Below are 50,283 nucleotides of genomic sequence, written 5' to 3'. Positions count from 1 at the left end.
TACGACTGTGTTCGTATCGAAGCGGTCGGCCCGGACTGGATCGTTGCCCGGGACGCTACCGAAGACCACCGCGGCCCGTCCTTCGCTTCAGGGAGGCAGGCGCTGGAGCTGTGCCAGCAGGCTCGCGACGAAGGCCACCGCACCCCATACGGCGAACCCCCGCAGCCCTGCCCGCTCGAAGCGGCCGGGCAGCCGCTCACGACCTTCCGAGGGAAGTCGTGAGCCGGCCCGCGCCGAAGATGCGGCTGGCGAACATCTCGCGCGGCCCGCGGGTGCCGGTGACAGTGGCGGAGTGGGATGCGACGCCCGGCCTGCACAAGTGGATCGAAGGGGAGATCCGGCGGCGAGAGGAGGTGGCACGGTCGCATGGCGAGGCCCCGCTGTGGGAGTACGACCCCGCATTCAGCATGGTCCGGGATGCCAAGGCAGGCAGCACGGTCGCTCGGGTCTTCCTCGACGGCACGGGCGATCACATCATGCTCAACGATCCCGACGCGGTGCTGCGCCGGTGTGCTGCTGACCGGAAGATCCTCGCCGCGCACCCGTACATCGACGCGCCCAGATCATCACGCAAGGGTCCGCCGTTCGCCTGTGAGACCTGCCATGTCGATGACGGCTACGTGTCCGGCGGCGGGAACTGCGACACGGTCCTCGCCCTCGCCGAAGCCTACGGACTCGAACCCGCAGACGAAACCGACGTGGAAGTGGTGAAGGCTCCGTGAGTGGCGGCTCGTACAACTACCTGTGCTACGCGCTCGACCTGGACGATCTGATCAGCAAGCGCGGCGATCTCCGCGAGATGGCCGACCGACTCGCCGGGCTCGGCTACGCGGAAGACGCAGCGAAGGAGACCGAGGAGCTCCTCGTCTTCCTGAATCAGTGGAGTGTGCGCGCGGAGGTCCGCATGAAGCGGCTGTCCGACGTGTGGAAGGCCGTCGAGTGGTGGGACTCCTGCGACTACGGCGAGGATGACGTGCACGAGGCGCTCGCCAAATATCGGGGCGAGTCCGGCCAGCCAGAGACCGACCCGGCCCCGAGGGCAAGCTCGTGATCGGGCTCTGGATCGTCCTCGCCCACCTCGTCGGGGACTACGTCTTGCAGTCGGACTGGATGGCGAACGAGAAGACGAAGCGCTGGTGGCCAGCCATCGCGCACGCTGTCACCTACGGCCTGCCGTTCCTCCTCGTCACCCAGTCCCCGGCCGCGCTGGCGGTCATCGTCGGCACGCACGCGGTCATCGACCACTACCGGCTTGCCCGGCACGTCGTGTGGGCGAAGAACCTCCTCGCCCCGAAGGTGTACCGGCACCCGTGGTCGGAGTGCTCCGGTACTGGCTACCACCAGGACCGGCCCGCGTGGATGACCGTCTGGCTGATGATCATCGCTGACAACACGATCCACCTGGCGATCAACGCCGCAGCCGTCACCTGGCTTTGAGGAGTGCCCGTGAGCCGCGACAGCCTGCGGATCGCCTACCTGTTCGGCAAGGCGTACTGGTGGGACCGGGAGCCTGACGGGCGTCTGACGCTGCAACCCGCCGTGTGGATCAACGCTCCCGCCCGACCTGCACACCGAGCTGCTGCCCGTAGGTCGCCCGGTATTGGTCCGGTGTCCACGCCCTGCCCGCCGCGAGGAACACCGGCTCCACCCGGGCACCACCCGCCGCGCCCGGGTCGGTGACCAGCACCCAGCCGACGACCACTCCCCCAGCCGGCGCTCCGGACGTGTCCGTCCCGGCCGGGGCCGTCACCTGCACCCGCAGCCCGTCCTGTGCGGGCAGCACCCCCACGATGCTGCCCCCTCCCGCCACCGCCCCCTCCAGCATGATCGGCACTCAGAACCTCCGAATGACGCGCAGGCTGGTCGCATACGTGCCGCCGCCGTCCAGCCGCGAAGCACCACCGAGATCGGCGAACGTCGGCCCCTGCGGAGTCTTCCTCGAGTTGACGAACCTCGGCTGCCCCAGCGAATCGACACCGAGGTAGATCCCGTTGTGATCAAGCTGCCCGGCCACGGGGTCGCCCGTGTCCGCATCGAAGTGCGGCACATCCCCAACCTGCATGTTCGTCAGCGGGGGTGCGGTGTCGGCCGCCTGGGCGACGATCACGCCCGGACCTGATGGCCCGATGTCCTTCGTCATGCGAGGCAGGTTGTTCCCGTCGATGTTCAGCGTGCGCACCATCGGGATGCCCATGTGGAAGCCGTAGACCATGCGGACGAAGCCGGAGCAGTCCATGCAGCCAACCTCGCCCGCACCCGCAGCCCTGGTCTCACCGTTCGGGAACGTCCAGTCGCGGCCCATGTAGTCATGGAAGTCGGAGCCCTCGATCGGCACTCCGGCCGCGTCGAGCGGCCCGTACCGGGACTGCCCGGCAACCTGCGCCCCGCCGAGCGCGGAACTGGTCACGGCCGGGGCGCCGGTCACGTACATCATCGCGTAGGCCAGCACGTCCGGACTGGTGTCGAGCGCCCAGGCCCGGATCCGTGCGGCCAGCGCCGGCGCCCATGTGCCGTTGAACGGTTCGGGCAGGACGCGCACCCATGTGTTGTGGGTGATGGTCGGCGGGTCGGGCCAGGTGCCGGAGATCAGCTCGATGTCGTGGACGCGGAAGTTGAACGGCACCGCCGTCGACCCGGATGAGGCGAGGCCGCGGACACCGATCCGGCCGGCGCCAAGAGTGGCGTCCGCGACCTCGTGCACCCACGTTCCCGGCTCCGCCGCGCCGTCCTTCCAAGCCCGGCAGCGGAGCGTCGTCCCCTGCCGCTGGACTCGGATGTGCCACACGTCGCCGACGACGTACCCGGTGCCGACGGTGGTCAGTGCGCCGATCGCCGTCGTGGAGCCGCCCGACTCCCGCTCCAAGATCAGCTGCACCGTGCCCGAGGTGAGCACGGACAGGCGCGCCCGGTACTGGTTGTTGACGCTCGTGTACGCGAAGCTCAGAGCGAGGCTGCTGGCGTTTCCGGCGGGCATCTTGTCCAGCGACCACGACAGGCGGGCGTCCAGGTCGGTGATGTTGTCGATCACCGAGGTGTGTCGGGAGGAGTTCGCGGCGGTCATGTTGATGATGCCGGTGCCGCCCGCGACGCTGTAGTCGGCGTCGGTGCCGTTGGCGTTCGACCAGTTTCCGCCGCCGCCCGAGCTACCCCAGCCGTTCGTAGTGGTCCGGTCGAAGTCGTCGAGGAACGGCCGCTTGTCCTCGGTGAATGTGCGGGTCGGCCCGCGCAGGGCGACGGTGCGCGCGCCGACGGTGAGCGTCGCCAGGACGCCCTCACTGTCGGAGACGCGCAGCAGTTGGGGCGGGCCCGGCACGCTGGCCGTTGTGAGCGCACCGGGCGGCTGCTGATACGGCAGCCGGTCGTCGAGGACCGTCAGTACAGCCATGTCACACCCCCTGCACGTCGACCTGGATGGTCACCGCGGTCGGCGCCCCGGTCACGGAGCGGACGGCGACAGCGAGCGTGTCCCCGGCCGCCAGTGCCGCGTTCTGCACACCGGGTCCGGACATCCACGTGCTCGCGGTGGACAGCGACAGGTCGACGGCGAGCAGGTCCGCTCCGTTCTTTGTCGCGTTGATGGTGGCGCCCGTGCCGCCGGCCCGATAGCCGCGCACCGCGGTCACGGTGCAGGCCTTCGGCGCCCGCCAGATCACGTAGGAGGCGGCGCCTGCCGGGGCGGTGACGACCAGGCCCTTGGTGGCGGTCGCGGCCGGTGCCGTGCGGACCGGGGCGTTGGTCGGGCCGACGGCCTGGATGACGTTCGCGCCGACGAGGAGCGTGCCGCTGCTGGTGGAGTGCAGGCCCTGTGTGGCGGCGTGGAGGTAGGCGTCGTCGACCTGCACGAGCGTGGCCGCGCCGGTGACGGACATGCCGTAGTCGGGGCTGCTGGTGCTGGCGCCTCCGTCGTCCACACCCGGGTAGCAGGTCAGGCCGGTGACGAGGACCGGAACGGTCGCCGCTGCGACGGCGAGTCCGGCGAATCCTCCGCCGCCGGTGCCGCCGTTGCGGCCGTCGCGGCGGGTGGTGAGGTTGCTGATGCTGATCGGGGTGTTGCCGGTCGCGTCGATGAGGATGCCGTGTTGGCCGTTGCGGTCGGTGGTGCAGTCACCGACGAGCATGCCTCCGGAGCCCTGCCAGTCGCCCCACGCGCCGGTGATGCGAATGCCGTGGGAGCCGTTCCATTCGGCGCGGCAGCCGATCACCTGCCCGTTGCTGCAGTTGGTGAGGACGATGCCCTGCCCCCAGCAGCCGATGACCTGGACGTCGTCCAGGGTGAGGTCGGTGTTGCCGTTGAAGAGGATGCCGTTGGCGTGACAGTTGTCGATCATGACGTGTCGGAGGCGCCATGAGTAGGGGAAGACCCCTGCGACGTCGCCCGTAACCATGCCGTTGTTCGGCATCTGCCGGATGCACACGTTTTCCATGACGACGTTCTGCACGTTGCCCTTGGCGAACAGGCCGTCGATCGAGTTGCCGGTGAGCTGGGAGCCGTCGAGCATCAGGTTCACCATGCGCTGCTCGCCACTGATGGCGGGGTGTTCGCCGTCGTCCTCGCCGATGATCTGGATGACGCTGCCGCCGGTGAACGGGGCGCTGGGCTGGATGTAGCAGGGGTAGTCGGCGTCCGTCATGCCCGGCCCGACCATCATGTTGGCGTGGGAGCCCATGAGGGTGACGCCGTTCTTCCAGTCCAGCGTGGCGGTTGTCCGGTACACGCCGCGCGGGAAGTAGACGATCCCGCCGACAGGGCAGGCGTTGATCGCATTCTGGATGGCGATCGTGTCGTCGGTGGTGCCGTCGCCCTTCGCACCGTAGGTGCGAACAACAATCCAGTCGAGCTGCGCGGGGATCTGCGTGGAGTCGATGTGTCCGGTCTCGTCGAGCTGCGCCCACCCCCCGGGCGCGCCGCCCTGGGCGATGAAGTCGGAGAGGACACCCCCCAGGTCGACTGCGGTCAATGCGAACCGCCGCGTGTACCCGAAGTCGACGTACAGGTGCGTGACATCGTCGGGCCCCATGAACGTGACGGCGCCGTCGGCGTCGGCGGTCACCTCCGTGATCGGGTTGCCGGTCAGGTCGGTGAGGTCGGTGTACTGGGTGCCGCCGGTCAGGGAGTCCCAGACCGTGCCGACGGCTGCCGGGCGGACGAGAAGCTGGTTGCCGACGCGCTCCATGGCGTAGTCGGCCGGGCTGCCGCCGAAGAGGCTACGAGGCATGGGGTCCTCTTTCCGGTCAGTCGGTCCAGTAGGAGCCGTCGATGGTCAGGATGTCGCCGTTGCGGATGTTGAACGGCGCGTTCGTGAACACAGAGAAACTGTTCGGGGTGCTGCTGCTGGTGGTGCCGTTGGTCATCGAGTAGCGCAGGCGGGCGATCCGGCCCCGCGACTCGGTCGGGAAGACCATGCCGACACCCACCGCGGATCCTTCGCCGTTCACGGAGGAGAAGTTCCACGTGAACAGGGAGCGGTGCCCGCTCGCTGCGGGCAGGCCGGGAGGCAGGGACACCTCGAGGGGGTCGGGGTAGGCGGGCGGGTTGCCGGACGGCTCCAGCTGGATCGTCACGTCGACGCGCTTACCGAAAGCCTGGTAGCGGCCCAGGTTGCGGCTGGCGGAGCCCCAGTTGACGGTGGCCGTGCCTGCCGTCCACACGGGCGTGTAGGTGGAGTCGTCGATGCCCTGGGTGGCGATCCACCGCCATCCGGCCCCGTCGCCCAGGTAGAGCTTGCCGTCCTCGACCAGCACGCCGTTCTTCACCGCCGGCGGCCGGGCTCCCGCGATGGAGGGCAAGACACCGCGGTCGGTCAGGTATCGGCGGTCGACGACGTTGGCGGCTGTGACGACGCTCGCCCCTGCCGCCACGGTGCACTGGGCGAGGGGGATCTCCCACACGCCGGCCTCTTCCTGGGTGAGGGCGGGCGCGCTGGTTCCGCCTGTCTTGTACTCGGAGGTGACGGTCTTTGCGGCTTGGTCGGCGCGCAGGACCACGTAGTCGATGCGGGCGGCGCCGCCCGCGTTGACGGGGACGTTCAGGTTCTTGTTGGCGTCGCTGTGGTAGTAGAAGCCGCCGACGAAGGCCATGCCGGGGGCGACGGTGACGGTGGTGGTGCCGGAGCCGGTGACCTTGAGGGCGGTGCTGGTGGCGTCGACGGCGTGGACGCCGTCCAGGCCCCACCGGCGGGCCATGCGGGACCACTGGAGCTGGGTGCTGATCGGGGAGCCGTCGAACGGCCCGGAGAACTCAGCCATTGCTAGGCCGCCTTCCTGCTCTTGAGGCGCCCGATGTCCTTTTTCAGGCGGGCGATGTACTGGTAGATGCGGGCCACCGTGCCGTCGCCGCTGTCGCCGCCGACGGTGGCTTTCACCGAGGAGCCGCTGGTGGAACTCGTGAGGGTGACCTCTCGCACGACGTCCGTGTACCAGGCGCCGCCGCGGAGCTGCGCCGAGACGGTGTCGCCGACGTTGTAGTCGCGGCCGTAGCGCAGCATCGGCAGGTCGATCGGGGAGATCGACAGGGAGCCCTGTCCTGCCCCGTTGGCGAGGGCTTCTTCGGCCGCCTGGTCCATCTGTGCGTTGAGGTCGACGCTGGCGGTGTCGACGCTGGTCTGGTCGACGAACTGTTCGAGGATCAGGCCGGGCCATAGCGGGTCGGGGCGGTCGTACACCTTGCACACGCGGGGGCTGGTGCCGCCGCCGGCGACGACCACAGCCCGGGTGCAGGTGGGGGGCGCGGTCGAGTAGGAGGCGTCGGTGAGGTTGCCGAGGCCGAAGGAGAAGCGGGCGGTGCCGGACAGGTCGGCGGGCTGGAACACCTGGAACTGCAGCGCACCACCGGCCTGGATGACGCGAAAGCCCAACCCTGCTGCCGCGGCGATGTCCTGGAGGACGGTCAGGAGGTTGTCGAACTGGTTGACCTCGCGCACCAGTGGCCCGCCGTGGAAGCCGTTGGCGGCGAGGGTGAGGAGCGGGTTGCGGCGGGAGGCGAGCGCGCCGGGTCCGGCGTTGAGGTTGACGAGGGTGCGCATGCCTGTCTCAGCCGCCGCCGTATCGATCTTGTAGACGGGGGCGGTTTGCGCTCCGATCGCCGCGGTCGGGTCGGGCCAGCAGGTGTAGCGGGCGAGGATCTCATCGTCGGAGACGGCGCCCACGGTGAGCTTGCCGCCCCCGGAGTCCGACTCGGAGCGGGACCAGTCGGGGGTTCGGATCGGCCCCGACAGGACGGTGTGGCCGTCCGGGGTTTGCACGATGAGCCCGTTGCCCTCGACCAGCATGGGCGCGGACGGCGAGTCGGCGGAGATGTCCATCGTCATGGTGCCGATCGCGTTGTGGCGGGGCACGACGGTGAGCTGAATGAAGTCGGCGACCTGCCCGATCCGCTGCAGGTTGGCGTCGCGGACGTACACGCGCAGGGCTGTCGTTTCCATGGCCGGCCCCTTACGACGCCAGGTAGCGGGGCTGATAGGTCATGGACACGCTCGTCGCTCCGGTGGAGCCGTCGACGACGAGGTTGAGGTGGTTGTCGCCTTCCTCGAGGGGCCACATGACGGAGTCGTCTGACAGGTCCGGCCACAGGTTCGTTACGCCGTTGAGAAGGGCGGTCTGGCGGCGTTCCCGGGTGTCGATGACGATTGTGTCGGTGCCGCTGATGGTGCGGTTGACGGCAAGTTCGTCGATGATCTGCTGGCCCGTGGCCGGGTCAGTGCGGGTGTTCGTGAGGGTGACCGCGGTCGCAGGACCCTTGATCGTCCACACCGGGTAGGCGACGTCGTCGCCCGGGTTGGTGACGACGACCTCACCGAGCACCTGCGAGTCCCCCACCACCAGAGGCAGGACGGGGAAGAACTCTGCGCTCGAGCCGGCCTTCCATGAGTGACTGACCTCGCCGCCGATCCAGTACGGGGAGGGCACGCCGAAGGTGATCGCGTTGATGCACCAGCGTTCCCCCGCCGCGTCGAGGGATTCGTCTCCTTCGAGGCCGCCGGTGTAGTAGGCGCCGATGGTGCGGGTCGCCCCGTCGGGTTCGGTGAGGGTGAGGGTGCCGACGCCGCGTTTCGGGTTCAGGCTGTTGATCAGCTTGCGGCGGCGTTCCCTGTACGCGGCGCGGGAGTCCTCGGCCCAGAACGCGATCGGGAGGATGATCTCCTTGCCTTGGGCGCGGACGTCCCGTAGTTCGTAGCCGTCGATGCCGGGGCTCTCGTCGGTGGCGAACGTGTACTGCGGCATGTCGAGGCCCTTGGCGCCAGGCTGGAGCAGCCATCCGTTCTCCCAGTCGGAGAACACGGTGGTGACGCCGCGGGGGTCGGTGAAGGCGACCTGCGGCATCTGGTTGATGAGCGTGGGCCACGGGACCCCAGGCCGCTCCACAGGCGGCACGTAGACGCTGGGGACCAGGATGGGCATGTCAGATCACCACCGTCCGGTTGAGCATGTCTTCCATGGCGAGCGCGTCGAGGACCGACTGGCGGGAGGCGACCTCGCGGGTCGTCGCCTGGTAGTGGAGGTGCCGGTCGCCGCCCTGGCGGATGGTCTGCTGGTTCTGGACGCGCGCAGCCGTCGCCGCAGCCGTGGCGCGCACAGCGGACGCCATGCGAAGCGCGGACCGTTCCACCTGCGGCACCATGTCGTCGACACCCTGCGCATAGCCCTGCCCGGTGTTGCGGCCCAGGCCGCGGAGGATCTGCGACGGGGACTTGATCTTCAGTTCGACGCGGATGGTCTTCTGCACCGCCTTGGCGAGCTTGGCCATCTGCGCCTCGATCGCCTTCTGCGTCGAGGCGAGACCCGTCAGGTAGCCCTTGCCGGACTGGGCGCCCGCGTCGTACATGGCGTCCGCGGCGTCCTTACCGAACTCCTTCGAGGCGCGGGTGATGTTCACCTGGGCGGCGTTGATCGCCTTCAGTTCGGTGGGGGTGGCGTCGACGAGGGCCTGCGCGTAGGCGGCGCCCTGCTCCGGGCCCGCCGCGATGATCTGCTGCAGCAGCTCCTTGTTCAAGCCCCGCTTGTTGAGGATCTGCAGGTTGGCGCCGAACTTGCGCAGCTGGCCGAGGCGGACGTTCAGCCCGGACAGGATCCCGCCCGCCCCGAACACGTTCCCGCCGCTGGGCAGGCCGGTCATGCTGGTGAAGCTGACCGCCTGCTCGGTCGCACTGCCTGCCAGTTCGTTCGCCGCGGTGATGCTCGTGGCGATGCCGTCGCGCTGCTTGGCGAGGGCCTGCAGCTGCTTGTTCGAGTTGCTGATCTGCTTCAGCAGCTTGTCGTCCAGGGACGTCTTGACGCCCTTGAAGGCGTTCTTCACCGCCGTCGCGACCTTCGTCATGGCGGTGTTGATGGCGGTGGCGGTGCCGGCCAGGCTCTTGAGGAAGTCGCCGCCGACGGCGGCGGCGAGCGGGCCGGTGTTGATGCGCTTGCCGCCGACACGGATGATGCCGCCGGAGGCGTAGCCGGAGGCGTAGCCGGAGGGCAGGCCGCGCCGCACGCCGACGACGCCGCCGCGGGCGTACCCGCCGGGCCGGTTGTATGCCTTCGGCAGGGAGCCGTAGCGGGCGAGCGCGTACCGCATGGAGGCGAAGATGTTCGCCATCGGGTCGACGCTGACGCCGTACATGAACGGGCCGGTCTTGCGGTACTTCCCGGCATACGCCTGGAACGTGCCGCGGATGACCTGCATCAGCCCGACGGAGGGGGTGCCGTTCTTCCAGTTGATGTCGGACCGGTTGACCGCGCGCGGGTTACCGCCGGACTCCTGGTTCATCCGCCGCAGGGTGGTGTTGACGAGGCTCATCGACTGGTTGAGCTGGCCGAGGGCTTGGCGGACGACGCCGGTCCAGCGAGTGACGCCCTTCCCGCCGACATCCCCACCGCCGGTGAGGTACTTCATCGGGTCGACGGTCCGCCCGTTGACGCGGGCCTCGAGGTGGAGGTGGGGGCCGGTGGTGTTGCCGGTGGCGCCAACGGAGCCGATGCGCTGGCCTTGCTTGATGCCCTGCCCTGCCTTGGCTGCCATGGCGGACATGTGGGCGTACAGGGAGGCGAGTCCGCCGCCGTGGTTGATGGTGATGTGCTTGCCGTAGGGGCCGCCCGACCGGACCGCCTGGATGGTGCCGTTGTCCACGGCGACGATCTTCGTGCCGGTCTTGGCGGGGAAGTCCAGGCCGGTGTGGCGTCCCGAGGACCACATGCGGCCGGCGACACCGAACCGGGTGCCGTAGGGGGCGTTGACGGGCTTGACCCAGGCGCCGGACGACTCGGGGATGTCCTTGCCGCGGATGTAGTCGATGGCTTTGTCGATGAGGTTGATGGGGGCGGCTGCGATGGCGCCCTTCCAGGTGCCCTTGTTGGAGCCGAGGGCCTTGGTGATGCCCTTCTTGACTGGGGAGAACGCCTTCTCGGCGAGGGTGGCGAGGCCGCCGCGGACGGCGTCGGAGCCCTTTTTGAGGACGCCTCCGACCTTGGAGGCGATGCCGGAGCCGATGTCGGAGATGGATCCGAGGATGCCGCCTTCGGCGAAGCCGTACTGCTGCCGGGCGATGGCGGGGTGGGTGCCGCGCATGGCGGCCTGGTTCATGGCGTACAGGCGCTGCCGTTCGAAGGGGTCGCGCATCACCTCGGACACGTAGACGCCTTCGCCGCGCCGCATCGGCACGAGCTGGTCGTCGCCGTCCCGCCACGTGGACCAGCCGGGCAGGATGCCGCCGCGGGCGAAGCCCTTCGGCATGGCCATCTTCTTCAGGTCCGGGACGCCGGGGATCTTCGCGGCGGTCTTGTTCCATACGGAGACGATTCCGCGGTTGTAGACGACGTCGATCCAGAACTTGATGGGGGCCTTGACGAGCTTCTTGATGCCGTCCCAGACCTTGCCGACTCCGTCCCGGATGGAGCGGAACATGTCCTTGAGCTTGTCGCCGAACTTGGAGACACCGTCCTTGACTTTCTCCCACGCGCCGGACGCGATGGACCTGACCCGGTTCCAGAACGAGTCCCAGATCTTGACCGCGCCGTCCTTCAGGCCACGGAAGAAGCCGATCACACCGTCGCGGATGGTGCGGACGATGCCCCGCAGCCAGTTCCACAGCTTCTTGAACCAGCCGAACGTGCCGTTGACGATGTCCGGGATGATGCTGTGCCCAAGCAGCTTGTCCCACAGCCAGTGGAAGCCGTCGAAGACCATCCTCACGCCCTTGGTGAGGATGCCGACGAACTTGGTGATCCCACCGATCACCTTGTTCATGATCGGAACGAGGAAGCTGATCGCGCCCGCGAGTACCTTCGTGAACAGGCCCGCCAGCATCACGATGAGCGGCATCAGCGGGGTCAGCACCTGCATCGCCAGCGTGATCAGCGACAAGGTGAGCTGAGTCAACGCTGGCAGGAGCGGCAGCAGGCTGACCAGGAGTTGCGGGAACAGGGGCACGATCAGGCTGATCAGCTGCCCGATCATCTGGAAGGCCGGGACGAGCGCCTGCACGATCGGCGCCAGGGCCGTGACGAGGGCGCCGATCACCGGGGTGAGGATGTCCCCCAACGTCTTCATCATCGGTGCGAGCGCCTTCACGATCTCCGCGATCAGCACACCGATCGGCTCCAGCAGCGGCAGCAGCTGCACCGCCACATCGGCGATCACACCGATAACGTCGCCGATGACAGGCATCAGCGCCTCAACCACCGGCATCAGAGCATCAGCCAGCTTCGAGAAGATCTCCGCGAGGACCGGGCCGAGCTGGTCGGCGAGCTGCACGATCACGGGGGACATCGCGGCGAGCAGCGGCAGAACCGCCTGCAAGGCTGCGCCGAGCGCGCCGGCCAGCAGGCCCGCAACAGCATTGAGCGCCCGGAACACTTCCGTCAGCGCGGCCTGCATCTCCGGCAGTTCGATGACGCGGCGGATCTCCTTGATGGCGGCGCCGATGACGCCGAAGAAGTCCCCTCCCGCTTCCCCCGCGGCCTTGAAGATACCGGAGAAGATGCCGCCCACGTCGGCCAGGACCCCACCGAACTGGACGGCCACGTCCAGGGCCGTGCTGATGGCCTCCTCAAGGCTGCCGTCCTTGAGGCCTTCAGCGAGCCGGGACATGGCCCGATCCATGGAGTCGGCCAGGCCGCTGGTCATGCGGTCGAACGCGGGCTGCGCGGCGATGGACAGGCCGGCGAACCCGGTGACGAGCTGGCCCGGCACCCGGGAGAGGTTCCCCAGGTTCTGCCGCAGCCCGTCGAAGACCTGCCTCAGCTGCCCGGTCTTCTCCAGGTTGGACACCGCGCCGAGGGCGTTCTTGCCCATCAGGTTCAGCTGGTCGGCGGCGCCCATCAGGCCTGTACGGACGGTGGGCAGGATCTGCTTGCCGACCTGGCTGAGGCGCGTACCGAGCCCGGCGAACAGGCTGTCCTGGACGTCGAGGCGCATCGCTCGCCAGGCAGGGCCCATGCCGCGCACGGTGTCGACGAAGGCGCGCGCGTTCGGCGACAGCTTGGCCATCGCCTCGTCCAGCTTGGACGTTTGTGCGGCGGCGCTCTGCTGCGCTTCGGCGACCTGCCGGGCCGCGTCCGCGACGGCCTGCTGCGCGTCGGCGATCTGCCGCTGCCCCTCCACCTGGGCTTCGGTGACGCCGCGCTGCGCGTCGATGAGGGCGCGCTGCCGTTCCGCGACCTGCTGGTCCGCGTCGGCGACCTGCCGCTTGGCCTGCACGACGGACTGGGAGCCTTCGACGCCGGCCCGGTTCGCGGCGGCCGTGTCTTTCTCCAGGCGGGACACCGCGACGCGCTGCGACTCCAGGGACTGCACGGCCCGCTCGCGCGCGAGTTCAGCCTGCTGGACCTGTAGCTGCGTGGCGGCCGGGTCGGTGCGTGTTTTCTGCAGGTCGAGTTCGGCCTGCAGCACGGCGAGCGTTGCCTCTGCCTCCGACAGGCGGCCCTCTTTGAGGCGGGCGTTCATGTCCTCGAGGTCGCGCACTGCCTGCCTGCGTGCGGCCGACAGGTCTTGCTGTGCTAGGCGGGCGTCGCGCTGCGCCGAGGTGAGGTCGCGTTCGGCGTTGGAGACCTGCCGTTCGGCCTGCTGGATGCGCTGGGCGGCTTGGACGCGCGCGTCCTGGAGGGAGCGTTGGGCGCGGGCGAGGGACCGCTGCGCGTTCTCGACCTGTCGGGTCGCGGCGGCGGCGGCTTGCGCTTCGGCGGTGGTGGGTTCGAAGGCGGCTTTGATGGCGTCGCCGACGCCTTTGGTGCCGACCTTGATGGCGGCGAAGGAGCCGATGAGGAGGCCGAGCGCTGGGGCGGCGGTGGCGGCGAGGGGCCCCATCTGGGCGATGGCGGAGCCGAGGGAGGCGATGGCGGGCAGCGCGGACAGGGCGGCTGTGCTGATGGCGAGGATGCGGGAGGTGAGTGAGGAGAAGGCCCGCCCGCCACCTCCGCCTCCGCCGCCGAGGTTGCCGAGGGCTCCGGTGAGGGCGGCGAGGCCGGTGGAGCGGACGCGGACGTTGACGGTGCGGTCCCGGGTGAGGAACGTCAGCGCGCTGTTCGCGGCCGTGGTGTCGGTGCGGGCCTGGACCGTCACCTCGCGGCGGCGGGTCAGGTTGGCGAGGTCGTTGGCGGCGACGCGGGTGTCGACGTCGACACCGATGCGGGCGGTCCGCCGCTGAATCAGGTTCTTGATCTCCGCCGCAGCAACCCTCGTATCGACGGACGCACGGATGTTGACGACCCGGTCCGCTGTGAGGCGGTCGAGTTGCTTCTTCGCCGTGTTGTAGGCGGCCTGCTGCACCTTGGGGAGGATGTCGACTGTCTGCTGGCTCAGCAGGCTCTGCAGCTTGGTCCTGGCACCGGCCTCGTCGAGGGCGACGGACACCTTCAGGGTGCGGTCGGCGGTCAGCCGCGTGACTGCCGTGGTGGCGGCTTTGTCGTCGAGCTGCGCCGTGATCTTCGCCGTGCGGTCTTGGGTGAGGCGACGCAGGCTTGCGGTGGCCGCCTTGTCGTCGAGTTGCGCGGTGACCTTGACGGTGCGGTTGCGGGCTAGCTGATCGAGTTCGCGGCGCGCGTTCGCCGCCTGAACCTGGACGCTGACCTTCACGGTCGGCTTCAGGCGCGCCAAGCGGGTCTGGATCTGCCGGGCGATGATGTCGCCGGCCTCGTCTCCGGCAGCGGTGGCGGGCTGGCGGATGGCTTTGGGGAGCTCCACGCGGAGCAGGTCGCCGAACTTGGACGTGTCGGGGATGAGTGATACCCGGGTGCGTCCGACGACGGTCGCCTCTGCCATGCCGCCCTCCCTCCCCTACCGCTGTGCTTCCAGTTCGGCGAGCCGGGCCCGCCACTCGTCGACTTCCTCTTGGTCGTCCTGCCGCCGGCCGGGCGAGAACGAGTCGAGGTACTGCTCTGCCCGCTGCCGCGCCCGCGCCGCGGCGTCGTCGTCTGCCTCGTGCGCCTCCAACGCCGGGGGCTGGATCGGCTCCATCTCCGGTGGCCGGCCTTTCAGGTGGGCGGTCCACAGGATGCGGATGAGCATGAGGAGTGCGTTGTACTGGGCGGCGGCGAGGAACGTGCCGGACGTCCAGCGGCGTCCTTCCAGGTCGCCTGCGAGGGCGCTCTTGGTGGCGGAGTCCTCGGGCAGGGCGTCCACCAGGTCGCGGAGTTCGGCCCAGTTCATCGACCCCTCACCCCAGGACATGGCCCAGAACTCTTCTAGGCGACGGCCGGGGTAGTAGCGCTGGAGGTCGGCGCGGAGGCTCCCGGCGTGCTCTCGGAGGACGTCGAGGAGCCATCGCCTTCCCCCTCCGTTGTCCCCGCCTCGTCGGAGAGGGACTCGACGATCTCCTTGAGTTCGCCGACGGTGAGCTTGCCGACCTTCACCAGCCGGTCGAACGACTCGGGCGGAAGGGCGAGTTCGCGCAGCAAGCCGATGTTGGCGTCGCCGCCCTTCTCCTGGACCTCCTCGATGACCTCGACGGGCCAGTCGTCCTGGGTGGGGAGGGTGCACACCTCCTCGACGCCCTGCTCGTTCTCGAAGTAGATGTCGACGAACTGGGTCTTGGCGGCCTGCGCGCGCTGGGCGCGCATCTGCTGGAGGCGGACGACCTTGCGGTTGGGCTTGGACATGATCGGTTCCTTCTCGGGCGGGGGTCGGGGCGGGGGCTTTCAGGTGGCCTGTCGTGCCGCCCCCGCCCAGGGATTGAGCGCGACAGGCCACCAGTTCGAGGGGTTACGGGGTCTCTGGCTCGACGGCGGGCAGCGTGACCTCGGTGATCATGTGCTGCACCGACTGGGCGCCGCCCGGGGCGGCGAGCGCGGTGAACGTCATGCCGAAGTTGGAGGAGTCCTCGCTGCTGTGCTTGACGGCTTCGCGGTCGGACACACCGCAGCGGGCGATCATGATGCGGTGCCGCTTCCCCGACATGATCACGTCGAGACCCAGGGCGATCTCCACCGTGTCCGTGACCGACCCGGAGCCGAAGGAGACGAACTGCTTCTTCGGAGTGCCCTCCGTCACCGCGGGCGTGGACGTCATCGACGCCAGCCGCACCTGGTAGTACAGGCTCAGGTTGTAGGCGTTCGTCTCGCGGAACACCAGCTTGAACGTCTGCGTGCGCTTGCGGGCGAGGTCGACGACCGGGGCGTCCTCACCCCACGCGTCGAGCTGGGTGCGCTCCTCCTCAAGCGCCTCCTCCAGCCCGTCCGGGGTGATGAACCCCATGTCGGACCATCCGGCGCCCCACGGGGCCTCGGGGTCCGTCGGGAAGGTGGCCCCGACCTCGGCACGGTAGGCCTTGCCGGCTGTGCCGACGATGATGTTCGATGCGTCGCCCACGGTGGGCCTCCTAGCTGATCGGTCGGGGTGGGCTGACGCTCATCCCCAGGGTCATGCCGACGCGCCACAGGTCGGCGTTCGGGTCTTCGGGCCTGTCTTGCGGGCCTGTCTCCTGGCTGATGCCGGTGACGATGCCGTCGGCTGTCGCACGGCCCGGGAGCATCTCCCAGGCGGCGCAGACCCGGCGGGCCAGGTGCATGGCCTGTACGTCGTCGGCGGCGTAGCAGTCGATGGAGAAGCGCGGGTTGTCCTGTGTCGCCGGGTCGGCCCAGCCGCGCACGTCGGCCACCCCGCCGATCCGCAGCACCCGCACCGCGGGCAGCGCGGCGTTGAGGGCCTTGCCTTCGGGGAGCTGCCCGGTGACATGCACGTCCGGCAACTCGGCGGCGAGCAGGGTGATGGCGACCTGCTTGCCGTCGGGGAGGACAACCGGCGCCGTCATCTAGGCCACCGCGGTCTGACTGTCGACCTTGGTCACCCAGTCGACGAGCTCCTGCTTGGTGGCCTTGTTGGCCTTGGACTCGTCGTAGCCGCGCTTGACCGCGTAGGCGCGCCAGTCGTCGACCTTCGCGGTTTCGGCGGGCTTCCCGTCGGCGACCGTGCTCGGGGTGGTGGTCTTGCCGGAGGGCTTGGGGTCGTCGACCTGGACGGCGAAGCCCTTCCAGCGGTGCACCTCGTCCGCGGGGACCTGGATGGTGTCGCCGGGCTTCTTGCCGTCCCGCCAGAACGTGAGCTTCATCGTCACGGTGTCGCCGTCGGCCATCGGTATCTCCTTCATCAGTGATCGCCGCCAGCGGCGTCGAGTGCGTGGCTGAGGGTGTAGTGGGGGCGGTGGATCGCGCGGCCGTTGCGGTCCCGCTGCGTCGTGCCGTGCTCGACGTAGTAGGAGTGCGCGGCGTCCGCGTCGACGTGGCGTGTGCCGTCCGCGTCGGGCTCATCCACGATGTGGATCTTGTCGCGGTATTCGCCCGTGTAGACCGGAGCCGTAGCGATCGCGACAGACTCCACCCGCTTCATGCGGGCAGTCAGGTCGTCCTGCACCTCACCGGTCAACGGCAGCTCGAACTCGATCGCCTCGGCGTCCAGTTCGACGTCGATCTCCACCCGGGTGGCCATCAGCCCGCCACCTCCCTGAGGTCGACGATCTGCCCCGACAGCGGGCCGGCCCGTTCCGGCACTGCCGGGACGCCGTCCACTTCCCAGTCGCGGCCCTGCCACTTGACGCGCATCCACTCCGTGACCCGCGGGGCCCGGGGCGGCATGAACAGGCGGGCCGTGGTGACCGTCTGGTCGGCCGCGTTCTTCGTCTCCGAGCTGCTGGTGTAGTCGACGGTCACCCGCCGCACCACGGTCGGTGTGGCGTGCTCCCAGTCGCGGACCTGCTTGTTGTACGCGCCCTCGACGAGCGGCGCGTCCAGGAGGGTGACGGTCTGGCGTCCGATGTGGCCCGGCATCAGCCCACCACCAACGGATAGAACTGCAACAGCCCCGACGCACGCAGCACGGACACGACCTTCGGCCCCACCGTCGGGGCCGCACCCGCGCCCTGACCGACCGTCCGCCGCGTGAACGACCGCTGCCCGGTCGACATGGACTGCAGATCGTCCTGAGCCCCGGACTCGTCATCCCGGTCCATCAGCCAGTGCGCCTGCCGCACCACAGCCTTCCGCAGCACCGCCAGCACCTCGGGGTCATCCGGGGCGTAGGCGATGCCGTACAGCACCTCGTCGACCGCGTCCGACGCCAACTCCAGCAGACGCACGGCGTTGTCCGGGGCGGGCTCAGGGGCGAGCCACGCCTCGAGATCCTGGACGGTCGCATACGCCACAGGTCAGCCCTCCGACCCGTGCGCGTCCTCGTGGACCTGCACCCAGTCCTGAAGGTCGGCCTTGGTCGCGTCGGCGGCTTCGTCCTCGGGCATGCCGAGGGACACCGCGTAGGCGCGCCAGTCGGCGACCTTGTCGGTGGCCTTCGGCTTCTGGGCGCTGTTGGGCGCGTCGCCCTGGTCGCCGTCAGACGCCGTCCCGGTGGGCTCCACCGTGGCGACCTCAAGCGGGGCCTCTTCGCCCTGGGAGTCGTTGGGGCGGCCGTCGACGCTGGCGTGCTCCGGGCCCTGCACGCCCTCGCCCGCGTCACCGACGACGCCGGTGCCGGCGTCGTCCACGGCCTGCACCCACTCGATGAGCTGGGTCCGGGTCATGGTGGCCGCCTTGGTGGCGAGCAGACCGAGACGGACCGCATACGTCGCCCACGCCCCCGTGTGATCGTCCCGGCCGGGGCGCTCCGGAGCGGCGGGCACGTTGCGGCCGACGCGGGTCGCCGCGGGGGCGTCCGCGCCGTGCTGGATCACCTGCGGCTCGATGGCGCGGTCCGGGTCGAGGAGCGGCTCCCCGTCCTCGGCGAGCCGCAGTTCGCCGCGTGCGACCTGGGCTGCCATCTCCGGCGCCAGGGGCTCGTCGAGATGCAGCCGCATGCCCCCGGCGCCGATGTACTCGCGGGCCGCCATGTCAGATCCCCCGGCCCAGCTGGAACGCGGTCACGGTGCCGGTGAAGCCCGTCTCGAAGTCGATGTGGAGCTTGCCGCCGGACTGGGAGTAGCGGGCCTCGGAGAACGGGCCCAGCCAGCGCGTTCCGGACGCCGATACGGACACCTCGGTGTCGCCCTGGGTGCGCATCCAGGCCGGCCCTCCGGCGTCACCCGCACGGATGGTCACCTTCTTCGCCGACCCAGCGCTGTTGGCTACCCGCAGGACGGTCCGGCTGGGGTCGGCGGCGTTGATGACGACGCCGTTCGTGACGAGCGTCGAGTCGATGGCAGTGCCGGTCGGGTCGGCGACATCGCTGCCACCGAGACTGGTCGGAGTGAGAGAAGTGCGCGCCACGATTCCTCCTGTAAGAGCGCGAACGAGAATCACGAAGAGGGATCAGGCGGCCGGGTTGACGTAGGCGACGGCGATGCCCTCGGGGCGCAGCAGCTTCGCGCCGTACACGTGCAGGCCCCGGACGGCGTCCGCGATCGTGGACTCGAGGCGCAGCGCCTCCGTCTCGAGGATCTGGTCCGCGTAGGTGATCGCACCCGGGTAGCCGGCCTGGACGACCTGCACCGACCCGGTGGGGTTCGGGGTGACGTTCGACTCCAGGACGTCGAAGCCCGCAGCCCGTCCGACGATGCCGTTGCGCAGGCCCTCGGAGGAGCCGGAGGCGTCGACCCGGTCGAAGCGGGAATCGCGCAGCAGCGCCCCGGTGAACTCCGGCGAGACGACGACGTACCGGCCGGCGGCGGGCACGTTCGCCCGGTTCAGCTTGGTGCGCAGCGGGATGAGGACCTTGTCCCAGGCGTCGGTCGGGGTGGCCGAGAGAGCGATCGGTGCGCCCGTGGTGCCGACGACGTTCGAGGGTGCGACCCCGGTGTAGAGGCTGGCGACGTAGGAGTCGGCCTTGTCGGCGAGCTTCTGCGCGGCGCGCTGCGTGGTGCGCAGCATGGGGTTGACGGCGACCTGGGCCTTGTCGACGTCGTCGAGCTTGAACGCGAACGCGTCGCCCTGGTCGATGAGCAGGTCGGTTCCGGCGGTGTCGATGTCCTCGTAGTTGATCGTGTCGCCGGACTTGTACTCGAAGATCGAGGGGTCGCCGACGGTGACGATCCGCACGGACTGGCCCTGGGCGGTGATCTCGCCCTCGTAGTCCCGGTTGACGACCTGAGGCTGGGCGTAGACGAGTGTGTTGTCCAGGCCCACCAGAATGTTGGCGGCCCAGATCTCACGCTTGAACAGCGCGACGGACATGGAGGCTTCCTATCCGGCCTTACCGCTGAGGTAGCTGTCGAGCCGTCCTTCGGCGAGGGCCTTGGCGATCTGTGATGGGGTCATCCGGTCCACATCCGCCTTCGTGAGCTGCCGCTTTCCGCCCGGGGTCCCGTCCATCGGCGCGCCACCCGCAGGGGTGGGGGCCGGCTCCTTCGGCTCCGGCGCCTTGGCCTTGAGCTTCGAGTTCGCGGCGACTGCGTCCGTGATGGCCTTCTGCACCTGCGTGTTGAAGTCGTCCCCGTGGGGGTCGAGCTTCGCGACGGCCTGGTTGAAGGTGCGGGAGTCGAGGAGCGCGTCGGGGTCGGCGCCGTGCTTGGCGGCCGACTTGTAGACGGCGAGCTCGACCTTGGTCTGGCGGGTCTCGTCGCGGGACGCCTTGGTCTCTCCGCGGGACTCCTCCAGCTGCTTGGCGAGCTCCTCGAGGGTGGGCGGCTTCTGCTCGTCGGTCTCCAGCCCGAACGCTGTGGCGACCTTCTTCATGAAGGCGGCCTGGTCGTCCTTGGCTTTCTTTTCTGCGGCTTCGCGCTTGGCCTTCTCGGCTGCGACGTCGCCGCGGATGTTCTCGACGAGCTTCTCGAACTTGGCCGGGTCGAAGTCGCCTTCGAACTTGGGCGCCTTGGCCTTGGATTCGCTGGTGGTCGGCTCGGTCGGTTCGGGCGTGGCGGGTGCGGTCGGCTCTGGCGGAGTCGGCGCGGGGTCCGTGGGCGCGGGCGGGGTGGCCGGCTGGCTGCTCGGGTCCGCGGGCGTGCTCTCGGGCTGGGCGGGGGTCGTCACCGGGTGCCTCCTTGGGCGGCCGTTTCGGGCGGCGATGCCTTGATCGCTACTCGTTGGCCCTGATGTTAACCCTCAACCACCCTTAATGCTGCACAATCAAAGGCAAGAAGGCAAGATTCCCTTAGATTCCCAGGCAGGGAGGGGGTGGGTGGTGGACAGCGCACGCATCGCCAACATGGCGCAGCAGCAACCCGGCCGGCTCCGCAACCTCGAGCAGCGCGCCATCGCCGACGCCACACGACCCCTCGCCACCGCCATTGCCGACGCACAGCAGGCAGCCGTCAACCGGTGGGTTCGCGAAACCACCGGCGGCCAGATCCCCGCCCAGCTCGACAAACTCGTCGCATGGGTCCGCGGCCTGCTCCGGCGAGCATTCGCAGGGAAGGGCAGGCAGGCGCAAGCCGCCGCCCAACGGGCCGCGTTCAACGCCGCCCAACTCAGCGTCCGCCACACCTCAGCCCTCGCCGCCGCCATGCGCGGCCAGCCCACCCCGCCCGTCCAGGTCGAGCCCGGCGGCGAAGCCCAGCAGGCCGCCGACCGCATCCCCGTCGCCGTCGCCGAGGAGCAGGGCCACGCGCTCGCCCTGCTCACCACCGCCGGACTCACCGCCATGGGCCTCGCCGGACTCAACAGCGTCTTCAAACGCGCCCGACGGGCGATCGGCCGCATCGCTGCCGGTACCGCAGTCGCCATCACCAGCGCCGCCGCCCAAGGCCCTCGTCTCATCGCCCGCGCTCTCGGAGACGGCACTCGCCTGCTGTGGGTCGCCGAACCCGACGCCTGCGCAGCCTGCCGCGCCTACGCCGGCCACCACGTCCGGCCCGGCGGGAAGTTCCCCGGCGGGCTCACCCTCGACCCGCGGCGCGCCGCTTTCCCGGACGCCATCCCGGGGCCGCCTCGCCACCCGCATTGCCGCTGTGTTCTTGTCCCGTGGTCGTCCGCCTGGCGGATGGCCGGGACGCCCCTGCCCACCCTCCTGCGCCAACGCGCACGACACACCTGGAGGTCCCCGTGACTCGCCACCTGATGGGAGAGGACCTGTGGCCCGAGCTCCGGCGTCTGCACGCCGAGGGCTTGGGCAGGAACGCAATCTCCCGCGAGATGGGCATCACCAACTCGGTTGTCTCCCGTACCGCCGAACACCTCGGGTTGACCTTCGACCGGACGAAGATCCGGGCAGCAGCCGAAGCACGCGCAGCAGACCTCGAGGAACGCCGCTCCCTCCTCGCCGAACGCTTCATGGACATCGCCGAGGACAGCCTGGAACGCGTCTACAAGCCCACCACCGTCTACGCGTTCGGCGGCAAGGACAACGAGTACAACGATCACACCTTCGACGAAGCGCCCCCGGCCGAACGGCAGAAGCTCGTCACCACCGCGGCGATCGCCGTCGACAAGACCCTCAAACTCGTGCCGCCGGCGGAGGCGTCCAACCTGGACGCGGCCAAGTCCATGCTCGGTTCGCTGGGTGACGCGCTGGCGGCGTTCTCTCGCTCGGAGGATGAGCAGGGCGGGCCCGAGAGCGACGAGGTGTAGCCGTGCTGGAGTCCCTGCCTCTGTCCCGGAAGCAGATCCGGTCTGTCGCCGAGTCGACGACGAAGATCTCTTGCTGGGAAGGGGCGATCCGCTCTGGCAAGACGATCGCGTCGCTGCTGAAGTGGTTGATCTTCATTGCGAATGCGCCAACGACGGGCGAACTCGTCATGATAGGCAAGACGTCGCAGACGATCCACCGCAACCTGTTCCTGCCCATGCAGGACCCTGCCCTGTTCGGGCCGATCGCTTCCCTCATCCACTACACGCCGGGCGCACCTACCGCGGTCATCCTGGGCCGGGTCGTGCACGTGATCGGCGCCAACGACGCCAAGTCGGAGCCGAAGATCCGCGGTATGACGGTGTGCGGCGCCTACGTCGACGAGGTCACCCTCGTGCCGCAGATCTTCTTCGAGCAGCTCTACGGGCGCATGTCCGTGCGCGGCGCGCAGCTCCTGTGTACGACCAACCCGGACAACCCGGCGCACTGGTTCATGCGGGACTGGCTGTCACAGACCGGGAAGAAGCCCGTCAGCCGGTTCTCCTTCACGATCGACGACAACCCGTTCCTCGACCCCGACTACGTCGCCGACATGAAGGCTAGCCACGAGGGCCTGTTCTACCGCAGGTTCATCCTCGGCGAGTGGGTGGCCGCGGAGGGCGCCATCTACGACTCGTGGGACCGTGACCGGCACATCGTCACCAGACTGCCGCGCGAGGGCATCCACAAGTGGATCAGCCTGGGTGTGGACTACGGCACGTCGAACCCGTTCCACGCCGTCCTCCTCGGCCTCGGCCGGGACCGCCGGCTGTACGCCGCAGCCGAGTGGCGGTACGAGGCGCGGCAGACGAAGAAGCAGCTCACCGACACCGAATACTCGGCACGCCTGCGCGCCTGGCTGGGCGACGTGCCCAGCCTCGGCCCGATCCGGCCGCAGTTCATCACCGTCGACCCGAGCGCGGCGAGCTTCGTCACCCAGCTGAAGCGGGACAAACTCACGCCGACGCCGGCGAAGAACGACGTCATGGACGGCATCCGCGTCGTGTCCAGCCTGCTCGCCTCGAACAAGCTCCTCGTGCACGAGTCCTGCAAGGCGCTGATCCAGGAGATCGGCGGCTACAGCTGGGACGACAAGGCCGCCCTGCGCGGCGAGGAGCAGCCGTTGAAGGTCGCCGACCACGGATGCCTCATCACCGGAACTCCCGTAACGACAGCCGCCGGAGACAAGCCCATCGAGTCGGTACAGCCTGGAGACCTGGTGCTTACTCGGCAGGGCTACCGCCCGGTGGTAGCTGCTGGTATGACGTCACCTGCCGCGAAGGTGTTCCGCGTCGACATCGAGGGCGGACTTTCCATCACCGGAACTGGAAACCATCCCGTTTGGGTTGCAGGTAAGGGATGGATTCGCCTCGATGATCTGCGTTATGCGGATACAATTTTGACATGCCGAAACGAGTCGAATCCATTCTCTTCCAGGGCATCACCTTCCGCCGGTACCCAGACGCCAAGGGTTGGGCTGAGCGCGCCTACTACACACCCGGCGGAACAGACCGAGCCAACGGCGTTCGCAGACTTCACGAAGAAATCTGGATGGCCCACAACGGTCGCGACATACCTGCCGGCCATCACATCCACCACCGGGACGGCAACTCTCTCAACAACGACCCCGGCAATCTGGCCTGCCTCAGCGAGGAGGAGCACGCCAAGCACCACAACGACGACCGGCGCGGAGTCTGCACCCCCGCAGCCCGGACCAACCTGGACCGCATCAGACCTCTGGCTTCCGCGTGGCATCGGTCTGACGAAGGACGCGCCTGGCATGCCGAGCATGGCCGCAAGACGTGGGAAGGCAGGGAGACTCACCCGCTCGCCTGTCAGCAATGCGGAAGCACCTACGAGACGCGATCGAAGCACGGACTCGAACGCTTCTGCAGTAATGCCTGCCGGGCTGCTTGGCGACGCGCGAGCGGAGTTGACGACGAGCAGCGGAACTGCGAACGATGCAACTCTGAGTTCACCGTCAACAAGTACAGCAAGACCCGCTTTTGCGGGAAGTCGTGTTCTCGGCGTGACGCCATTGAGCGGCGCCGTGCCCGTATGGAATCTGACCGTCGCTGACTGCCCGGAATACTTCGCAGGCGGCGTGCTGGTCCACAACTGTGACGCCTTGCGCTACGGAGTCTTTACGACTCGCCCGCTGTGGCAGCGCCAAGTAACAATCGCCGCCTGAGAAGGAGATCCGTCATGCCGCTGCCGACCACTCCGAACACTGTCTGGCCGCCGCCCCATCTGGAGATCCCGCACGCGGACATCGACATGTGGCGGGCCTGGTACTCGGGCGACCCGAACCATCTGGCCGCCGTGTACGGCGGGGTCGCCGCGTACACCCGCAACGGGTTGGCGCGGGAGTTCTTCGGCGTGGACCGGCGGCGGGCGGCTACGGGTGAGCTGCGCATGTTCTGGGGCCAGGACCCCAGCCCGGGGCAGACGGCGGCGAAACTGCATGTGCCGATCGCGTCGGACATCGCGGAGGTGTCGGCGAACCTGCTGTGGTCGGACGTGCCGACGGTGACCGTCGACGTGGACTCCACTGACCGGGCCACGGCGAAGTCGACGCAGGCTCAGATCGGCCGCTACCTGGACGACCGCGGGCACGCCAAGATGCGCGAGGCCGCGGAGATGGCGGCGGGCCTGTCGAACGTGTACCTGCGGGCTGTGTGGGACACCAGCCTGCGTCCGCGGCCGTGGACAGATGTGCTGCAGCCGGAGGCGGTGGCGCCGACGTGGCGGTGGGGTGCGCTCGCGGAGGCGATCGTGTGGCGGGAGCTGACCCCTCTGGGCGACGGGAAGGGCGTATGGCGGCTGCTGGAGTACCACGTCCCCGGCATGATCGAGTACGGGGTGTACCGGGGTGAGGTGGGCACGATCGGGCAGAGGATGGAGCTCGCCGACCACCCGGACACCGAGTACCTCGCTGCGCGCACCGACCACTTGGGCCGTCAGGCGACGGGCATCGACCGGCTGTTGATCACGCATGTGCCGAACTTGCTGCCGAACCGGACGTGGGACGGGGTGCCGCACACGGCGCCGCTGGGCCGGTCCGACTATGCGGGCATCGAGCCGGCCATGGACGCCCTCGACGAGACCTGGACGTCGTGGATGCGGGACCTGCGGCTCGGCAAGGCCAGGGTGGTGGTGCCGCAGTCGATGCTGGAGACGGACGGGCCGGGTACGGGTGGCAGCTTCGACCTGGATCGCGAGTTGATCGTCGGCATGAACCTGCTGGGCGAGGAACGCATCAAGGACTCGATCACCGACATCCAGTTCAAGATCCGCGTTGAGGAGCATGAGCGGACGGCGAAGGCGCTGCGCCGTCAGATCCTCTCCTCTGCCGGCTACTCGGCTCAGTCGATGGGCGAGGAGGGGAATGTGGCGGTGACGGCGACGGAGGTCGCGGCCCGCAAGGAGGAGTCTCTGTCGACGCGCGGCACGAAGATCCTGTATCAGAAGCCTGCCCTGGTTGATCATCTGACGACGATGATGATGGTCGACATCCGGCACTGCGGGGCGAAGGGCGTCGACCCGGCCGCCGAGTTGACGGTGTCGTGGCCGCAGGCGGTGCAGCCGGACCCGGAAGCCATGGCGCGCACCCTGTCCCTGCTCGACACTGCGGGGGCGATCTCGACGTACATGAAGGTGAAGATGCGCAGCCCGGAGTTGGAGGAGGCGGACGTGCTGGCGGAAGTGCAGCGCATCCGCGAGGACAAGCAGCAGTCCACCGTCCCGGCCGGCGACCCATTCAACGCGGGCGGCGGGGGTCTGGAGCCGAATGACGAGGACGCTGGGAGTGACGGCTCGGAGGCCGGGTCGGACGAGGGGCAGGACGAGGAGCCCGACGAGGAGTTGGAGGCGGCGGCATGAGTTGGGGTGGGCGGGGGCTCGCGCGGGCTGGCCGCTGCCTAGCGGCGGCGGGCGCCCTTACGCGCGGGCAGTCGACGGTAACGGACGACAGGCCCACCCTTCGTGGCGTGGGCCTTACGCCGGGCGTAGCGCCGGAGTCGAGGGTTGGCCCAGAAGTACTTCCACTGGGCCTTGGACTTGAAGCCGGTGTGCTTTCGTCCCGGCATCAGATCACCTCCTCTTAGCTGGCTTTGCCGAACTCCTTCAGATAGGACAGCGCGGAGTCCAGCCATCCCTCCTTCTCTGCCCCGTGAAGCTGCACGTTGCACCGATGACAGAGGGCGCCGCGCACCTTGCCCGTCTTGTGGCTGTGATCCACCACCTGCGGCTCACGCTCACGGCATATCCAGCAGACGCCATCGTGCTTCGCGACCATGGCGTTCCACTCGGGCTGACTGACGTTGTAGTTGCTGAGCCGTGACTGGGCGGTGCGGTCGGGTGCGCAGGTTGAGCACCAGCGCTGGTTGTAGGTCTTGTTCTCGCAGACCGTTCCGCACTTTTCGCAGTTCCGCATCCGGGTCCAGCGGCGCGGCTGGGGCACGCCTTCCACGACCTTGCCGCCTTTGTACCGACGTAGTCCTTCGTAGAAGCAGGGGCGTGAGCAGTACACGCGGACTCGTCCGTCGCTGCGGTTAGGGCGGTAGTCGAAGCTGGTTCCGCAGATGATGCACTCTTGAGTGCACATGGCGCCGCTTCTGGGCATACGCTTGGTCACGTCGACCTGCTCTTTCAGGTTGGCCGCGCCCCGGGGGTGTCACCAGCACCCGCCGGGGTCTGTGTTTGTTTGTCCCCTCGATTGTCCCATTTTTGGGGTCGTCTCGCTGGGGTTTGATCACTTTCGTCAGCCGGCGATGCCCGCTGCGCCGACGACGCACCCCGACCTTGTGGGCCCGCACCGGACGGCACGAGCCCACAGGGTCGGGGTGGATCACTGCCCGCAGGTGGGGCAGGGCTGCCCTTCGAGGTCGAGGCAGACGGCACAGTCGGCTTCGTCCACGATCTCGTCGTCGCTGACGTCGGCACCACAGAGGGCAAGGTCAGGGTCGCAGCAGAAGACGTGGTTGAGGCTGGTCGGCCCACCGGTACGGGGCGGGGCGGGCGCGGTGGCGAGTGCGGTCACGTCTACTCCTCGTCTCGGTTGTAGTAGTCGTCCCAGTAGCGTCGGTCGGCGGCTGCGGCTTGGGCGGGGGTTTCCTCCCACCAGCCGGGCTCGGGGTGGGGTTCAGCGGTGGTGGGCGGATTGGGGGCGGTCATGAGCGGCCCCCTGTGGCCCACCGCGTCCAGTCGGCGAGCCCACGGGCAGCGGCCTTCTCGATGGTGTCCTCGCGCCGGCTGCTACCGGACGGGCCGAGGTCGGCGAGCCACCACCGCCACCCGTTCCGGCCCGTGCGGCTGGTGCCGCCGTAGGACGGGGCGACCACCACCAGCAGCTGACCGCCGGACACGACATGCCAGCGGCGGGACTCCGACCAGTCCGGCGCCTTCACCATCGTGGCGGCGTCGATGACCTCGCGGGCGCGACGGGCCGACATGCGGCGGGCGGTCATGCCGGGTCCTCCGCTCGCTCGAGCCAGAAGCCGTCACCGTGCTCGTCGTGGTAGCGGCGGCCGACCTCCCAGCCGTCGAGTCGGGCAAGGTCCTGCCACGTCCAGCGAAGGGCGAGTGAAGCCCAGCCGTCCTCGGGCCGGTTCATCAGGCACGGACGACCGTCCACCGGGTGAATACGGACGAGGACGCGGTCGTCCAGCGAGTCCAGGCGCTTCGGCGCGGCCTGAAGGATCGGGCACTCGATGCAGTTCCCAGCCGAGGTGCACGGCCCGTACCCGCCGTAGCGGGCACGGCGGGTGTCCTGCGACTCCCGCAGATGGCTGTAGTCGCGGGGCCGCAGCGCGCACTGGTCGTCGATCAGGGCGCCCATCGCGTTGACGGCGAGCCGGTTCCAGCCCTTCCCGTCGGGGCCGCCGTTGCGGTGCGCGGGAGCCGGAAGGTAGATCGGCATCACTCGGTCCTCCCTTCGGCGATGAGCCGGTCGATGAGGGTGCGGGCGAGGTCGGCGTTGCCGTCGAAGTAGACGGTCAGCGCGTGCTCGATGACCGGGCGGGTGCTGCCTTCGACGGCTTCGTGGTCCTCAGTGGTGGGGGTATCGGTCACGGCAGGCTCCTAGCGGGTGTTGTGGCCGGGCAGGTGGCCCGGCGGGGGCGGTTGGTGGGGCGGGGTCAGTCGGCGTCGCGGCCTTCCAGCCACGCCTCCAGCTCCGGGTTGCCGATCTTCAGGTGCTCGGCCGCCTCGTCACCGAGCGAGTACTCGACCGCGTGCAGCAGGTGCTCGACGATCTCCTTGCGGTACTCGCGGAGCCGGACGTCCAGCTCGGCTTCGATCTCCTCGGTGGGCAGCAGGGCATGGATACGGGCGCGGGCGTCCATGGGGCTCCTGACGGGTCGGGCCGGGTGGTGCGGCCGGCTGGTGTTGGTGGTGTCAAGGTTGGTCGTGGGGTCGGCGAGCGCGATGCGGAGCGCGGTCGTCCGGCTGCCGGTCTGAAAGCGGTCCCAGCCGTGCCGGGCGGCGTTCCACCGGGCGAGCAGGCGGCGGGCTTCCGGAGGGGTGCCGGTCATGTGCGGGGCTCCTTCAGCTTCAGGACGGTCAGGGCCGGATGTCGGCGACGAGGACGGTCGCGTTGTCGGCGTGCGGGTTGGCGACGGCACGCGCGGTGGCGACGGCGGTGTCGACGAAGTGGCGGGCGGCCTCGCCCGGCATGCCGATCAGCTGGTCGGCGAGGTGGTGGCCGGCGTCCTCGTGCGGCTCGTAAGCCCCGTCGGAGGCGAGCAGCAGCCGGAACGAGTCGGCGTGGCAGACCGCGGTCTCGATGGCCGGGTGCCCGACCTCGTTCATCAGCTGCTCGTCGCCCTCGGCCGCGCCCAGGCACGAGGTGATGATGTTCCGGTTCCCGCCCGGCATGCCGTGGCGCGGCGGGTAGATGCGGCGCAGGTTGTGGTCGTTGGTGAGCCGGTCGACGCTGCCGCCACGGATCGCGTAGGCGCGGGCATCACCACACCAGGCGACCGTGAGCGGCTTCCCGGGTGCGGTCACGGCGACGACCGCGCACGCCTGGGCGCCGTCACCCCACATGCCCTGCCGATTCAGTTCGCCGGCGTAGGCGTCGTACACGGCGCGCAGGCCGGCCTCGGCGTCACCGCGACGGGCCGCCGCGCGGGCCAGACGGCGGGCGGCGGTGCGGGTCCAGTCGCGGACCTCGTCGGAGGAGCCGATCCCGTCCAGCAGGACGTAGGCGCGGGCCCCGGACGGGGCGGTGGACACGGCGGTCGCGTCGCACTGGTGAGTGCGGTCACCGATCAGTTGGGCGGTGGCGTAGGTGCGCATGGATGGGTCCCCCGTTGATGTTTGATCGGGGGCCGCCGCGCAGGAGGGCGGCGGCCCGGGTGGCGAGGTGAGGTCAGGCGGTGGTGCGGCGGTCGATTTCGTCGCTGAGCCGGTCGGCGTAGTCGGCGTGGAACTCCTTGACGCGGTCGGTGCCGGCGTAGTCGTCGGTGGTGAGGAGGAGGCAGGCGTCGCGCTGCTCGTGGAGTCCTTCGGTGGACATGGCGGCGAGGTGTTCGGAACGGGGCATGGCGGGTCTCCTTAGGCGGCGAGAGCGAGCTTGGCTGCGGCGAGCTTGAAGGCGGGTCGGCGGGGCTTGTACTGGAGGCAGATCACGGCGACCTCGACGGGCGTGTACCGGTGGGTGGCGCGCATTCGACGACCGGCGTGGACGCGGTGTTCGCGGCCGGTGATGCCGAGCTTCTTGGCGACCTTGCGGAGGGTGCCGACCATGCTGCGGGCGTCGCGGGGGGCGAGGCCGGCGGCGAGCGCGTGGGTCTGGAGGGAGCCTTCGCCGCGGCGGCGGATCTTGGCGGCGGCGCGGGTCTGGGCGGCGCGGGCCTTGATGACCTGGCGGCGGATGCGGTTGGTGCGGATCATGCGGTCCCCCTTGGTGCGACGTTCAGTGAGACCACTGTAGGCACACACCGTTCACATGTCAACACGGTAGGCACACCTCATCCGCCACCAGGGATGGCATACTGCGGTCATGAATAGCGACTACCAGCAGCAGCTCGAAGAGGTCCGTGCCATCGCGCGCCGCATCAGGGAGCGCGACCGCAAGAACGACGAAGACCGCGACCGCATCCGCTCCCTGATCCCCCAGCTCTTCCCTGACCCGACACCACGCGGGCGACTCACCGAGGTAGTCGAGGCAACGGGATGGACGCGCGAGTACGTCGCCCGCATCCGCGACGGGAAGGTGAAGCCCTCTTGAGTGCCCGCGCGGTCGAGGCCGCGTTCCGGCGGGCACAGAACCGGCACTCGAAGTCCGGCAACGTTTGCCACCACTTCACGTACCACCGGCTCACCTGCGACGACTACGACCGACTGCACGCTCGCGCTGAAGGACGGTGCGAGCTGTGCCGCACTCCGGCCCACGCCACTGGCGGGCGTCGACTTGTGGTGGACCACTTCGAGTCGGCGCGCCCCTACGTTCGTGTCATCCGAGGCATGCTGTGCGACGCCTGCAACTCCGTCATGTCATGTCTGGACGGAACCAAGAAGTGGGGGCCGAGGAGAAACGAACTCGAACCCAAGGCGCGCGAGTACCAGGCGCGAGTGCTGCGCGATCTCCCCGCGCCGCAGACCGAATTGATTGAGCGGATACAGCAACGTCGGCGGGAGTTTCTGATCACCCCGCTCCCTTAGCCGCTTCCCCCGTTCCTGCCCCGCCCGTTCTCCGGGCGGGGCAGACTGCTGCCATGGCGATCCGGGCGAGCATCCAAGCGGACAGCGAGGACGAGTGCGTTGAGGGCCTCGCCCGCCTGGTCGACGCGGGCTTCCAGCCCGTCATGATGCCGCGGTACATGACCGACGGCCGGTGGATGGCCCGCGCCGTACCCGCCCCCACGACAAAGGCCCCGACCGAGAACGGCCGGGGCCCAGTGACGGCCGGCTAGCCGAGGCTGGCGGCGAGTTCGCCGTTCTCCGCTTCCTCCGCCGACAGTTGGATCGTCCCCCGGTGCGACACTTCCACCTTGTAGAACCTCTCCCCGCGGGGCACGTCGGGGACCGCGACTTGGAATTCGCAGGCGCCGACGCCGGTCTTCTTGCTGTCGCCGAGCTGCCCGGTGGCGATGACGTCGCCCTTCGCCCCGTACACGGTGACGGCGGCCCCGTTGATGATGTCGTCGTAGCCGCCGGTGCCGACGCACTTGTCGCCGACGACGAGGGCGTCTTCGGTGAGGGCGAACGTCCCCTCCAGGGTGAACGTCGACGGTTCACTGCCGCTGCTGGCCGTGATCAGCCAGGCGCCGCCGACGCCGGACGCCCCAACAGCCAGGCCGAGGAGCCCGGCGGCGAGCGGACTCAGCGTGCGCTTCGACGCGGTGACGGCGGGCGGGTCTACGGGCGGTGGCGGGCTGGCCGGCTGCACGGGAATCTGATCTGTCATGGTCCCCCCAGGGATGTGATGGATCGGCACATTAGCGGCGGATGATGTTGCAAGCGCCCAGTCGGGGCAGGATTCACCGATTCGAGACCAGGGCGCGGGAGGTCACTGTCGGTTGATGTTCTTGGCCCACACGCCGTTGGTGCGGCTGTGGGTGGTCTGCTGGGTGACGGGCCCGTGGAAGTGCTGGTGCACCTCCGGCTCGGGCCGGGCCTTCCGGGCGAGCCGGCCGAGGGCGAGCACCAGGGCGGTCGGGGCGCCGAACACGCAGGCGACGACGGCCGGGTTGGCGTACCCGGACGCCCACAGCACCGCGGTGGCCGCTCCCCCGCCAGTGGCGACGAGGACGCTCGCCGACAGCATGCGGACACTGTCGTCGACCGCCTTCGCGCTCATCGGCGGCCGACCAGGCTGCGGCACGGGCGGGGCAGTGCCAACCACGGGGAGCGGGCTGTCGTCGCGGTAGCTGGTCTGCTGGATGACGTCGCGCACGGCAGCCTGGAGGACGGCGTCGGTGAGCGGGTTGGCAGCCTGCCCGGCCACAGGGGCGGCGGGCGGCTCAGGCAGGACGGTCATGGCGGGTCTCCGGTCGAATGGGGTGTGTGGGGACTGTGCGGAGCGGTGAAGCTGCAGGTCGTGGAGTGTGCGCACCCGTGTGCAGGGGGCCGGCGCCCTGTGCGGCGCGCACAGGGCGAGAGCCTGACCACACAGGGGACGCATAGGGCTAAACCTGCACGAAATAGCACGGACACACAGGGGCAAACTGGGATCTATCGGGAGGCTGTGAGGCCGTCCAGAGTCCAACCCCAGACACGCTTACCGTCGTGCGGGAACTGCACCGCCGGTACCTCCACGTCGAGCCCGGCAAGCCGCTCCTTGAGGGCAGTGCCCGCCCGGGACGCATACCGCGCATCACTCTCACCGTCGGCCTGAACGAACTCCTCGTCCACCGTGGCCAGGTAGGCGAAGACCTCAGCGCGAGTGACATTGCCCCGCCCTGTCGCAGCCGCCGCCTTGATCAGGTGGTCGAGGATGGTCACCTCCGGCTCGACCGCGACCGGCAGCACACCGGCGGCCTTCCGCAGCTCGTAGGCCCGCCGAAGAATCAACTCGACTTCCTCGTCGGTGTAGAAGTACGACTGCGTGAGCACGGGCTCCGACGTCTCACCGGTCTGCAGGTAGCCCACGCCCCGCTGGGACTTGAGGATGCGCTGCGCGTTGTAGCCGGCAGACGCCCGCCCCTTGCCGAGGATCGTGTCGGACGCCTCCGGGGTCATGCAGCGGCCGGCCCAGCGAGTGGACAGGATGTCGCGGATGCCGGTCGGCACGGCGTTCGAGTCGGGCTTCTGTGTGGCGCAGATGACGATCACCGCATAGGCCCGGCCCTGCTGCGTGATCAGCCGCAGGAGTCGGTCCAGTTCCTTCTGCTGCTCCTGACTAGCGGCGGCCATGTAGGACGCCCACTCGTCGATGTAGAGGATGGTGAAGCGCACCCGCTTGTCCTTCGCGGCCAGCGCCTCGGAGAACTTGCGGACCCGGTGATCCTTGACAGCCTGCTTCAGCTCGGGGAGGACTTCCTCCCAGACGTGCCGCAGGATGGCGAGCAGCCGCTCAGGGTCGCCGTCGGTGTCGATCATCTGGGCGATCGGTTCGAACGGAGACAGGTCGAAGCCTCCCTTGCCGTCGGCCAGGTAGAAGTCGGCGGTCACGTCCAGGCTCGCCGACAGCAGCGGGTTGTTCGCCGCAGCGGACTTGCCGGCCCCGGGCTCGCCGCCGAACAGGGCGGTCTTCTCGAACCACTCCACCGCCATGGTGTCGCCGCGCTCGGACACTGCCATCGGTACCGGTGACCATAGGCTGACCTTGTCGGCGGTGAGCAGTGGCCCCTTGTGGGGCTTGCCGGTGAAGGGCACCTTGAGGGTGACGCGCAGGGTGAGCCAGTCCTCCCGCTCTCCCTTGGTCTGGGAGACCTGCTGCACGCTGACGCCGAAGCCGTTGGCGAGCTGAGCCGTCGCGCCGAGGGCTTTCGAGGCGGGGATGCCGTCGGGCAGCTCCAGCCGGACCTCCCAGGCGGAGCCGTCCGCGGTGAGCGTGCACGGCGAAAGCAGCTTGACGACGTCCTCCGCGCCGATGACCTTGGCGCTGCGGTACACGCGGTTGACCATGTCGTCGGTCATGCGGTCGCCGTCGCCGATCTTCGCGTCGCGGTCGGTGTACAGCTCTCCTGTGGTGGTTCGGCGGCCGACCAGTGCGAACGTGGCGAGGGTCGCGGCGGTGGCGGCGAGCCCGCCGGGGGCGCCGAGCAGGTGCAGGCCGGCTCCTTCGACGCCGGCGACCGGGGCGAGGGCGGCTATGCCGCGCACGGCCCGCCGCATCCGGGCGTCCTTCTGCGCTGTCTTGTACTTGCTCATGGCGGACGCCGAGTCGGTGAAGGCGGCTTCCATCTCGCGGCGCCGCTTGTCCTTCTCCTTGCCGGGCATGAGCCTGCGGTCGTGGGCCCACTTGGCGGCCTTGTAGTCGCGCTGGGCCTGCTGCACTTCGTGGCGGGCGGCGATCACTTGGGCGCCCTCGGTGCCTTGCACCCACAGGGCTGTGCGGCGCACACCGCGGGCGATCTGGGAGGCGTGCCCGTGCTCGGTGGCCTGTCGGCGCAGCCACTTGCGGAAGCCGCGGGTGGTGTTGAGGCGTCCGATGGCGGTGCGGTTCTTCCAGCCGGTGCGGGTCTTGGCCCAGGCGGGGGTGAGGGGGGTGTCGCCCATCAGGTCGACGGTCGTCTTGCGGGGCGCAGCGGGCGCCCCGCCCAGACCGGCGTGATAGCTGTTGATGAGCTCCTCCCACTCCGGGTCGGGGGCGCTGGACGGGGTCGTCTCGATACTCACGGGGGCGTGTTCCTTCGGGGGTCAGTGGTGGTGGCCGTTGGCGGCGGGGATGCGGCGGGGGTTGCCGCCGCGTTCGAGGGCGGCCTCGACCTTGGCGACGGTGCTGAACGGCACCGAGTCGCCCTTGGTGCGACGGTGCGGCGGGGGCGCCTTACGGCCGCCCTTTCGTGCCGCCTTCTGGGGCCGCTCGGAGGCGGGGGGTAGATCGGACGCCACCTGCGAAGATCCAGGCTGCGAGATGAGCGCTGAGGGGGCCGGGTGGAGCATCTGGAGGAGACGCCCTCGGGTGCTTACCGGGGACCCGTTTGCTTCGTCCATCGCGGCGGCCAGCGACTGCCGCGAGGCGAGCTGCTGCGCGTGCAGAGCGGGCGTCATACCGGGCGTGGCCGTGCCGTAAAGGATCTCCCACGCGGCGGTGAACGCGTCCTCGAACGGCATGCTCCCGTAGGGCGCTGCGGAGACGAGGCGGCGGGCCAGCTTCACGACGTCCTTGTGATGGCGGTACCGGGCACGGTCGTGCAGAGCGCGAGCCTTCGCTTCGCGCCGCTTCTTCTTCTCCGCGGCGTCGAACGAGAGGTTCATGACCCACTGGCGGATCTCGAAGACCAGCGGGCCGAGGAGCGACACCGCAGCGAGCCCATACCCGACGGCCGCGCTGGTCTCCATCCCGTAGTCGTAGTTGATCCGCGCGGCGTATCCGGCGGCGGTGAGGCACAGTCCGCGCAGCAACCACCGCACCCAGTTGGGCAGGTTCTTCTCGTCGGCGTAGGCGACTCCGGCGGCCATCACCCAGGCCGCACCTTCGAGAGCGAACGGCAGGGTGACCAACCAAAGCGACAGGGCTGCGAAATGCATGATCTGCGCGGGCATGGACGCGGCGACGGACGCGGCGACCAGGGCGAGGGTGCCGCGCTGGTAGACGATGCCGGGGCGGGTGTTCTTCGCCCACGCCTGGGCGCGTTCACGGCGCCGTTCGCGCCTGTCGCGGCGCTGCTGCTGCTTCTCGGCGCGGGCCGCTGCCCTCTCGGCCTGCCGGTTGGCGCGTCGGCGCTCGTCCTCGGCTGCGCGGGCGCGGGCACGGCGGTCGACGGCAGCGTCCTGATCCAGGCGGCGCTGCTCGGCCTCGGCGGCCTGGTTGCGCCGGCGCTCCTCGCTCCAGCTGCTCATCAGGGTCGGTGTCCTCTCGGGTGTCAGGCGGTGGTGGGGTGGGTGGCGAACAGGTCGCCCAGGGCGGGCCACAGCCGGTCGTTGCGGCCGAAGTCGGGGTCGATGACGCACACCTGCCAGGCGTCGATCACCTGCTCGAGGGCCTGACGGCTGGCTCCGGCCCAGATGTGGAGGAGCACGTGGGCCGGCAGGTGCTCACCGAACCGCGTGTACGGCTGGCCGCCGCGCACCGTGCAGGTGACGCCCCGCCCGCACGGCAGGAGCCGCGGGTGGGAGATCAGCACCAGCAATCCGGCGGCTTCACCAGCCCGGCGGATCCGGGTGAGGAGCTCCTCGTCGGCGACCAGGCCGGTCACGGCGGCACGCTGCTGCCAGCGCCACCCGTCGAAACCGATCCCGTCGTAGCCGGGCTGCGAGGCATCGGTGAGGAAACCGGCCCGGTTCGCCGCCGCGAGGGTGGGGACCAGGGCGGTGGTCTCCTCGGCTGCGCCGTCGCTGTAGCCCGGCCACATCGACAGTTCGCCTTCGAGCCAGAGGGCCATCAGGTCGGCCAGCTCGGGAAGGGACTGGGTGGCGGCCCAACGGCGGCGGTCCGCGCGCGCCTTACGCCAGCGCTTGATCATGCCGTCGCCGCCTTCACGGGGGCGGTCCGGTGCTTGAGCCACACGACGACGGCGAGCAGCAGGACGGACGGCGGGATGGCGGCGATGACGGCGGCCAGCCCGGCGAGCGCCAGCGTCACGGGGGCGAGCGCGGCGGGCCACAGGCCGACGGTCAGCAGGTACAGGGCGAGCAGCGCCCAGGCGATGTAGCGGAGCATGACGACCTCTCGGGGTCGGAGGTGGATGGGGGTGGTGGTGCTGCGCCAGTTCTCCTCACCGCCCGCACGGGGTCGGGCGGATCGGACAGCCGGTCAGCTACTGGGGGTCGTCGATGCAGTGGCTGAGGATTCGCAGCGCGGTCTCCTGCCGGTAGTCGCCGGAGTGGGCGGCCAAGTCGTTGGCGGCGTCGCTGCTGCCGGCGTTGAGTCGGGCGGCAGCCTCCCGCACTTCGGTGTCGGTGGGCCGGTAGCCCTGCGGTGCGGGACGGCGACTGAACAGGCCCATGACGGGCTCCTTCCGGGCGGGTGATCGGGGTGGCCGGGGTTGGGGTGCCGCCGCCCGGAGACGGGGGGTAGACGGTCCGGGCGGCGGCGGTTCGGGGGGATCAGCGGGCGAAGATCGCGACCATGACGATGGCCAAGCCGATGACGCCGGGGATCATGAAGCTGAGGATTTCCCACGTGGACTCGCGCATTGCGGCGCTCTCTTCTGGCTGCGGGTTAGGCGGTAGCGGGGTAGTCGAAGCCGTCGAGCTGGGCGAGGAGGTCCAGGTCGGCGGCGAGACGGATCTCCGCGACACGCGCCCGGTCGCCGCGGGCGATGGCGGACGCGTAGTCGGCGAACAGGTCGGAGATCGACAGGACGCGCAGGTCCGAGACGAGCGTCGCCGCGCGGGCCCGACGGCCCAGCTCGGTGTGCGCGTAGTCGGCGGAGAACAGGAACGGAGACATGACGGTGCCCTTCAGGGATGTGGTGGGAGGGGGGTTGGTGGCCGCGGGTGGCGGGCCGGAGGGGAGCCGGGAACGTCCGCCACCCGCGGCGGCATGGGGTGGGGCGGGGCTAGCGGGGCCGGGACTCGGACCGCTTGTTGACCTCGCGGACCTTCTCGGAGAGCTTCTTGCGCTCGTCGTCCGTCACGACGCCTCCCCGGTCAGGTAGGGGTGCGGGCCGCGGGGCCGGCGAGGGAGTTCGTCCTTCGTCTTCTCGTGCTCGCTCACGACGCCTCCCCGACGAGCCGCAGGTGACGGGCACCGGACTGCGGGCGCGGCCCCGCCTGGGGGACATCGGCGGCCGGGACGTGCCAGTGCCCGAGCCGCTGCCGGGTGACCGGGTCGACGACGTACACCAGCACCGCCGGCGATTCGCCATCCCAGGAGGGCAGACCGTCCACGATCCGGGCGGCCGTGGCCTGCAGCTGCTGGAGCCGCTCCCGCTCGCCGCTCACCGGACGACCTCGATCAGGTCGAGCCGGCCAGCGGCCTCCAGGACGGTGCGGGCGGCGGCCATGATGTCCCCGGCCGCAGCCAGGCTGTCGGCGTCGAGGTCGCTCATGTGGCCCGACTCGGCGAGCGGGGCGAGCTGCGTGACACGCTCGGCAGCCGTCTCGTACTGGGCGACCGCACGCACCAGCGGGAACTGGCCCAGCAGCCCGTCCAGCAGAGCCGCGGCGGCCGGCGTGAGGGGCGCGGTGTCGCCCGGGTGATCGGCACGCGGGAGCGTGCTCGTAGAATGCTTCGTAGCCATCAGGGGACCCTTCAGAAGATCCTGGTGGTGAGGCCCTGGCCAGCGGTGGAGTCGCTGAGCTGGGGCCGTCCTATTTGGGTGGCGTTGCCGGTGGAGTCGGCGAGTGAAGCTGCTCGGGGGTGGAGTCCCCTCACCTCTTCAAGGCCATCTTGAAGCCCGGACTGATGCCGTGTCAACCCATACACAGCGAGTCGCGGAAGCCATATCAAGCCAGCCTTGAAGAGGGCTGGTCGCAGCCCTACCCTGACCCCATGACCAAAGCGCTCATCGCCGCCATCGCGGCCACCACAGAAGAGGTAGCGGCCGTCGAAGACCCGGTCGAGCGCTACGAAGCAGCGCGCGAAGCCCGCACCCTCTACAAGGACGGCGACCGCGACCTCATGCTCATCCAGCAAGAGGTCGCCAACACCCTCAAGCAAGGCCGAACCTGGGCAGCCGTCGGATCGATGCTGGGCATCACCGGCTCCCGCGCGGAACAAGTAGCCAGAGGGCGAGGAACGACTGGTCATGCCGTCGAGTCAACGCCCCCCGCGCGCGCGGAAGAAGGACACGACCCTGACACGACCACGACATAGCGAGCACGCCTAGACACCGGGGCGACACGAGGTCGCCACCGGCCCGCCAGACCCGAGCGCAGCGAGCACCGGAGCCTCATTGTGGACCTCGTCGGCACGTGGACCGGCCGCACAGCCTGCCTCCTCCAAGAGGCAATGCGGATGACGAACGAAGCGTTCGCGGAACGCCTCGGAATCTCACCCCGCACTGTCAGCCGGTGGCACGCCCAGCCAGACATGACCCATCGGACCGAGGTGCAGCAGATCCTCGACACGGCATACGAACAGGCGGGTGAGACGGTGCAACGCAGGTTCGCGCTCCTGCTGCGCCCACCCGCCCCGCGCGTGAAGGCGCAGGCGCTGCGGGTGGCGATCGCGATCGTGGTCCGCGGGGACGACGTGCTGCTGGTGTGCAGGCGCGGCGACGGGGACATCCGCTGGCAGTTCCCCGCCGGGATGGTCAAGCCGGGCAGCGATCCGGCGACGGTGGCGGTGCAGGAGACGCACGGCGAAACCGGCGTCCACTGCACGGTGCGGGAGCAGCTCGGCGAGCGCGTCCACCCGGTCACCGGCGTCATCGCGGTCTACTACCTCGCCGACCACCTGGCCGGCGAACCCGCCAACCTCGACCCGCTCGAGAACGTGGACGTGACCTGGGTGCCGCTAGCGTCCCTGACCCGGTTCATCCCGTCCGATCAGATCTTCCCGCCCGTCCTGACCGCCTTGGAGGCGACCGCATGACCGACACCACCACAGCCAAGCCCGCCCTGTCGATGGCGGTCGTCGTCTCTGACGGCAAGCTGCTCATGGTCCGCAGGCGGGAGCGCGAGGGCGACCTGCTGTGGGCGCTACCCGGCGGGCAGATCGAGGACGGGGAGACGGCGGAGGAGGCCGCGGTCCGGGAGACCGCCGAGGAGACCGGACTGGTCGTCGCCGCCAAGCAGCTGCTCGGGAAGCGCGTGCACCCGAAGACCGGCCGGCTGATGTCGTACACGGCGTGCGAGCCGCTGCAGGGCGAGGCTCGGGTGGCGGACGAGGACGAGCTGGACGCGGTCGCCTGGGTCGCCCACTCGGAGGTCAAGGAGTACGTGCCCTACGGCCTGTACGAGCCCGTGCAGGCATACCTCGACGACGTACTGCCGCGGTAGGCCGTCACCCGTGCGGGTGACGGCCCTCACTCTGATCACGAAAGTGCGGCAGCATCTCCCACGCAAGCGAACGGCCGGGCGGTCATCACCCGCCCGGCCGGTTCGACCAGCGAGTCATCACCTCGCTGATCTGTAGCCCATCCCTCGCCAGAGAGAAGGTCTGTCATGAGCGTAGCGCAGGCACCCCGCCTCGACATGCTGGAAACCCCACTCCCCCGACTGCTGGCCGAGCTGGACGTGCAGCTCGTGGATTCGACGATCACCGACCGGTCCTTCTTCGGCGCGTTCGTCGAGCACGAGGACGGGTCGCGGGTGCTGTCGATGCCCGCAGGCCGGCCGGTGCTCGAGAGGGACACGGTGGCGCGGATGCTCCTCGCGGAGGCCCTGGGCCTGGACGCCCCGCCGGCACCGGCGCCGCTCCGGGTGGTGCGCGCCTGACAGCAGTGGAGCCCCCGACCGCACTGCGGTCGGGGGCTTCGTCGTGCCATCAGCGCCATCCTGTAGACAGGACTACAGATGAGTTGTAGTGTGGTCTACAGATGGAGCGAGGGCGCTTCGGAGGGGACCACCATGCTGACGATCACCAGCCGCGCCGGCGACTACTACGGCGACGGCAGCAGCAACTACATCTGGGAAACCCACGACACCGACGGCATTCTCATCGCCGAGCTCTACGTCTCCACCGACCGCCACGAGATCATGAACATCTGGGTCGACGAAGACCACCGCGGCGAAGGCCACGCCCGCCGCCTCTACGAGACCGCGACCAACCAGATGGACGTCTTCCACGCTCCCGCCGCCCACCGCACCCCCGAGGGAAACGCCTTCGCCGAGGCCGTCGGCGGCGACACCATCACCTACCCCTGCGACTGCCACGCCTGCGACACCCTGGAGGACTGACCCATGCGGGAGCATGAACTCGAAGCCTGGCTCGGAGACGACCACGGCCTCACTGACGATCAGGTAAACGAACTGCTCCGCACCGCCGACGAGATCGAGGAGCAGTACCCGGACGAGGACGATCGCGAGGAAAGGGAGGCCGCCCTCACCGCCGCCTACCGGCTGATGGTCGAAGCGCCCGAAGACCTCATCGCCGAGCTGGCCGCCGCACGGACCGCCGCTCGCGCCGCAGAGCGCAAAGCCCTCGTCGCCCTCCGACAGATCGGCGTCACCCGCATCACCAACGGAGACGCCACAGAGGCCGGGTTCGCGCAGCAGGCCGGCGTCGACCGGATGGCCGTCCGCCGCTGGCTCGGCAAGCGCTGATAGCGCCCCCGGCACACAACGAACGCCCCCGCCGCCTCAGACGAGGCGGCGGGGGCGTTCGTCGTGCGGGCTACAGCCAGTCGGCGGTTACGGGTACGTCCTCAAGCCGGTGGTATTGGTCGGCGGTGATCTGCCCGCGCAGGTCCAGCCAGGCCGGGTCTACGGGGTCGGTGAGGAGTTCGGCACCCAGGTCGGCGAGGTCGTCGAAGGACGGTTCTGGCCGGCTGCTCACGCGATCCACCGCCGGACGGGGATCCCGGCCTGCTCGGCGAGCCGCGCGGTGTGGGAGGCGCCGCGGGAGCCGTCCTTGATGAACGCAAGGCACAGGTCCGCGCCGAGCTGGACCATCGCCGCGTTGCGACGGAAGCCGGCGGCCCGGTCGAGGACGCCGCCGGGCCGCCAGTCCGCCGGGCGCTGCTCCTCAACGACCGCGGCGGTGAACTGCCCGGCGACCGCGGCCCACTGCGCGGCGTGCGCGTCGGCTCCTCGAGGGCACGCGCCGTGCACGACGACCAGCGGACGGCCAGCAGGGAGGAGTTCGGCCTGGACGTCGCTGAGCGCTGCCCACACCACACCCGGGGTCGGCCAGTCCCGACTGCCGGTCACCAGAACCCGGAACGGCGTCACGGCGCCTCCCGCTGCTGACCGACGTGGATGCTCAGCCGCATTTCCTGCCCGTATTCGGCGGTCACGAGGTCGCTGATCGTCTGCGCCCACTGGGTGGCGTTCTCCGGGGTGGGGGCGTGCACGGTCACGGTCACTGTGCAGACGGCGCCGGTCGCCTGCACCCGTGCCCGGTTCTCCGCGGTGTCCGGATGCCCGGGGCAGATCCACGGGTACGGCAGGGCGGCGGTGTCGCACAGCGGGCAGTCCTCCGCGTTCCCGGCACAGCACCAGCGCGCGGGCTCCGGGACGGCGTCCAGGTCTTCGAGATTCGGGCGGTCGGCTATGCGGGTGTCCTTCGGTTCGTCCCAGGCGGCGCCTCCGCGTTCGCGGCCGTCGATGATGAGCGGCCCGGCATGCGGGTCACGCTCCGGCCGGTAATGCCCGGCGGGCTCGGTGCACAGCGTCTCGGGATAGCGGTGGTGGGGCGCACCGCATCGCTGGTCGGTCATGCGGCTTCCTCCCGCGTGTGTGCGGTGGCGATGGCGGTGAGGTCGGCGATCGTGATGTGGCCGTGGTAGATCGCGAGGGCGACGGCGTGGGTGCGGTCGCGGGCATCAAGGAGCCGGTACACCTCGCCGAGGTGCCGGTCGACGGTGGTGCGGCCGATGCCGAGGCGGCGGCCGGCCTGCTCGCTGGTGTAGCCGGAGGCGGCGAGGAGCAGCACCTGCCGCTGCCGCACGGTCAGGCCCTTCACGGCTTGCCGCCCCGGTTGCGTGGCGTGGCGAGGCGTCCTTCGCGGATGGCTTTCTGCCGGAGGGCGTCCTCGATGACGGCGGCGGGGACGAGGCCGGGGAAGCAATCCCGCAGCAGCCGTTCCGTGGTCGGGTTGATGTAGCGGCGGGCCGTGGATGGCTTGGCCGGGATGTTCGCGCCCGGCTTCGCCGCGCTCATCAGTGGGCCCGCTTTCCGCGCCCGCTGTACCAGGGCAGGGCGAGGTCATCGTTCTCGGCGCGAGGGACGAGGTGCAGGTGCAGATGGAACACGGACTGCGTGGCTTCCCGACCCTTGCTGGTGATCAAGTTCATGGGCCGGTCGGTCCACTGCATGAGTTGTGCGGCGCGGCGCATCGCGTCTGCGGAGACTGCCGGGTCACTCGCGAAGTCGCGGACGTGCTGCTTCGGGATGACGAGGGTGTGCCCGTCGACCACGGGGTTCAGCGGGACGATCGCGAAAGCGTCGGACCACTCGTGCACGAACGTGGCGGGCGCGCGGCCGAGGTTGATCTCGCAGAACGGGCAGGACTGTTCAGTCATCGGTGGGTCCCTTCTGGTGGGCCGCCGCCCCGGAGTTGGGGCGGCGGCAGGACGGGTCAGGGGGTGGGGTGGCTGCCGTTGATCCGGCGGGCGACGGTGGTGGCCGTCTCCCAGAGGGGGTAGCCGGGCTCGTGCTCACGGAAGGGGGCGAGCCAGGCGAGGGCGTTGGCCGTTGCCTCCAGCCAGTCGGCGACGGGATCGGCGAGGCCTGCGAGGCGGCCAGTGATCTCCGGGGCGACGTCTCGGAGGGTGTCGGCGGCCTGCTGGAGTTCGGCGGCTTGGGGCCAGGTGGTGCGACGTTCGACGGTCACGCGGCTTCCCTGTAGTCGAGTGGTTGGGTGCGGGCCCAGAGCGGCGGCGCTGTACGCCCGCCTGGCGGGCGGGGAGGGGTTGTTGCGGTGCTGGAGTCGCCGGGGCCGGGGTTAGGCGCTCCTGCGGGCGTCCAGGCGGCTTCTCGGGCGCGCCACGCCGCGACGGCCGCCACCACCTTCCGGACGGCGGCACGGGCAAGCCACGCCACGCCGGCCACAGCGAGCGCCCCTACCGCGGTCACGGCGCACACCCAGACGACCGCGCCGACGATCACGTGCTGCGCGGCGGACACCATGTCGGCGATCACCGGACGCCCCCGTCCTGCCGCCGCGCCGATCGGGCCAGCGCCTCGGTGGCGGTGATCCCGTTCACGGTCACGTGCGGCGCCGCTTCCTTCGCGAGGCGCAGCGCGGTGTCGAGGTCGAACCGGTGGGTGGTGAGCCAGTCGTCGTCTCGCTCGGAGGGGATGGGCTCCCAGTCCCATCCGCCGGCGTGGTTCATGCACTGCCGGTGGCGGGTGACGGCCCACTGGCCGTGGCCGCGGTAGTCGACGGTGATCTCGTAGAGGGGGCTGTTGATGTCCGTTTCGGGGAGGAGGGTCACGGCGTACTGGGTGACGGTGGCGTAGGCAGTCACGATGCGGCCCCGTCCTGCCGCGCCCCGGTGGCGGGCTTCAGCGTCCCGATGCAGACGGCTCGACACGAGCAGTCGGGCGGGCAGCCGCGGGCGGTCGTGGTGTCGGGTGTCTCGTCGGCCGGGCGGCGAGGCGCGGGCCCCGGGTCCTGGGCGTCGGTCGTGATGGTCAGCCGGTGGCTGGCGCTGTACTCGCCGCGGACGAGGTCGGCGATGCACAGGGCGGCGGTGTTGGCGGTGGTGGGGTCGGAGTGGTGGATGGTGATGTGGACGTGCCGGGCCCCGGGCTGCTCGTCGGCGGCGTGACGGCGCATCTCGGCTGTGGCCCAGGTGATCCCGTTCTGCACGGCGATCGGGAAGTCCGCGCGGGTGGCGTCGATGCGGTCGGCGGCCCAGCGGAGGACGGCGGCCCGGTCGGCGGGCTCGGGCAGCACGGCGGCGGGGCGGCGGCGCAGTCGGTCGGCGATCTCGCAGTGGCAGACCTCGGTCGAGGGCTCGACGCACCCATGTTCGGGGCAGTGCTCGACGACCCAGTCGGCTTCGCGGAGGCCGGCGGCCTGGTCGGTGGTCGGCAGCGCGGCGGCGATCCCGGCGAGCGCCTCCTCGCGAGCCTCGGGCAGCAACGTGTCGTTCAACGCAGCCTCCACGGCGGCGAGGGCAGCCTCGGCGATCTGCTCGCGGGTCTGGTCGGTGGCGGGCGCGGCGTCCTCTGCCTCGGCTCGCAGCCAAGGCCACTCCCGGTACAGGACCTCAAGGACGCGATCAGCCTGCTCCCGACGGTGCGCCACGGGGGGCACGGTCTTGATCCGGCCGAGGGCTTTCACGATCTCGTCGCGGAGTTCGGCGCGGTGGGACGGCGCGGTCTCGGTCGCGGGCGCCTGCCGGGCCATGGCGGCCGGCCGGTAGGCGGGGCAGTCGCAGGAGTAGCACTCGCCCGCGTCGGGCTCGTGCTCGGGCTCGATGTGCCCGCACCCGCAGGGCGTGTACTCGGGGCCCTCACCGTGCGGGACGCGGGCGGGCGCCTGCCCAGCAGACGACACGGCGGGCTCGCCCCCCGCAGCCTTCCGCGCACGGTCGAGCCGCTGTTCTGCCTGACGGCGCAGCCACGCAGTCACGGCGGGCCGCGCCTCGACCGGGATGTTGCTGACGGCTACGCCGATGCGGACTTCCTCGGCGGCAGCCCGCAGAGCCTCGATGGCGCCCTCAGCGCGGGCCCGGGTGGTCGGGATGGTCATGGTGGTCCTTTCGTGGCCGCCCCACGACAGGGGCGGCCGGTCGTGGTGGTCAGGCGGCGGGGTGCCCGGCGGGTGCCGGACCGTGGTCGACGGAGCCGAGCACCTCGCGGCAGGTGCATCCGTCGACCGGGGACCAGGACGGGCAGACGCTGACCGCCTCGGCGTTGTGGCTGCACGGGTCGAGCCAGCACTCCTCGCTGCAGCCGCACTTGTCGTTGTTGTGCCAGCGCGGCACGGGCTGACGGCACAGGTCGCAGACGAGGTACGGGTTAGCGAAGCTGACGTAGACGTGCGTGCGGGTGTGGGTACGCATCAGGTGCTCCTCGGGTGGTGGGGCCGCCCCGGGCTGGGGCGGCCGGGCGGGTGGTCAGGCGGCGGCGGTGCGGAGTTCGTCGGCGGGGCTGGTCACGGGGTGGTCCTTTCGGGTTTGGGTTGGTGCCCGGTCCCCCGGGCGGTACGGTCCGGGCCGGCCCCCGGGGGCGATAGCCGCGCCCCCGGGGCACGGCAGCTCACGGCGTGGGAACGGCGACGGGCTTGCGCTGGCAGTCAGTCCAGGCGACGACGGCCGGGAACGGGTCGGCATCTCCCGTCGGCGGCTCCGAGCAGGCCTCGCAGACCTCCATCTGCCGGAAGTGCGAGCAGGTCTCCTTGCCGGGGATCTCGTCGCCGTCGTCAGTGAAGAACTCCTCGCACTCGCGTTCCAGGCACTCCAGCCCGGCAACGTCGACGGTCACGGGGCGGTGCTGCGGGCCGGTGGTCGTGGGCAGCGGCCGGGCGTGGTCGCGGTTCTCGCAGTGGGACCACGGCACGATGTCGCCGTGCTCGGCGGTGCAGGCCGGGCAGCCGATTCCGGCGGGCGCGGGCAGGCACAGGACGCCGTCGTCGTAGGGCTGGTGGCCCAGCGTCATCCACTCGTCCCAGGCGTCGGTGTGGCGCTCGGGGATCGGCTTGTGCGGGCAGTGCTCGGTCTCGGCGTCGAAGTAGAACTGCTCGGGCTCGTGGGCAGTCGGGTCGGTCATGGGTTCCTCCGGGTGGTGGCGGGTTGGGTAGGGTCGGGCCAGACCCGGGGCGGATTGCAGCCGCCCCGGGTCGCGGCATTCACGGGGTGGGGGTCTCGGGGTCAGCCGTCACCTGCGAGTTGAAGCAGGTGTCGCAGTGGCGGTCGCCGCACGGCTTGCTTGCCGCGTGGGCGGCTTCGATGCGGCGCAGCTCGGCGCGGATCTCGGGGTCCCTGATGATGTTTCCGGCGATCCAGAAGGCGAGCTTCCACGTCGCGACGCTGGTGTTGACCTCCTGGGCGATCAGGTGCCGGAGCCGGTCGTCGGCGGGCGGGTAGGCCACGGGGTTCTCCTTGGGTTCGATACGGCTGGTCACAAGGACCAGAGGCTGGGTTGCATGGGCTGGAGTTCGAGGGCGGTCTGGTCGGGGTGGATTTCGACCGCCGCCTCGGCGGCCCGGATGGCGGGCGGGCGACGGGGCGGGGCGGACAAGCGGCGGGCACACACCGGGCCCAAGCCCGACGGCGACGGACGGGACAGGCGCCGGCCGCACGCCTGGCAGCGGGACATCAGGCGGCGACCTCGAGGCCGGCCGTCCCCTCGTGCCGGGACAGTTCCTCGCCGGTGATCGCCTCCACCAGCGCGCGCACCAGCACCTCGGCAGCGTTCGGGGTGACGGCATTTTCTGCCCAACTCACCATCTCTGCAGGTAGAGTCGGGCAATGAGGACTCCGCGCACCAACTGTGCCCAGTGCGGCATCGCACTTACGGCAGCGAACGCATACCGCCGCGCCGACGCCACTACCTTCCGCTCGCGTTGCCGGGCATGCCATGCGCTCTACCGGCGTCGCCGCCACGACGCGCAAGAAGATGCGCGACGCGAGGCCCTGGGCTTCAGTCAGACCGTGGAGTGCTCCATATGCGGCGCCACTGAGACTGTCACGCGATCCGGGCGCGTCCGCCGCCCCACGGTTGACCACTGCCACGCAACCGGCGTGATCCGCGGCATTCTGTGCAGCCGCTGCAACGCTGGTCTGGGCATGTTCGGTGACGATCCGTCGCGGCTCCGGGCTGCTGCTGCATACCTTGAACAAGCCCGGACCAAGGCAGTGAGTTGAGTTCGTAGTCACGCCGCCACCGCCAGGTCGTCCCGGTAGCCAGAGCCGAGGACGGCCTCGGCCACCATGGCGAACAGGTCGCGGGCGGCCGGCGGGGTGACGGCGTTACCTGCCAGCCTCACGCGCTCCCGCTTGTTGCCCAGCCAGATGTACTCCTCGGGGAACTCCATCGCCGCGGCGTACTCGGACGGCGCCAGCATCCGGAAGCCCAGATCCTCCACCGCCGCCACGGTGCCGCCAGGCACCAGACCGTGGTGGTTCCCCGACGCGCACACCGTCGCCAGCGGATCCGACGCCAGCCGGTGAGTGGACCCGCCACCGCGCAGCTCCGCGATGAACGGCGGGACCGCCACTCCGGTCTCGTTCCGCGCCGTGCACGTCCGCAGCGGAAGCGACGCCGGACGCGCCACCTTCCCCTCGCGGCCCTCCACCGGAACGATGATCGGCGCCCCGTACTCCGTGAACCCGTCCAGGACCCGCTTCATGGTCTTTTCAGCAAGCGGCCGGGTGCGGTCCCCGATGCGCTGCGCGGGCAGCTTCCAGTCGATCGCGTCGGCGGCCGGGCGGACCTCGGGGAACACTTCGGCGTGGCAGCGGGCGGTGGGGCACCGCCACACGTACTGGCTCTTGTACTTGCCGTACTGGCGCTGCGGGTTCTTCCACGCCTGCACGGCACGCACCGGCTTGTCGCACTGCCCGCAGTGGGCGGCCGGGCGGAGGAACTTGTCGAAGTCCGGGTCGCGTTCGCCCTCGAGCCAGAAAACGACGTACATGCGGTCACGGGACTGCGGGGCACCGGGCCCGAGCGCCTGGGCGTGCATCGAGTTCAGGCAGACGAGCCGGGACCGGTACTTCATGGCGTGCATGGCGGAGATCCATGCGGGCCACAGGATCCAGTCGCGGGCGTCCACGACGTTCTCCACGATGATCGCCCGGTAGCGGTGGAACTCGGCGAACCGCACGACGTCCCACATGGTGGCCCTCGAGCGTTCCGCGGCCTCGTCGGGGAGGATCTCGCCGAACAGGTCCGGGGTGGCGTCACGGTGCCGCCGGGCGCCCTTCGCGATGGAGTGGTTCGTGCACGACGGGGAGAACCAGGCGAACGTCGTCGTCGGGTAGCGGCGTGGGTCGACCTGGGAGATGTCGGCACAGTCGTGGTCGGTGTCGGGGTGGTTGGCGTTGTGCACGTCGACCGCGAGCCGCCAGTGGTTGAGGGCGGTACGGACGATGCCTCCGGCCTGGCGGATGCCGGTGGAGGAGCCGCCCGCGCCAGCGAAGCCGTCGGTGGAGTCGGCGGCGAGGGTACGAAGGTTGACGAGCATCAGGCGGCGTCCTTCCGGTGGGTGGTGGGGTTGCTGCCGCAGCGGGCGCAGGTGCAGGTGCCGGGCGGCGGGGTCGGGCCCGTAGCGGCGGTGCCGAAGGCGGTCATGCGGCGCTCCTCCTTGTTCGGGCCTTGTGGCGGTGGATCTCGGAGTAGGCGGACAGCAGTCGACTGGTGGCCCAGCGATGGCCACAGGAGGGGCACTCGTAGCCGTGGACCATCGAGTCGCCGCGGCGGCGTTCGACGGCAGGGCATATGCCTCGGCGGCAGCAGTTGGGGCAGGAGTCGGTCATGGCCATCACGTCTGCGCCATGTCGACGAAGCGGCTGTAATGCCCCTGGAAGGCCGTCGTGATCGTGGCCGTTGGGCCACCGCGGTTCTTGGCGACGATGAAGTCGGCCTCACCCGCCCGGGGGGATTCCTTGTCGTAGGCGTCTTCACGGTGCAGGAGGATCACCATGTTGGCGTCCTGCTCGATGGCCCCGGATTCGCGGAGGTCGGACAGGAGCGGCTTCTTGTCGGTGCGCTGTTCCGCTCCCCGGTTCAGCTGCGACATGGCGATCACGGGTACCTGGAGCTCGGCAGCGAGCTTCTTCAAGCTGCGGCTGATCTTTGCGACTTCCTGCTGCCGGTTCTCGCTTCGGCCGGACAGTTCGCCTTCCATGAGCTGCAGGTAGTCGACGACGACGAGGCGCAGTTCCCGCTTGCGGGCGATGCGCCGGCAGTGGGAGCGGATTTTCGTCAGCGTCAGTCCGGGGTCGTCGACGATGTCCAGCGGCGCATCGTTGATCATCGGCCACACCTTGGCAAGGCGCGTCCAGTCGTCGTCGGTCATGCCGTTCTGGCTCTGCAGGTGGTGCAGGGCGACCCGCGCCTGCGCTGAGGCGATCTTCATCTTCAGTTCGGTGCGGGACATCTCCAAGCTGAAGAACACGGCCGGCAGGCCCTCGACGATCGTGGCGTGGCGGACGATGTCCACGCCGAGCGTGGACTTGCCGATGGCGGGGCGAGCCGCGATGACGATGAGCTGACCGGGCTGGAGGCCGTTGGTCAGCGAGTCAAAGTCGGTGAATCCGGTCTTCACACCGCGGGCCGGACCGTGCTTCTGAAGGTTCTCGAGTTCCTCGAGGAAGTCTTCGCCGTCGGCGCCGATGAGGGTGTCTTCGTTGCTGCCGCTGGTGTCGTCGACGATGCCGTCGACCTCGGCACGCAGGTCGTCGAGGAGTTCATCGGTTTCGCCAGCGCCGTTGGCGATCTCGTGCAGGGTGCGGGTGCAGGCCGACTGCAAGTTCCGCAGAAGTGCCTTCTCGCGGACGATCTCGGCGTAGAACGCGCCGTTGGCGGCGGTGGGCACCTGCTGGACGAGGTGGTGCAGGTAGGTGGCGCCACCTACGCGGCTGATGTCTCCGCTCTTGGCCAGGTCGTCGGCGAGGACGATCGGGTCAACGGGCGCTCCGTCGAGGTAGCGCGCCACGATCGCACTGAAGATCGTCTGGTGAGCGGGTCGGTAGAAGTCGGCGGGCTTCTTGACGATCTCCGTGACGTCGGCGACCGCATCCCGGGACAGCAGCATCGCTCCGAGGACGCACATCTCCGCCGGCACGTCCTGCGGCGGCAGCGCCTCGCGGCGCGGCTCGGGCTCGTACTCGTCGTGGGTCACTTGGTGTTGCCCTTCCTGCGGTCGGCTCCGGTGAACTGGGCGACGGTGGCGCCGTCGCCGATGCGCGAGGCGGCACGGTCTCCGAGGACGGTGCGGATCTCGGGGGTCGTCAGGTTCGTGGCGATGAGCGTGGGACGGCGGTTCTGCCAGCGGGCGTCGATGAGCTCGCTGATGGCGTCCGCGGTCCAGTCGTTGACGGCTCGGGCGCCGAGGTCGTCGATCGCGTACAGGTCCGCCTCGCGCCAGGAGGCGAGCCGCTCGTGGTCGATCGGCCGGTCGGTGGCGAGCTTGACGTCGTAGGTGGTGGCGATGCGGAAATGGCCCCGCCATCCACGGCGGATGAGCGTCTCGTTGAGCTTCCACAGGTGCCACGTCTTGGTGGTGC

75 protein-coding genes and 1 pseudogene (2 of these 76 running past the window's edge) are annotated in these 50,283 nt (G+C 69.8%); 19 read left to right on the top strand and 57 right to left on the bottom strand.

Annotated features, from left to right (window positions below; genetic code table 11):
- The 4 genes in view from AC02VZ_RS10090 to AC02VZ_RS10075 are tightly spaced (each overlapping or abutting the next) and all read left to right on the top strand, a layout consistent with a single transcriptional unit that may run on beyond the window.
- Positions 1–222, top strand: the 3' portion of a protein-coding gene (locus tag AC02VZ_RS10090; protein ID WP_476475181.1) for a hypothetical protein. 78 nt of this gene lie to the left of the window's left edge; only the last 222 of its 300 coding nucleotides appear in the window; its start codon lies beyond the left edge, outside the window; its stop codon occupies positions 220–222.
- A complete protein-coding gene (locus AC02VZ_RS10085; RefSeq protein WP_476475180.1) occupies positions 219–722 on the top strand; it encodes a DUF6221 family protein in 504 nt (167 codons plus the stop codon). The genes AC02VZ_RS10090 and AC02VZ_RS10085 overlap by 4 nt, the downstream gene beginning before the upstream one ends.
- Positions 719–1,051: a hypothetical protein gene (locus AC02VZ_RS10080; protein ID WP_476475179.1), complete on the top strand. Its 333-nt coding sequence runs from the start codon at positions 719–721 to the stop codon at positions 1,049–1,051. The genes AC02VZ_RS10085 and AC02VZ_RS10080 overlap by 4 nt, the downstream gene beginning before the upstream one ends.
- A complete protein-coding gene (locus tag AC02VZ_RS10075; RefSeq protein ID WP_476475178.1) occupies positions 1,048–1,437 on the top strand; it encodes a DUF3307 domain-containing protein in 390 nt (129 codons plus the stop codon). The genes AC02VZ_RS10080 and AC02VZ_RS10075 overlap by 4 nt, the downstream gene beginning before the upstream one ends.
- Before the next feature lie 109 nt (positions 1,438–1,546).
- On the opposite strand, the gene AC02VZ_RS10070 is transcribed toward AC02VZ_RS10075, so the two are convergent.
- The 19 genes from AC02VZ_RS10070 to AC02VZ_RS09980 form a co-directional block, all read right to left on the bottom strand.
- The gene (locus tag AC02VZ_RS10070) at positions 1,547–1,825 is read right to left on the bottom strand and encodes a hypothetical protein (RefSeq protein WP_476475216.1); all 279 of its coding nucleotides are present in this window, start codon (positions 1,823–1,825) and stop codon (positions 1,547–1,549) included.
- A 9-nt stretch (positions 1,826–1,834) separates the two neighbouring features.
- A complete protein-coding gene (locus tag AC02VZ_RS10065) occupies positions 1,835–3,385 on the bottom strand; it encodes a hypothetical protein (protein ID WP_476475177.1) in 1,551 nt (516 codons plus the stop codon).
- 1 nt (position 3,386) lies between these two features.
- Positions 3,387–5,216 (bottom strand): right-handed parallel beta-helix repeat-containing protein, encoded by a 1,830-nt coding sequence (locus tag AC02VZ_RS10060; RefSeq protein WP_476475176.1) that lies wholly within the window; start codon positions 5,214–5,216, stop codon positions 3,387–3,389.
- Positions 5,217–5,232: 16 nt separating this feature from the next.
- Positions 5,233–6,246: a hypothetical protein gene (locus tag AC02VZ_RS10055; protein ID WP_476475175.1), complete on the bottom strand. Its 1,014-nt coding sequence runs from the start codon at positions 6,244–6,246 to the stop codon at positions 5,233–5,235.
- A 2-nt stretch (positions 6,247–6,248) separates the two neighbouring features.
- Positions 6,249–7,421: a siphovirus ReqiPepy6 Gp37-like family protein gene (locus AC02VZ_RS10050; protein WP_476475174.1), complete on the bottom strand. Its 1,173-nt coding sequence runs from the start codon at positions 7,419–7,421 to the stop codon at positions 6,249–6,251.
- A 10-nt stretch (positions 7,422–7,431) separates the two neighbouring features.
- On the bottom strand, positions 7,432–8,397 hold the full coding sequence (locus tag AC02VZ_RS10045) for a phage distal tail protein (RefSeq protein WP_476475173.1): 966 nt from the start codon (positions 8,395–8,397) through the stop codon (positions 7,432–7,434).
- Position 8,398: 1 nt separating this feature from the next.
- Positions 8,399–14,236, bottom strand: coding sequence for a peptidoglycan DD-metalloendopeptidase family protein (locus AC02VZ_RS10040; protein ID WP_476475172.1), 5,838 nt, complete (start codon positions 14,234–14,236; stop codon positions 8,399–8,401).
- Positions 14,237–14,251: 15 nt separating this feature from the next.
- Positions 14,252–14,644, bottom strand: a complete 393-nt coding sequence (locus tag AC02VZ_RS10035; protein ID WP_476475171.1) for a hypothetical protein — start codon at positions 14,642–14,644, stop codon at positions 14,252–14,254.
- 14 nt (positions 14,645–14,658) lie between these two features.
- Complete coding sequence (locus tag AC02VZ_RS10030) at positions 14,659–15,072, bottom strand: hypothetical protein (protein ID WP_476475170.1); 414 nt, start codon at positions 15,070–15,072, stop codon at positions 14,659–14,661.
- Positions 15,073–15,175: 103 nt separating this feature from the next.
- Positions 15,176–15,781, bottom strand: a complete 606-nt coding sequence (locus tag AC02VZ_RS10025) for a phage tail tube protein (RefSeq protein WP_476475169.1) — start codon at positions 15,779–15,781, stop codon at positions 15,176–15,178.
- 10 nt (positions 15,782–15,791) lie between these two features.
- Positions 15,792–16,223, bottom strand: coding sequence for a hypothetical protein (locus AC02VZ_RS10020; protein ID WP_476475168.1), 432 nt, complete (start codon positions 16,221–16,223; stop codon positions 15,792–15,794).
- On the bottom strand, positions 16,224–16,544 hold the full coding sequence (locus AC02VZ_RS10015) for a hypothetical protein (RefSeq protein WP_476475167.1): 321 nt from the start codon (positions 16,542–16,544) through the stop codon (positions 16,224–16,226).
- 14 nt (positions 16,545–16,558) lie between these two features.
- Entirely contained in the window at positions 16,559–16,897 is a 339-nt protein-coding gene (locus tag AC02VZ_RS10010; protein ID WP_476475166.1) for an HK97 gp10 family phage protein, read from the bottom strand.
- The gene (locus AC02VZ_RS10005) at positions 16,897–17,235 is read right to left on the bottom strand and encodes a hypothetical protein (protein WP_476475165.1); all 339 of its coding nucleotides are present in this window, start codon (positions 17,233–17,235) and stop codon (positions 16,897–16,899) included. The genes AC02VZ_RS10010 and AC02VZ_RS10005 overlap by 1 nt, the downstream gene beginning before the upstream one ends.
- Positions 17,235–17,609, bottom strand: coding sequence for a head-tail connector protein (locus tag AC02VZ_RS10000; protein WP_476475164.1), 375 nt, complete (start codon positions 17,607–17,609; stop codon positions 17,235–17,237). The genes AC02VZ_RS10005 and AC02VZ_RS10000 overlap by 1 nt, the downstream gene beginning before the upstream one ends.
- A 3-nt stretch (positions 17,610–17,612) precedes the next feature.
- On the bottom strand, positions 17,613–18,287 hold the full coding sequence (locus AC02VZ_RS09995) for a hypothetical protein (protein WP_476475163.1): 675 nt from the start codon (positions 18,285–18,287) through the stop codon (positions 17,613–17,615).
- Between the two features lies 1 nt (position 18,288).
- Complete coding sequence (locus AC02VZ_RS09990) at positions 18,289–18,663, bottom strand: hypothetical protein (RefSeq protein ID WP_476475162.1); 375 nt, start codon at positions 18,661–18,663, stop codon at positions 18,289–18,291.
- A 42-nt stretch (positions 18,664–18,705) separates the two neighbouring features.
- On the bottom strand, positions 18,706–19,566 hold the full coding sequence (locus tag AC02VZ_RS09985) for a phage major capsid protein (protein WP_476475161.1): 861 nt from the start codon (positions 19,564–19,566) through the stop codon (positions 18,706–18,708).
- Positions 19,567–19,575: 9 nt separating this feature from the next.
- On the bottom strand, positions 19,576–20,361 hold the full coding sequence (locus AC02VZ_RS09980; protein ID WP_476475160.1) for a hypothetical protein: 786 nt from the start codon (positions 20,359–20,361) through the stop codon (positions 19,576–19,578).
- 148 nt (positions 20,362–20,509) lie between these two features.
- Here AC02VZ_RS09980 and AC02VZ_RS09975 point away from each other — a divergent pair, with 148 nt between their 5' ends.
- The 5 genes and pseudogenes from AC02VZ_RS09975 (at position 20,510) to AC02VZ_RS09955 (ending at position 25,816) form a co-directional block, all read left to right on the top strand.
- Positions 20,510–21,376 (top strand): hypothetical protein, encoded by an 867-nt coding sequence (locus AC02VZ_RS09975; RefSeq protein ID WP_476475159.1) that lies wholly within the window; start codon positions 20,510–20,512, stop codon positions 21,374–21,376.
- The gene (locus AC02VZ_RS09970; protein ID WP_476475158.1) at positions 21,373–21,897 is read left to right on the top strand and encodes a hypothetical protein; all 525 of its coding nucleotides are present in this window, start codon (positions 21,373–21,375) and stop codon (positions 21,895–21,897) included. Before AC02VZ_RS09975 ends, AC02VZ_RS09970 begins: the two co-directional genes overlap by 4 nt.
- 2 nt (positions 21,898–21,899) lie before the next feature.
- A pseudogene (locus AC02VZ_RS09965) lies at positions 21,900–23,069 on the top strand (PBSX family phage terminase large subunit); the annotation flags it as partial.
- Between the two features lie 269 nt (positions 23,070–23,338).
- Positions 23,339–24,013 (top strand): HNH endonuclease signature motif containing protein, encoded by a 675-nt coding sequence (locus AC02VZ_RS09960; RefSeq protein WP_476475215.1) that lies wholly within the window; start codon positions 23,339–23,341, stop codon positions 24,011–24,013.
- Positions 24,014–24,139: 126 nt separating this feature from the next.
- Positions 24,140–25,816 carry a hypothetical protein gene (locus AC02VZ_RS09955; protein ID WP_476475157.1) on the top strand — a complete coding sequence of 559 codons (1,677 nt, stop codon included), beginning with the start codon at positions 24,140–24,142 and terminating at the stop codon, positions 25,814–25,816.
- Between the two features lie 38 nt (positions 25,817–25,854).
- On the opposite strand, the gene AC02VZ_RS09950 is transcribed toward AC02VZ_RS09955, so the two are convergent.
- From AC02VZ_RS09950 to AC02VZ_RS09900, 11 genes are all read right to left on the bottom strand, one after another.
- On the bottom strand, positions 25,855–26,022 hold the full coding sequence (locus AC02VZ_RS09950; RefSeq protein WP_476475156.1) for a hypothetical protein: 168 nt from the start codon (positions 26,020–26,022) through the stop codon (positions 25,855–25,857).
- 14 nt (positions 26,023–26,036) lie between these two features.
- Entirely contained in the window at positions 26,037–26,570 is a 534-nt protein-coding gene (locus AC02VZ_RS09945; RefSeq protein ID WP_476475155.1) for an endonuclease domain-containing protein, read from the bottom strand.
- A 213-nt stretch (positions 26,571–26,783) separates the two neighbouring features.
- Positions 26,784–26,975, bottom strand: a complete 192-nt coding sequence (locus tag AC02VZ_RS09940; protein WP_476475154.1) for a hypothetical protein — start codon at positions 26,973–26,975, stop codon at positions 26,784–26,786.
- A 2-nt stretch (positions 26,976–26,977) separates the two neighbouring features.
- Positions 26,978–27,109: a hypothetical protein gene (locus tag AC02VZ_RS09935; RefSeq protein ID WP_476475153.1), complete on the bottom strand. Its 132-nt coding sequence runs from the start codon at positions 27,107–27,109 to the stop codon at positions 26,978–26,980.
- Positions 27,106–27,402: a hypothetical protein gene (locus tag AC02VZ_RS09930; RefSeq protein ID WP_476475152.1), complete on the bottom strand. Its 297-nt coding sequence runs from the start codon at positions 27,400–27,402 to the stop codon at positions 27,106–27,108. The genes AC02VZ_RS09935 and AC02VZ_RS09930 overlap by 4 nt, the downstream gene beginning before the upstream one ends.
- Complete coding sequence (locus AC02VZ_RS09925) at positions 27,399–27,854, bottom strand: hypothetical protein (protein ID WP_476475151.1); 456 nt, start codon at positions 27,852–27,854, stop codon at positions 27,399–27,401. The genes AC02VZ_RS09930 and AC02VZ_RS09925 overlap by 4 nt, the downstream gene beginning before the upstream one ends.
- Positions 27,854–28,006: a hypothetical protein gene (locus AC02VZ_RS09920; protein WP_476475150.1), complete on the bottom strand. Its 153-nt coding sequence runs from the start codon at positions 28,004–28,006 to the stop codon at positions 27,854–27,856. Before AC02VZ_RS09920 ends, AC02VZ_RS09925 begins: the two co-directional genes overlap by 1 nt.
- A gap of 65 nt (positions 28,007–28,071) precedes the next feature.
- Positions 28,072–28,467 carry a hypothetical protein gene (locus AC02VZ_RS09915; protein ID WP_476475149.1) on the bottom strand — a complete coding sequence of 132 codons (396 nt, stop codon included), beginning with the start codon at positions 28,465–28,467 and terminating at the stop codon, positions 28,072–28,074.
- Positions 28,468–28,495: 28 nt separating this feature from the next.
- Positions 28,496–29,233 carry a PP2C family serine/threonine-protein phosphatase gene (locus tag AC02VZ_RS09910; protein WP_476475148.1) on the bottom strand — a complete coding sequence of 246 codons (738 nt, stop codon included), beginning with the start codon at positions 29,231–29,233 and terminating at the stop codon, positions 28,496–28,498.
- 73 nt (positions 29,234–29,306) lie between these two features.
- Positions 29,307–29,480 carry a hypothetical protein gene (locus AC02VZ_RS09905; protein WP_476475147.1) on the bottom strand — a complete coding sequence of 58 codons (174 nt, stop codon included), beginning with the start codon at positions 29,478–29,480 and terminating at the stop codon, positions 29,307–29,309.
- An 11-nt stretch (positions 29,481–29,491) separates the two neighbouring features.
- Entirely contained in the window at positions 29,492–29,830 is a 339-nt protein-coding gene (locus AC02VZ_RS09900) for a hypothetical protein (protein WP_476475146.1), read from the bottom strand.
- A 109-nt stretch (positions 29,831–29,939) separates the two neighbouring features.
- On the opposite strand from AC02VZ_RS09900, the gene AC02VZ_RS09895 reads away from it, so the two are divergent.
- From AC02VZ_RS09895 to AC02VZ_RS09885, 3 genes are read left to right on the top strand one after another with little or no spacing between them, the layout of a single operon-like run.
- On the top strand, positions 29,940–30,167 hold the full coding sequence (locus tag AC02VZ_RS09895) for a hypothetical protein (RefSeq protein ID WP_432053717.1): 228 nt from the start codon (positions 29,940–29,942) through the stop codon (positions 30,165–30,167).
- The gene (locus tag AC02VZ_RS09890; protein ID WP_432053716.1) at positions 30,164–30,601 is read left to right on the top strand and encodes an endonuclease domain-containing protein; all 438 of its coding nucleotides are present in this window, start codon (positions 30,164–30,166) and stop codon (positions 30,599–30,601) included. Before AC02VZ_RS09895 ends, AC02VZ_RS09890 begins: the two co-directional genes overlap by 4 nt.
- 53 nt (positions 30,602–30,654) lie before the next feature.
- Positions 30,655–30,852 carry a hypothetical protein gene (locus tag AC02VZ_RS09885; protein ID WP_476475145.1) on the top strand — a complete coding sequence of 66 codons (198 nt, stop codon included), beginning with the start codon at positions 30,655–30,657 and terminating at the stop codon, positions 30,850–30,852.
- Here AC02VZ_RS09885 and AC02VZ_RS09880 read toward each other — a convergent pair.
- From AC02VZ_RS09880 to AC02VZ_RS09830, 11 genes are all read right to left on the bottom strand, one after another.
- The gene (locus AC02VZ_RS09880; protein ID WP_476475144.1) at positions 30,849–31,346 is read right to left on the bottom strand and encodes a hypothetical protein; all 498 of its coding nucleotides are present in this window, start codon (positions 31,344–31,346) and stop codon (positions 30,849–30,851) included. The genes AC02VZ_RS09885 and AC02VZ_RS09880 overlap by 4 nt on opposite strands.
- 102 nt (positions 31,347–31,448) lie before the next feature.
- Positions 31,449–31,919, bottom strand: coding sequence for a hypothetical protein (locus AC02VZ_RS09875; RefSeq protein WP_476475143.1), 471 nt, complete (start codon positions 31,917–31,919; stop codon positions 31,449–31,451).
- Positions 31,920–32,113: 194 nt separating this feature from the next.
- The gene (locus tag AC02VZ_RS09870) at positions 32,114–34,222 is read right to left on the bottom strand and encodes a P-loop NTPase family protein (protein ID WP_476475142.1); all 2,109 of its coding nucleotides are present in this window, start codon (positions 34,220–34,222) and stop codon (positions 32,114–32,116) included.
- Positions 34,223–34,243: 21 nt separating this feature from the next.
- Positions 34,244–35,389, bottom strand: a complete 1,146-nt coding sequence (locus AC02VZ_RS09865) for a hypothetical protein (RefSeq protein ID WP_476475141.1) — start codon at positions 35,387–35,389, stop codon at positions 34,244–34,246.
- Between the two features lie 23 nt (positions 35,390–35,412).
- Positions 35,413–36,012, bottom strand: a complete 600-nt coding sequence (locus AC02VZ_RS09860; protein ID WP_476475140.1) for a DUF6919 domain-containing protein — start codon at positions 36,010–36,012, stop codon at positions 35,413–35,415.
- Positions 36,009–36,209: a hypothetical protein gene (locus AC02VZ_RS09855; protein ID WP_476475139.1), complete on the bottom strand. Its 201-nt coding sequence runs from the start codon at positions 36,207–36,209 to the stop codon at positions 36,009–36,011. The genes AC02VZ_RS09860 and AC02VZ_RS09855 overlap by 4 nt, the downstream gene beginning before the upstream one ends.
- A 97-nt stretch (positions 36,210–36,306) precedes the next feature.
- Positions 36,307–36,495 (bottom strand): hypothetical protein, encoded by a 189-nt coding sequence (locus tag AC02VZ_RS09850; protein WP_476475138.1) that lies wholly within the window; start codon positions 36,493–36,495, stop codon positions 36,307–36,309.
- A gap of 215 nt (positions 36,496–36,710) precedes the next feature.
- On the bottom strand, positions 36,711–36,941 hold the full coding sequence (locus tag AC02VZ_RS09845) for a hypothetical protein (protein ID WP_476475137.1): 231 nt from the start codon (positions 36,939–36,941) through the stop codon (positions 36,711–36,713).
- A gap of 263 nt (positions 36,942–37,204) precedes the next feature.
- The gene (locus tag AC02VZ_RS09840; RefSeq protein WP_432053703.1) at positions 37,205–37,435 is read right to left on the bottom strand and encodes a hypothetical protein; all 231 of its coding nucleotides are present in this window, start codon (positions 37,433–37,435) and stop codon (positions 37,205–37,207) included.
- A complete protein-coding gene (locus AC02VZ_RS09835) occupies positions 37,432–37,734 on the bottom strand; it encodes a hypothetical protein (RefSeq protein WP_476475136.1) in 303 nt (100 codons plus the stop codon). The genes AC02VZ_RS09840 and AC02VZ_RS09835 overlap by 4 nt, the downstream gene beginning before the upstream one ends.
- 11 nt (positions 37,735–37,745) lie before the next feature.
- Complete coding sequence (locus AC02VZ_RS09830) at positions 37,746–37,868, bottom strand: hypothetical protein (protein WP_476475135.1); 123 nt, start codon at positions 37,866–37,868, stop codon at positions 37,746–37,748.
- Positions 37,869–37,985: 117 nt separating this feature from the next.
- On the opposite strand from AC02VZ_RS09830, the gene AC02VZ_RS09825 reads away from it, so the two are divergent.
- The 6 genes from AC02VZ_RS09825 (at position 37,986) to AC02VZ_RS09800 (ending at position 40,702) form a co-directional block, all read left to right on the top strand.
- Positions 37,986–38,309 (top strand): hypothetical protein, encoded by a 324-nt coding sequence (locus tag AC02VZ_RS09825; protein WP_476475134.1) that lies wholly within the window; start codon positions 37,986–37,988, stop codon positions 38,307–38,309.
- A 216-nt stretch (positions 38,310–38,525) separates the two neighbouring features.
- A complete protein-coding gene (locus AC02VZ_RS09820; protein WP_476475133.1) occupies positions 38,526–39,029 on the top strand; it encodes an NUDIX hydrolase in 504 nt (167 codons plus the stop codon).
- Positions 39,026–39,436, top strand: a complete 411-nt coding sequence (locus tag AC02VZ_RS09815) for an NUDIX hydrolase (RefSeq protein WP_476475132.1) — start codon at positions 39,026–39,028, stop codon at positions 39,434–39,436. The genes AC02VZ_RS09820 and AC02VZ_RS09815 overlap by 4 nt, the downstream gene beginning before the upstream one ends.
- 165 nt (positions 39,437–39,601) lie before the next feature.
- The gene (locus AC02VZ_RS09810) at positions 39,602–39,874 is read left to right on the top strand and encodes a hypothetical protein (RefSeq protein WP_476475131.1); all 273 of its coding nucleotides are present in this window, start codon (positions 39,602–39,604) and stop codon (positions 39,872–39,874) included.
- 132 nt (positions 39,875–40,006) lie between these two features.
- Entirely contained in the window at positions 40,007–40,336 is a 330-nt protein-coding gene (locus tag AC02VZ_RS09805) for a GNAT family N-acetyltransferase (protein WP_476475130.1), read from the top strand.
- A 3-nt stretch (positions 40,337–40,339) separates the two neighbouring features.
- Positions 40,340–40,702: a hypothetical protein gene (locus AC02VZ_RS09800; protein WP_476475129.1), complete on the top strand. Its 363-nt coding sequence runs from the start codon at positions 40,340–40,342 to the stop codon at positions 40,700–40,702.
- Between the two features lie 70 nt (positions 40,703–40,772).
- Here AC02VZ_RS09800 and AC02VZ_RS09795 read toward each other — a convergent pair whose 3' ends face one another.
- From AC02VZ_RS09795 to AC02VZ_RS09735, 13 genes are all read right to left on the bottom strand, one after another.
- Positions 40,773–40,934, bottom strand: coding sequence for a hypothetical protein (locus tag AC02VZ_RS09795; protein ID WP_476475128.1), 162 nt, complete (start codon positions 40,932–40,934; stop codon positions 40,773–40,775).
- Complete coding sequence (locus AC02VZ_RS09790; protein WP_476475127.1) at positions 40,931–41,329, bottom strand: SLOG family protein; 399 nt, start codon at positions 41,327–41,329, stop codon at positions 40,931–40,933. The genes AC02VZ_RS09795 and AC02VZ_RS09790 overlap by 4 nt, the downstream gene beginning before the upstream one ends.
- Entirely contained in the window at positions 41,326–41,817 is a 492-nt protein-coding gene (locus tag AC02VZ_RS09785) for a hypothetical protein (protein ID WP_476475126.1), read from the bottom strand. The genes AC02VZ_RS09790 and AC02VZ_RS09785 overlap by 4 nt, the downstream gene beginning before the upstream one ends.
- The gene (locus AC02VZ_RS09780; RefSeq protein WP_476475125.1) at positions 41,814–42,062 is read right to left on the bottom strand and encodes a helix-turn-helix domain-containing protein; all 249 of its coding nucleotides are present in this window, start codon (positions 42,060–42,062) and stop codon (positions 41,814–41,816) included. Before AC02VZ_RS09780 ends, AC02VZ_RS09785 begins: the two co-directional genes overlap by 4 nt.
- A complete protein-coding gene (locus AC02VZ_RS09775; protein ID WP_476475124.1) occupies positions 42,059–42,259 on the bottom strand; it encodes a hypothetical protein in 201 nt (66 codons plus the stop codon). Before AC02VZ_RS09775 ends, AC02VZ_RS09780 begins: the two co-directional genes overlap by 4 nt.
- Positions 42,259–42,621 carry an HIT family protein gene (locus AC02VZ_RS09770; RefSeq protein WP_476475123.1) on the bottom strand — a complete coding sequence of 121 codons (363 nt, stop codon included), beginning with the start codon at positions 42,619–42,621 and terminating at the stop codon, positions 42,259–42,261. The genes AC02VZ_RS09775 and AC02VZ_RS09770 overlap by 1 nt, the downstream gene beginning before the upstream one ends.
- 56 nt (positions 42,622–42,677) lie before the next feature.
- Positions 42,678–42,932, bottom strand: a complete 255-nt coding sequence (locus AC02VZ_RS09765; RefSeq protein WP_476475122.1) for a hypothetical protein — start codon at positions 42,930–42,932, stop codon at positions 42,678–42,680.
- A gap of 304 nt (positions 42,933–43,236) precedes the next feature.
- A complete protein-coding gene (locus AC02VZ_RS09760) occupies positions 43,237–43,569 on the bottom strand; it encodes a hypothetical protein (protein WP_432053691.1) in 333 nt (110 codons plus the stop codon).
- Complete coding sequence (locus AC02VZ_RS09755) at positions 43,566–44,801, bottom strand: hypothetical protein (protein WP_476475121.1); 1,236 nt, start codon at positions 44,799–44,801, stop codon at positions 43,566–43,568. The genes AC02VZ_RS09760 and AC02VZ_RS09755 overlap by 4 nt, the downstream gene beginning before the upstream one ends.
- A 49-nt stretch (positions 44,802–44,850) precedes the next feature.
- The gene (locus AC02VZ_RS09750) at positions 44,851–45,114 is read right to left on the bottom strand and encodes a hypothetical protein (protein ID WP_432053689.1); all 264 of its coding nucleotides are present in this window, start codon (positions 45,112–45,114) and stop codon (positions 44,851–44,853) included.
- 196 nt (positions 45,115–45,310) lie between these two features.
- On the bottom strand, positions 45,311–45,820 hold the full coding sequence (locus AC02VZ_RS09745) for a hypothetical protein (protein WP_432053688.1): 510 nt from the start codon (positions 45,818–45,820) through the stop codon (positions 45,311–45,313).
- 79 nt (positions 45,821–45,899) lie between these two features.
- Positions 45,900–46,175, bottom strand: coding sequence for a hypothetical protein (locus AC02VZ_RS09740; RefSeq protein WP_432053687.1), 276 nt, complete (start codon positions 46,173–46,175; stop codon positions 45,900–45,902).
- 193 nt (positions 46,176–46,368) lie between these two features.
- A complete protein-coding gene (locus AC02VZ_RS09735) occupies positions 46,369–46,500 on the bottom strand; it encodes a hypothetical protein (RefSeq protein WP_432053686.1) in 132 nt (43 codons plus the stop codon).
- Between the two features lie 21 nt (positions 46,501–46,521).
- On the opposite strand from AC02VZ_RS09735, the gene AC02VZ_RS09730 reads away from it, so the two are divergent.
- A complete protein-coding gene (locus AC02VZ_RS09730) occupies positions 46,522–46,917 on the top strand; it encodes an endonuclease domain-containing protein (protein WP_432053685.1) in 396 nt (131 codons plus the stop codon).
- Positions 46,918–46,925: 8 nt separating this feature from the next.
- Here the strand turns inward: AC02VZ_RS09730 and AC02VZ_RS09725 are convergent, their stop codons facing one another.
- From AC02VZ_RS09725 to AC02VZ_RS09715, 3 genes are all read right to left on the bottom strand, one after another.
- Positions 46,926–48,239 (bottom strand): DNA cytosine methyltransferase, encoded by a 1,314-nt coding sequence (locus AC02VZ_RS09725; protein ID WP_432053684.1) that lies wholly within the window; start codon positions 48,237–48,239, stop codon positions 46,926–46,928.
- Between the two features lie 297 nt (positions 48,240–48,536).
- On the bottom strand, positions 48,537–49,898 hold the full coding sequence (gene dnaB / locus AC02VZ_RS09720; protein ID WP_476475120.1) for a replicative DNA helicase: 1,362 nt from the start codon (positions 49,896–49,898) through the stop codon (positions 48,537–48,539).
- A protein-coding gene (locus AC02VZ_RS09715; protein WP_476475119.1) for an ATP-binding protein crosses the window boundary here: on the bottom strand, positions 49,895–50,283 show its 3' portion. The gene runs 190 nt beyond the window's last position; only the last 389 of its 579 coding nucleotides appear in the window; its start codon lies beyond the right edge, outside the window; its stop codon occupies positions 49,895–49,897. The genes dnaB and AC02VZ_RS09715 overlap by 4 nt, the downstream gene beginning before the upstream one ends.

It is taken from the genome of Streptomyces sp. 3-6, assembly GCF_056323165.1.
Note: the sequence above shows the minus strand (reverse complement) of the source record. Positions and strands in the feature narration are given on the sequence as shown.

What these genes read in the sequence shown, in the direction of transcription:
- AC02VZ_RS10070 (WP_476475216.1), bottom strand. Translation starts at nt 1,825, where the DNA reads ATGCTGGAGGGGGCGGTGGCGGGAGGGGGCAGCATCGTGGGGGTGCTG.
- AC02VZ_RS10065 (WP_476475177.1), bottom strand. Translation starts at nt 3,385, where the DNA reads ATGGCTGTACTGACGGTCCTCGACGACCGGCTGCCGTATCAGCAGCCG.
- AC02VZ_RS10060 (WP_476475176.1), bottom strand. Translation starts at nt 5,216, where the DNA reads ATGCCTCGTAGCCTCTTCGGCGGCAGCCCGGCCGACTACGCCATGGAG.
- AC02VZ_RS10055 (WP_476475175.1), bottom strand. Translation starts at nt 6,246, where the DNA reads ATGGCTGAGTTCTCCGGGCCGTTCGACGGCTCCCCGATCAGCACCCAG.
- AC02VZ_RS10050 (WP_476475174.1), bottom strand. Translation starts at nt 7,421, where the DNA reads ATGGAAACGACAGCCCTGCGCGTGTACGTCCGCGACGCCAACCTGCAG.
- AC02VZ_RS10045 (WP_476475173.1), bottom strand. Translation starts at nt 8,397, where the DNA reads ATGCCCATCCTGGTCCCCAGCGTCTACGTGCCGCCTGTGGAGCGGCCT.
- AC02VZ_RS10040 (WP_476475172.1), bottom strand. Translation starts at nt 14,236, where the DNA reads ATGGCAGAGGCGACCGTCGTCGGACGCACCCGGGTATCACTCATCCCC.
- AC02VZ_RS10035 (WP_476475171.1), bottom strand. Translation starts at nt 14,644, where the DNA reads ATGTCCTGGGGTGAGGGGTCGATGAACTGGGCCGAACTCCGCGACCTG.
- AC02VZ_RS10030 (WP_476475170.1), bottom strand. Translation starts at nt 15,072, where the DNA reads ATGTCCAAGCCCAACCGCAAGGTCGTCCGCCTCCAGCAGATGCGCGCC.
- AC02VZ_RS10020 (WP_476475168.1), bottom strand. Translation starts at nt 16,223, where the DNA reads ATGACGGCGCCGGTTGTCCTCCCCGACGGCAAGCAGGTCGCCATCACC.
- AC02VZ_RS10015 (WP_476475167.1), bottom strand. Translation starts at nt 16,544, where the DNA reads ATGGCCGACGGCGACACCGTGACGATGAAGCTCACGTTCTGGCGGGAC.
- AC02VZ_RS10010 (WP_476475166.1), bottom strand. Translation starts at nt 16,897, where the DNA reads ATGGCCACCCGGGTGGAGATCGACGTCGAACTGGACGCCGAGGCGATC.
- AC02VZ_RS10005 (WP_476475165.1), bottom strand. Translation starts at nt 17,235, where the DNA reads ATGCCGGGCCACATCGGACGCCAGACCGTCACCCTCCTGGACGCGCCG.
- AC02VZ_RS09995 (WP_476475163.1), bottom strand. Translation starts at nt 18,287, where the DNA reads ATGGCGGCCCGCGAGTACATCGGCGCCGGGGGCATGCGGCTGCATCTC.
- AC02VZ_RS09985 (WP_476475161.1), bottom strand. Translation starts at nt 19,566, where the DNA reads ATGTCCGTCGCGCTGTTCAAGCGTGAGATCTGGGCCGCCAACATTCTG.
- AC02VZ_RS09960 (WP_476475215.1), top strand. Translation starts at nt 23,339, where the DNA reads ATGCCGAAACGAGTCGAATCCATTCTCTTCCAGGGCATCACCTTCCGC.
- AC02VZ_RS09955 (WP_476475157.1), top strand. Translation starts at nt 24,140, where the DNA reads ATGCCGCTGCCGACCACTCCGAACACTGTCTGGCCGCCGCCCCATCTG.
- AC02VZ_RS09950 (WP_476475156.1), bottom strand. Translation starts at nt 26,022, where the DNA reads ATGCCGGGACGAAAGCACACCGGCTTCAAGTCCAAGGCCCAGTGGAAG.
- AC02VZ_RS09935 (WP_476475153.1), bottom strand. Translation starts at nt 27,109, where the DNA reads ATGACCGCCCCCAATCCGCCCACCACCGCTGAACCCCACCCCGAGCCC.
- AC02VZ_RS09930 (WP_476475152.1), bottom strand. Translation starts at nt 27,402, where the DNA reads ATGACCGCCCGCCGCATGTCGGCCCGTCGCGCCCGCGAGGTCATCGAC.
- AC02VZ_RS09925 (WP_476475151.1), bottom strand. Translation starts at nt 27,854, where the DNA reads ATGCCGATCTACCTTCCGGCTCCCGCGCACCGCAACGGCGGCCCCGAC.
- AC02VZ_RS09915 (WP_476475149.1), bottom strand. Translation starts at nt 28,467, where the DNA reads ATGACCGGCACCCCTCCGGAAGCCCGCCGCCTGCTCGCCCGGTGGAAC.
- AC02VZ_RS09910 (WP_476475148.1), bottom strand. Translation starts at nt 29,233, where the DNA reads ATGCGCACCTACGCCACCGCCCAACTGATCGGTGACCGCACTCACCAG.
- AC02VZ_RS09905 (WP_476475147.1), bottom strand. Translation starts at nt 29,480, where the DNA reads ATGCCCCGTTCCGAACACCTCGCCGCCATGTCCACCGAAGGACTCCAC.
- AC02VZ_RS09900 (WP_476475146.1), bottom strand. Translation starts at nt 29,830, where the DNA reads ATGATCCGCACCAACCGCATCCGCCGCCAGGTCATCAAGGCCCGCGCC.
- AC02VZ_RS09895 (WP_432053717.1), top strand. Translation starts at nt 29,940, where the DNA reads ATGAATAGCGACTACCAGCAGCAGCTCGAAGAGGTCCGTGCCATCGCG.
- AC02VZ_RS09885 (WP_476475145.1), top strand. Translation starts at nt 30,655, where the DNA reads ATGGCGATCCGGGCGAGCATCCAAGCGGACAGCGAGGACGAGTGCGTT.
- AC02VZ_RS09880 (WP_476475144.1), bottom strand. Translation starts at nt 31,346, where the DNA reads ATGACAGATCAGATTCCCGTGCAGCCGGCCAGCCCGCCACCGCCCGTA.
- AC02VZ_RS09875 (WP_476475143.1), bottom strand. Translation starts at nt 31,919, where the DNA reads ATGACCGTCCTGCCTGAGCCGCCCGCCGCCCCTGTGGCCGGGCAGGCT.
- AC02VZ_RS09865 (WP_476475141.1), bottom strand. Translation starts at nt 35,389, where the DNA reads ATGAGCAGCTGGAGCGAGGAGCGCCGGCGCAACCAGGCCGCCGAGGCC.
- AC02VZ_RS09860 (WP_476475140.1), bottom strand. Translation starts at nt 36,012, where the DNA reads ATGATCAAGCGCTGGCGTAAGGCGCGCGCGGACCGCCGCCGTTGGGCC.
- AC02VZ_RS09855 (WP_476475139.1), bottom strand. Translation starts at nt 36,209, where the DNA reads ATGCTCCGCTACATCGCCTGGGCGCTGCTCGCCCTGTACCTGCTGACC.
- AC02VZ_RS09850 (WP_476475138.1), bottom strand. Translation starts at nt 36,495, where the DNA reads ATGGGCCTGTTCAGTCGCCGTCCCGCACCGCAGGGCTACCGGCCCACC.
- AC02VZ_RS09845 (WP_476475137.1), bottom strand. Translation starts at nt 36,941, where the DNA reads ATGTCTCCGTTCCTGTTCTCCGCCGACTACGCGCACACCGAGCTGGGC.
- AC02VZ_RS09835 (WP_476475136.1), bottom strand. Translation starts at nt 37,734, where the DNA reads ATGGCTACGAAGCATTCTACGAGCACGCTCCCGCGTGCCGATCACCCG.
- AC02VZ_RS09825 (WP_476475134.1), top strand. Translation starts at nt 37,986, where the DNA reads ATGACCAAAGCGCTCATCGCCGCCATCGCGGCCACCACAGAAGAGGTA.
- AC02VZ_RS09820 (WP_476475133.1), top strand. Translation starts at nt 38,526, where the DNA reads ATGACCCATCGGACCGAGGTGCAGCAGATCCTCGACACGGCATACGAA.
- AC02VZ_RS09815 (WP_476475132.1), top strand. Translation starts at nt 39,026, where the DNA reads ATGACCGACACCACCACAGCCAAGCCCGCCCTGTCGATGGCGGTCGTC.
- AC02VZ_RS09810 (WP_476475131.1), top strand. Translation starts at nt 39,602, where the DNA reads ATGAGCGTAGCGCAGGCACCCCGCCTCGACATGCTGGAAACCCCACTC.
- AC02VZ_RS09805 (WP_476475130.1), top strand. Translation starts at nt 40,007, where the DNA reads ATGCTGACGATCACCAGCCGCGCCGGCGACTACTACGGCGACGGCAGC.
- AC02VZ_RS09800 (WP_476475129.1), top strand. Translation starts at nt 40,340, where the DNA reads ATGCGGGAGCATGAACTCGAAGCCTGGCTCGGAGACGACCACGGCCTC.
- AC02VZ_RS09785 (WP_476475126.1), bottom strand. Translation starts at nt 41,817, where the DNA reads ATGACCGACCAGCGATGCGGTGCGCCCCACCACCGCTATCCCGAGACG.
- AC02VZ_RS09775 (WP_476475124.1), bottom strand. Translation starts at nt 42,259, where the DNA reads ATGAGCGCGGCGAAGCCGGGCGCGAACATCCCGGCCAAGCCATCCACG.
- AC02VZ_RS09770 (WP_476475123.1), bottom strand. Translation starts at nt 42,621, where the DNA reads ATGACTGAACAGTCCTGCCCGTTCTGCGAGATCAACCTCGGCCGCGCG.
- AC02VZ_RS09755 (WP_476475121.1), bottom strand. Translation starts at nt 44,801, where the DNA reads ATGACCATCCCGACCACCCGGGCCCGCGCTGAGGGCGCCATCGAGGCT.
- AC02VZ_RS09750 (WP_432053689.1), bottom strand. Translation starts at nt 45,114, where the DNA reads ATGCGTACCCACACCCGCACGCACGTCTACGTCAGCTTCGCTAACCCG.
- AC02VZ_RS09745 (WP_432053688.1), bottom strand. Translation starts at nt 45,820, where the DNA reads ATGACCGACCCGACTGCCCACGAGCCCGAGCAGTTCTACTTCGACGCC.
- AC02VZ_RS09735 (WP_432053686.1), bottom strand. Translation starts at nt 46,500, where the DNA reads ATGGTGAGTTGGGCAGAAAATGCCGTCACCCCGAACGCTGCCGAGGTG.
- AC02VZ_RS09730 (WP_432053685.1), top strand. Translation starts at nt 46,522, where the DNA reads ATGAGGACTCCGCGCACCAACTGTGCCCAGTGCGGCATCGCACTTACG.
- AC02VZ_RS09725 (WP_432053684.1), bottom strand. Translation starts at nt 48,239, where the DNA reads ATGCTCGTCAACCTTCGTACCCTCGCCGCCGACTCCACCGACGGCTTC.